A 55,421-nucleotide genomic window follows, 5' to 3' on the forward strand; every position below is an offset into this window, starting at 1 on the left:
CTGGTGGTGTGGTGGAGCACCCGCGCGGTGGACCGCATCACCACGCTGATGCTCGGCGGCATGATCATTACCTTCGGCCTCTCCATCAGCGGCCTGCTCGGGCGCATCCAGCCGGCGATCCTGTTCAACAGCGGCGAGCCGGACGCGGTCTACTGGCCCTACCTGCTGGCGACCCTGCCGTTCTGCCTGACTTCCTTCGGTTACCACGGCAACGTGCCGAGCCTGATGAAGTACTACGGCAAGGACCCGCAGCGGATCAGCCGTTCGCTGTGGATCGGCACCCTGATCGCCCTGGCCATCTACCTGCTGTGGCAGGCCAGCACCCTGGGCACCATCCCGCGCGAGCAGTTCAAGGGCATCATCGCCGGCGGCAGCAACGTCGGCACCCTGGTGGAATACCTGCACCGGATCACCGCGTCGGATTCGCTGAACGCGCTGCTCACCACCTTCTCCAACCTGGCGGTGGCCAGCTCCTTCCTCGGCGTGACCCTCGGCCTGTTCGACTACCTGGCCGACCTGTGCAGGTTCGACGACAGCCACTTCGGGCGCTTCAAGACCGCGTTGCTGACCTTCGTCCCACCGACCATCGGCGGGCTGCTGTTCCCCAACGGCTTCATCTACGCCATCGGTTTCGCCGGGCTGGCCGCGGCGTTCTGGGCGGTGATCGTTCCGGCGCTGATGGCGCGGGCCTCGCGCAAGCGCTTCGGCAGCCCGCTGTTCCGCGCCTGGGGCGGCACGCCGGCGATCGTGCTGGTGCTGCTGTTCGGCGTGGCCAACGCGGTCGCGCACATCCTGGCCAGCCTGCACTGGCTGCCGGAGTACCGTTGAGCGACCGGCAGTCCCTGCCAGGGGCTAGTCGCGCAGCGCCTCCAGCGTCTGCCGCTGGCGGCCTTCGGCGTCGAAGTTGGAAGGATCGAGCCAGCGCTCGAACGCCGCCTGTCGCGCCGGCCATTCGCTGTCGAGCAGGGAGAACCAGGCGGTGTCGCGGTTGCGCTGCTTGACCACCATGTGCTGGCGGAAGGTGCCTTCGTAGGTGAAGCCCAGGCGCTCGGCGGCGCGCATCGAACGGGCGTTGCCGGCATTGCACTTCCACTCCAGGCGGCGGTAGCCGAGGCGGCCGAGGGCGAGTTCGGCGAGCAGGTAGACCGCCTCGGTAGACCCCGGTGTGCGCTGCATCGGCGCGCCGAAGGCGATATGGCCGATTTCGATGACGCCATCCTTCGGCGTGATCCGCAGGTAGCTGAGCAGGCCGACGGCGCGCTGCGTGCGCCGCTCGCGCACGGCGAAGAACAGCGGGTCGCGGCTGGCCGCCTGGCCGGCCAGCCAGGCGTCGAACGCCGGGCGCTCGGCGAACGGGCCGTAGGCCAGGTATTCCCACAGCAACGGGTCGGCGCCAGGCCCTTGCAGGGCGTCCCACAGGTCGTCGCCGTGGCGTTGCGGATCGAGCGGTTCGAGCTTGACGAAGCGGCCGTCGAGCGGGGCGTGGGGTGGAGTGGCGACGGGGCGCCAGTTCAAGGGTTCGCGCATGGTGGGCCTCAGAGAATCCTGCGGTACTGGAGGAAACCGGACTTGTCGGCGATGCGCTCGTACAGCTTCATCGCGTCGCTGTTGCTCTCGTGGGTCAGCCAGTGCACCCGCGAACAGCCAGCGGCGCCGGCCTCGGCGTAGACATGCTCGATCAGCCGGCGCCCTATGCCTTCGCCGCGCAGGCCCTCGGCGACGAACAGGTCCTGCAGGTAGCAGTAGTCGCCGACGGTCCAGCAGGAGCGGTGGTAGATCCAGTGCACCAGGCCCACGGCGCGCTCGTCGAGCCAGGCGAGGGCGGCGTTCATCGGTTCGTCGGCGTCGAGGAAGCGCTGCCAGGTGGCGTCGCTGGTAGCGGCGGCGATCTCGGTCTTGTAGAAGCGCTGGTAGCCCTCCCACAGCGGCAGCCAGGCGGCGTGGTCGGCGGCGCCGACGGGACGAATCTGCAGGGACGTGCTCATGGCTCGGTTCCATGTCCGGATAAAGGTGCCTCCAGACTAGGCCGGGAAATGGTCCGCTAGAAGATCCATTGCTGGTCAATTCCACAGGTCCAATCCACACTGGCGCTTTCTTCCCTCCGAGACCGCCATGGCCACCGTACTGCCCTTCGACGCCGCCGGCATCCACCTCGACCCCGCCCAGGGCCTGGCCCGCCAGCTCTACGCCGCGCTGCGCGAACGGATCCTCGACGGCCGCCTCGGCAGCCGCACGCGGATGCCCGCCAGCCGTGAGCTGGCCCAGGCCCTGAAGGTCTCGCGCAACACCGTGGTGCGGGCCTATGAACAGTTGCACGCCGAGGGCTATATCGACGGGCGCACTGGCGACGGCACCTACGTTGCCGAGTTGCAGGAGATCCCAGGCAGGGCCCCCGCCGTCGCCCCGAGCGCTCCCGCGCCGCGCGGCCCGGCGGCCCTGGCGCCGCCGCCGGAAGGCGCGCCGCGAGCGTTCCGCGTCGGCGTGCCGGCCTTCGACCTGTTCCCCTTCGACACCTGGGCGCGGCTACAGGCGCGCTTCTGGCGCAACCCGCCGGCGGACTGCCTGGGCTACGGCGACCCGGCCGGCGAGGCGCGCCTGCGCGAGCTGATCGCCGCCTATCTGCGCAGCGCTCGCGGCCTGCGCTGCGAGGCGGAACAGGTGATCGTCACCCATGGCGCGCAGCAGGCCATCCGCCTGTGCGCCCAGGTGTTGCTCGAGAACGGCGATCCGGTGGCTGTGGAAAACCCCGGCTACCGCGCGGCGCGCCTGGCCTTCGCCGCGACCGGCGCGGTACCGCACGGGATCGACATCGACGCCGAGGGCCTGCGCAGCGACCGGCTCGCGGGCATTGCCGGCTGCCGCCTGGCCTATGTCACGCCGTCGCACCAGTACCCCACCGGCGTCACCCTGTCGCTGGCGCGGCGCCTGGAGCTGCTGGAGTGGGCCGAACGCGCCGACGGCTGGATCGTCGAGGACGACTACGACGGCGAGTATCGCTACAGCGGTACGCCGCTGGCGCCGCTGGCCGCGCTGGACCGACAGGGCCGGGTGCTCTACGTCGGGACCTTCTGCAAGATCGCCTTCCCGGCGTTGCGCCTGGGCTACCTGGTGGTCCCGCCGGCGCTGGTCGAGCGCTTCCGCCAGCGGCGGGCCATCGAGGTACGCCATTCGGAGGTGGGCACCCAGCGGGTCATGGCCGACTTCATCGCCGAGGGGCATTTCCAGCGCCACGTCCGCCGCATGCGCCGCGCCGCCCGCGCCCGCCGCGACGCCTTGCTGCGGGGCTGGCCAGAGGCGCCGGGTTGCCAGCCGTTGCCGGCGGTGGAGGCGGGGCTGCACCTGTGCGTGCGGGTCGACAGCCTGGCGCGGGAGCGGGCCCTGATCGCCGCAGCGGCAGCCGCCGGGGTGGAAATCAGCGCCTTGAGCGACTACTGGATGGACGACTCCAGCGTTGCGCCAGACGACCGCGCGGGCCTGGTGCTGGGCTTCGCGGCAGTACCCGAGGCGCGTATCGACGAAGCGCTGCGGGCGTTGCGCAAGGCCTGGCAGCGGGAGGCCCTGGTTGGACCCGTCGTCGCGACTGACTAGAATGCCCCCGGATCACCCTCGCGCCCAGGAGTAGCCATGAGTGTCGCCCTTTCCGCCGCGCCCGAGCGCAAGCTCGCCGCCCCCCTGATCGCCTTCGCCCTGCTGGTGCTCGGCGGGCTGTTCCTGTTCAACGCGGTCAGCGCGCGCCAGGCCATCCTCTTCATCGTCGGCGGCGCCCTGGGCCTGACCCTCTACCACGCCGCCTTCGGCTTCACCTCCGCCTGGCGGGTATTCATCCGCGAACGGCGCGGCGCCGGGCTGCGCGCGCAGATGGTGATGCTGGCGCTGGCGGTGCTGCTGTTCTTCCCGGCGCTGGCGGCGGGCAGCCTGTTCGGCCAGCCGGTGAGCGGTTTCGTCTCGCCGGTCGGCACTTCGGTGATCGTCGGCGCCTTCATTTTCGGCATCGGCATGCAACTGGGCGGCGGCTGCGCCTCCGGCACCCTGTTCACCGTCGGCGGCGGCAACGCGCGGATGCTGGTGACCCTGCTGTTCTTCATCCTCGGCTCGCTGATCGCCACCCAGCATGTCGGCTGGTGGTTCGCCCTGCCGTCGCTGCCGCCGATCTCGCTGGTCGCCGAACTGGGCCTGGCACCGGCGCTGGTGTTGAGCCTGGCGGTGTTCATCGGCATCGCCGGGGTCACGGTACGCATGGAGAAGGCCCGCCACGGCACCCTGGAAACCCCGCCGAGCGCCGAATGGCGCGGCTGGCGGCGCTTCCTCCGCGGCCCCTGGCCGCTGGTCTGGGGCGCGCTGGCGCTGGCGCTGCTCAACTTCCTCACCCTGTACCTCGCCGGACGCCCCTGGGGCATCACATCGGCCTTCGCCCTGTGGGGCGCGAAGATCGCCCAGGGCGTGGGCCTGGACGTCGGCGCCTGGGCCTTCTGGCAGACGCCGGCGAACGCCAAGGCGCTGGCCGCGCCGCTGTGGGAAGACATCACCAGCGTGATGGACATCGGCATCGTCCTCGGCGCGCTGCTCGCCGCCGGCCTGGCCGGACGCTTCGCGCCGAACCTGGACATCCCGCGCCGTTCGCTGGCGGCGGCGGTGATCGGCGGGCTGCTGCTCGGCTACGGCGCGCGCCTGGCCTATGGCTGCAACATCGGCGCGTATTTCAGCGGGATCGCGTCCGGCAGCCTGCATGGCTGGTTGTGGTTGGTGGCGGCGTTTGCCGGCAACAGCGTCGGGGTACGGGTATTGAGGCCTTATTTCTTCCCGGAGGAGCGGCGGGAGCAAGGGTTGACGGGGTGTTGAGAGGGGATATGCCTTCGTAGGACGTATGACGCGGACGTTATCCACAGGTGAGCGCAGCCACACAACACCTCGGCAACGGGGAAGATCTGCGGGCCGTTAGTGGATGGTGAAAAAAAGAAGGGACACCGCAGGTCGCCGTGTCCCTCAGAGTGTAGAGAGGGAAAGTTGGTATCCCTCTCGACCGGTGAGCGTGGCGCCGCGGCTGGGCCGGGGCGCCGGGTATAAAAGAAGGGATGAAGGGTATCCATCCCTAAAGGTCGAGGGGGTAGTACTCCCCCTCTACCGGTGAGCCTTCTTCGATCGGCTGTGCTGCGGCCCGGCTGCGTCGACAGCCGGACCTGGGCGCGCTCGATCTCGTATCGGATCAGGCGCGCAGCGGAATCAGGCGCGGCGCGATCATGTTTTCCGGCAGCAGGATGTCGGCCAGGGTGGCTTCGTCCAGCAGCTTTTCCTCGCGTACCAGTTCCAGTACGCCGCGGCCGCTCTCCAGGGCGGTCTTGGCGATCCGCGTGGAGTTCTCGTAGCCGATGTACGGGTTCAGCGCGGTGACCAGGCCGATGCTGTGCTCGACCAGTTCGTGGCAGCGCTCGACGTTGGCGGTGATGCCGGTGATGCAGTGCTCGCGGAGCATGTCCATGGCGCGTTGCAGCAGGCGGATCGAGTCGAAGATCTTGTAGGCGATCAGCGGCTCCATCACGTTCAGTTGCAACTGGCCGCCTTCGGCCGCCAGGGTCAGGGCGAGGTCGTTGCCGATCACTTCGAAGGCGACCTGGTTGACCGCTTCCGGGATCACCGGGTTGACCTTGCCCGGCATGATCGAACTGCCCGGCTGGCGCGGCGGCAGGTTGATCTCGTTGATGCCGGTGCGCGGGCCGCTGGAGAGCAGGCGCAGGTCGTTGCAGATCTTCGACAGCTTGACCGCGGTGCGCTTGAGCATGCCGGAGAACAGCACGAAGGCGCCCATGTCGGAGGTGGCTTCGATCAGGTCGGCGGCCGGTTTCAGCGGCTGCCCGCTGATGGCGGCCAGGCGCTCGACGGCGAGCTTCTGGTAGCCGGGGTCGGCGTTGATGCCGGTGCCGATGGCGGTGCCGCCGAGGTTCACTTCGGTGAGCAGCTCCGGCGCCAGGCGACGCAGGCGGTCGAGGTCTTCGCCGAGGGTGGTGGCGAAAGCGTGGAATTCCTGGCCGAGGGTCATCGGCACGGCGTCCTGCAACTGGGTGCGGCCCATCTTCAGTACGCCGGCGAATTCGACGCCCTTGGCGGCGAAGGCCTGGATCAGGCTGTCGAGGCTGGCCAGCAGGGTGTCGTGGCCGAGCAGCAGGCCCAGGCGGATGGCGGTCGGGTAGGCGTCGTTGGTCGACTGCGCCATGTTCACATCGTTGTTCGGGTGCAGGTACTTGTACTCACCCTTGGTGTGGCCCATGGCTTCCAGCGCGATGTTCGCGATCACTTCGTTCGCGTTCATGTTGGTGGAGGTGCCGGCGCCGCCCTGGATCATGTCCACCACGAACTGCTCGTGGAAATCGCCGCGGATCAGGCGGGCGCAGGCCTCGCTGATGGCGGCGTGCTTGTCTTCCGGGAGATGGCCGAGCTGACGGTTGGCGTCGGCGGCGGCCTGCTTGACCATGGCCAGGGCAACGACCAGCTTCGGGTAGTGCGACAGCGGCACCCCGGAGAGGCGGAAGTTGTTCACGGCGCGCAGGGTCTGGATGCCGTAGTAGGCGTCAGCGGGCACTTCGAGGGTGCCGAGCAGGTCTGTCTCGATACGGGAAGATGCAACGGGGGACATGACGGGATTTGTCTCAGAGGGACACGGCCAGTGCCGCGATGCCCACTAGACTAAGGATGTGACGATTTCGTGGCCAATGCTGTTAAACGCTGCCTCATGCACAAACGGCATAATGTTGGATGTGACGCTGGTATGATGGCGGACGTGTCATCGCATTACCGGAGCCTTTCCCGTCGTGAACCTCGAACTGAAGTGGCTGGAGGATTTCATCGCCCTGGCCGGCACCCGCAGCTTTTCCCAAGCGGCGGAGAAGCGCTTCGTCACCCAGCCGGCCTTCAGCCGGCGCATTCGCAGCCTGGAGGACGCCCTCGGCCTGACCCTGGTGAATCGCCAGCGCACGCCGGTGGAACTGACCGAGGCCGGGCAGCTGTTCCTGGTCACCGCGCGCAGCGTGGTCGAGCAGCTCGGCCAGGTGGTGCGCCACCTGCACCACCTGGAAGGCGGGCAGGGCGAGGTGCTGCAGTTCGCCGCCGCCCACTCGCTGGCGCTGGGCTTCTTCCCGCAGTGGATCGCGCGGCTGCGCAACGAGGGGCTGAACATCGCCAGTCGGCTGATCGCCACCAACGTCGGCGAGGCGGTGCATTCCCTGCGCGAGGGTAGCTGCGACCTGATGCTGGCGTTCTACGACCCTGACGCCGCGTTGCAGATGGATCCGGAGATCTTCCCCTCGCTGCACCTGGGGCGCACCGAGATGCTGCCGGTCTGCGCGGTGAACGCCGAGGGCCAGCCGCTGTTCGACCTGGAGAACGGCCAGAGCGTGCCGCTGCTCGCCTACAGCGCCAGCGCCTTCCTCGGTCGCGGGGTCAACCTGCTGCTGCGCCAGCGCAACCTGCGCTACACCACGGTCTACGAGACGGCGATGGCCGACAGCCTGAAGAGCATGGCGCTGCAAGGCATGGGCGTGGCCTGGGTGCCGCGGCTGAGCGTGGTCAACGAACTGGAACGCGGCGAGCTGGCGATCTGTGGCGGGCCGCAATGGTTCGTGCCGCAGGAAATCCGCCTGTACCGCTGCGCGCTGGTGCGCAAGGCGGCGATCCGCCTGCTCTGGCGCAAGCTGGAAGGTGGGCTGGGCAGCGTCGAGTAGACAGGCAAGGGCGGCGCCGGGGCGCCGCCCCGCAAGTCACATCTCGAGGACGATGCGCCCCTCGATCTGCCCGGCGCGCATCTGGTCGAGGATCTGGTTGATGTCGTCCAGCTTGCCCGGATGGATGGTCGCCTTGACCAGGCCTTCGCCGGCGAAGTCCAGGGCTTCCTGAAGGTCCGCGCGGGTGCCGACGATGGAGCCGGCGATGTGCAGGCCCTTGAGCACCACGTCGAAGATCGGCGTCGGGAAGTCGCCCGGCGGCAGGCCGACCAGGGCGATGGTGCCGCCGCGGCGGGCCATGCCGATGGCCTGGCCGAAGGCGCTGTTGGATACCGCTGTGACCAGCACCCCGTGGGCGCCGCCGATGTCGCGCTGGAGCGCCTCCACCGGGTCTTCCTGCCGGGCGTTGACCGTCAGGCTGGCACCGAGCTTGCGCGCCAGGTCCAGCTTGGCGTCGTCGATGTCGACGGCGGCGACGTGCAGGCCCATGGCCCTGGCGTACTGCACGGCGACGTGGCCGAGGCCGCCGATGCCGGAGATCGCCACCCACTGGCCGGGGCGCGCGTTGGTCTGCTTGAGCCCCTTGTAGACGGTGACGCCGGCGCAGAGGATCGGCGCGATTTCAGCGAATTCGACGTTTTTCGGCAGAATTCCGACGTAGTTCGGGTCGGCCAATACGTATTCGGCATAGCCGCCGTTCACCGAGTAGCCGGTGTTCTGCTGGCTCTCGCAGAGGGTCTCCCAGCCGGTCAGGCAGTGCTCGCAGCAGCCGCAGGCGGTGTACAGCCAGGGGATGCCGACCCGGTCGCCTTCCTTCACCCGGGTCACTCCGCTGCCCACCGCGGCGACGTAGCCGACGCCTTCGTGACCGGGAATGAACGGCAACGGCGGCTTCACCGGCCAGTCGCCCTCGGCGGCGTGCAGGTCGGTGTGGCAGACGCCGGAGGCTTCGATCTTCACCAGTACCTGCCCGGGGCCGGGCAGCGGAACCTTGACTTCCTCGATCCGCAGCGGCGCGCCGTAGGCGTGCACGACCGCGGCTTTCATGGTCTGTGGCAGGGTCATGGTCATCTCCTTGGACGGGGCTGAGCGCCTGTCGCGGTGCCTTTGACGGGCACCGCGACAGGCTGCGGAACCGGCGCGGCCGCCGCTCCCTCGGAGCGCGCCGCGACAACCAGTCTGGCCGCTCGTGGCAGGCGCGCATTGAGTTGCGGCAAGTTTCCCGCCATGGCGCGAAAAAACGGGACGGACGGTAGCCCCCGGCGCGCGCCCGGCCTGCCTTTGCGGTATACTGCGCCGCCTTCGAACCGGCACTGCCCGCCGGCTCGGCCCAGTACAAGCCACGCCCCTCGACGAAGCGTGGCTTGTTGGTTTCTGACGCGCCGGACGGCGCATTTGAGAGAGGCACGACGATGAGCGCACTGGTTGGCGTGATCATGGGTTCCAAATCGGACTGGAGCACCCTCAGTCACACCGCGGACATGCTGGACAAGCTGGGCATCCCCTACGAAGTGAAGGTGGTTTCCGCCCACCGCACCCCGGACCTGCTCTTCCAGTACGCCGAGGAAGCCGAAGGCCGCGGCCTCGAAGTGATCATCGCCGGCGCTGGCGGCGCCGCCCACCTGCCGGGCATGTGCGCGGCCAAGACCCACCTGCCGGTACTCGGCGTGCCGGTACAGTCGTCGATGCTGTCGGGTGTCGACTCGCTGCTCTCCATCGTGCAGATGCCCGCCGGCGTACCGGTCGCCACCCTGGCCATCGGCAAGGCCGGCGCGGTCAACGCGGCGCTGCTCTCGGCGAGCATCCTCGGCGCCAAGCACCCGCAGTACCACGAGGCGCTGAAGCAGTTCCGCGCCAACCAGACCGAAACCGTGCTGGACAATCCCGACCCGCGCGATGCGTGAGACAGGCTCTGAGAAGGTAAGGCTCGAACCATGAAAATCGGTGTCATCGGTGGCGGCCAGCTGGGCCGCATGCTGGCCCTGGCGGGAACCCCGCTGGGCATGAACTTCGCTTTCCTCGACCCGGCGCCGGACGCCTGCGCGGCCTCCCTGGGCGAGCACATCCGCGCCGACTACGGCGACCAGGAGCACCTGCGGCAACTGGCCGACGAGGTCGACCTGGTGACCTTCGAGTTCGAGAGCGTGCCGGCGGAAACCGTGGCCTTCCTCTCCCAGTTCGTGCCGGTCTACCCGAACGCCGAGTCGCTGCGCATCGCCCGCGACCGCTGGTTCGAGAAGTCGATGTTCAAGGACCTCGGCATTCCCACCCCGGACTTCGCCGACGTCCAGTCCCAGGCTGACCTCGATGCCGCCGCGGCCGCCATCGGCCTGCCGGCGGTGCTCAAGACCCGCACCCTGGGCTACGACGGCAAGGGCCAGAAGGTCCTGCGCCAGCCGGCCGACGTGCAGGGCGCGTTCGCCGAACTGGGCAGCGTGCCGTGCATCCTCGAGGGCTTCGTGCCGTTCACCGGGGAAGTCTCGCTGGTGGCGGTGCGCGCCCGTGATGGCGAGACGCGTTTCTACCCGCTGGTGCACAACACCCACGACAGCGGCATCCTCAAGCTCTCCGTGGCCAGCAGCGCGCATCCGTTGCAGGCGCTGGCCGAGGACTACGTCGGCCGCGTGCTGGCCCGGCTCGACTACGTCGGCGTGCTGGCCTTCGAGTTCTTCGAGGTGGACGGCGGCCTGAAGGCCAACGAGATCGCCCCGCGCGTGCACAACTCCGGGCACTGGACCATCGAAGGCGCCGAGTGCAGCCAGTTCGAGAACCACCTGCGCGCCGTCGCCGGCCTGCCGCTGGGCTCGACCGCCAAGGTCGGCGAGAGCGCGATGCTCAATTTCATCGGCGCAGTGCCCCCGGTGGCTCAGGTGGTCGCCGTCGCCGATTGCCACCTGCATCACTACGGCAAGGCCTTCAAGAACGGCCGCAAGGTCGGCCACGCCACCCTGCGCTGTGCCGACCGGGCGACGCTGCAGGCGCGCATCGCCGAGGTCGAGGCGCTGATCGAGGCGTGAGCGATTGCCGTCCGCCCATCCTTGGGTTGGCGGGCGGCACTGAACCCAAGGCTTTTCTACACTGTCCCATGGCAGGCGCAATACATGCGCATACACCCGTAAGGAGGGACTGTCATGGGATTAATCGGAACCATCATCGTCGGACTGATCGTTGGTCTCGTTGCACGCTTTCTGAAGCCAGGTGACGACAGCATGGGCTGGATCATGACCATCCTGCTCGGCATCGGCGGTTCGCTGCTGGCCACCTACGGCGGCCAGGCGATCGGCTTCTACCAGGCCGGCCAGGCGGCCGGTTTCATCGGCGCGGTGGTCGGCGCCGTCGTACTGCTGGTCATTTACGGCCTGATCAAGAAGAATTGATGGCTCTGGCCGGCCCCCGCGGGGGCCGGCGTTTCCTCACTTCGCCGGTATTCCCGCCATCATGCGCCGCTTCCCGTTCGCCCGCCTGTTGCTGCTCGCCCTGTTGTCCTCACCCCTGGCCCACGCCGAACTGCCCGAGACCGACTGGCTGGAACTGATGCCGCCGGCCGACCGCAAGGCGCTGGAAGAAATGCCCGACATCATTCACGACACCCCGGAGGCCGCCGGCACCTTCACCAGCAAGGGTGGCCTGAAGCAGTCGGACCGAAAGATGCCGGCGGTGATGTATTCGGCCAAGACCGTCGCCAGCCTGGATGGCAAGGCGATCCGCCTCGGCGGCTACCCGGTGCCGCTGGAGAACGACGCCAAGGGCCGCGTCACCGAATTCTTCCTGGTGCCCTATCCGGGCGCCTGCATCCACGTGCCGCCGCCGCCGCCGAACCAGATCGTCCTGGTGCGTTATCCACAGGGGCTGAAGCTGACCGATATCTACACCCCGCTGTGGGTCAGCGGCACGCTGAAGATCGAGCAGGTGAGCAATGACCTGGCCGATGCCGCCTACGCCATCGACAAGGCGCGGGTGAAGGTGGTGGAGGAAGCGGACCTGTAGGGCCGGCACCTGCGCAACGGTTCATGGCGGACGACGCGAGCCGCCCCGTCCGCTCGCCGTTCCGCTCAGGGCCGTTTCAGCGGCTCGCTCCAGATCTGCACGCCAAAGCTTTCGCTGCGCCCGGGGGCGACCACCATGAGGTCGTCCCAGACCCGCCCGGTCTCGATGCAGAGCATCTGCTGCCAGGCGTCGTCGGCGAACTGCGAGAGACGCCGGGACTTGTCCACCCAGGGATTCCAGACCACCGCCGAGCGCGAGTCGAGGGCGTGCAGGTGGATGCTGCGTTCCCAGCGCGGGTCCTTGATCAGCAGGTCGCGTTCGAGACCGAGGTAGATGCGGTCCAGTTCGCCTTTGACCCGTACCGCGCCGTGCTGGGTGCGTTCTTCCCAGTTCTCCAGGGTCTCGATGTAGCGCGCGCCTTCCAGGCCCTCGATGGCGATCTCGCGGCTGTCGCTGACCGCGAAGTAGGTGTGGAGTGCCTGGCTGAGCACCAGCGGCTTGCTGCCGAGGTTCTCGCTGGTGAGTCGCAGGGTCAGGCGCTCGCCGAAGCGGAACAGCATGCGCAGCGCCGCCGGGTGCGGCCAGCCGGGGAGGCCATCGGGGGCGTCGAGGCGGAAGCTGACGCAGAGGTCGCCGTCCTCCTCGGCGATGTCGTCGATTTCCCAGTCGACCGCCCGGACCAGCCCGTGGGCAGGCGCCTTCAGGCCATCTTCCACCTGGCCGCGGACTTCCTGCGGGTTGCGCTCCAGCGGACCGAACCACGGCCAGCACACCGGCACCCCGCCGCGTACCGACTGCCCGCGCCGGTAGCCGGCCTCGTCGCTGAGCCAGACCAGCGGCGGCTGTTCGTGGGGCTGGTAGCTGAGCAGTTGCGCGCCCTGCTGGGCGATCAGCGCCTCGCCATGGGCGGTGTGGATGCGCCAGCAGGCCAGGTCGTCGACCTGTACCTGTTCGACGCGGTTGATCGGGCTATCGGTGCTCATGGCGGTCTCCGGGACGCGAATGGATGGCAGCAGTATCACCGATCCATTTTATCGCCGGCAGTTCCCCCGGATAGCGCCAACGAAGACGCGGCCCGTAGGCCGCGTCGGTTGTTGCCGGTGGTTCAGGCCGCGCGGAACAGGTTGTGCGGGTCGATGACGAATTTCTTCGGCACCCCGGCGTCGAACTCGCCGTAGCCTTTCGGCGCATCGTCGAGGGTGATGACTTCCACCCCGACGATGTCGGCGATCTTGATCCGGTCCCACATGATCGCCTGCATCAGCTGGCGGTTGTACTTCATCACCGGGGTCTGGCCGGTATGGAAGCTGTGCGACTTGGCCCAGCCCAGGCCGAAGCGGATGCTCAGGGCGCCGTGCTTGGCGGCCGCGTCCACCGCGCCCGGGTCTTCGGTGACGTACAGGCCGGGGATGCCGATCTTGCCGGCGACCCGGGTGATGCCCATCAGCGAGTTGAGCACGGTGGCCGGGGCTTCCTGCTGCGAGCCTGAATGGCCGTGGCCGCGCGCCTCGAAACCGACCGCGTCGACCGCGCAGTCGACCTCCGGCTCGCCCAGCAGAGCGGCGATCTGTTCGTGCAGCGGGGTGTCCTTGGACAGGTCGGCGATCTCGAAGCCCTGTTTCTTGGCATGGGCCAGGCGGGTCGGGTTGACGTCGCCGACGATCACCACCGCCGCGCCGAGCAGGCGTGCCGAGGCCGCCGCGGCCAGGCCGACCGGACCGGCGCCGGCGATGTAGACCGTGCTGCCCGGGCCGACGCCGGCGGTGACCGCGCCGTGGTAGCCGGTGGGGAGGATGTCCGAAAGGCAGGTCAGGTCGCGGATCTTCTCCATCGCCGCTTCGCGGTTGGGCAGTTTCAGCAGGTTGAAGTCGGCGTAGGGCACCAGCACGTATTCGGCCTGGCCGCCGACCCAGCCGCCCATGTCGACGTAGCCGTAGGCGCCGCCGGCCCGCGCCGGATTGACCGTCAGGCAGACGCCGGTGTGCTGTTCCTTGCAGGTACGGCAGTGGCCGCAGGCGACGTTGAACGGTACCGAGACCAGGTCGCCGATCTTCATGGTTTCCACGCCACGCCCGATCTCCACCACCTCGCCGGTGATCTCGTGGCCCAGCACCAGGCCTTCCGGCGCGGTGGTGCGGCCGCGCACCATGTGCTGGTCGGAGCCGCAGATGTTGGTGGAGACCACCCGCAGGATCACCCCGTGGTCGATCTGCCGGCCCTGCGGGTCCTGCATCTTCGGATAGGGAATGTTCTGCACCTCGACCTTGCCCGGGCCGAGATAAACCACACCACGATTGCCAGACATACGCGTTTCCTCTTTGTCGTTGTGGGTACAAATGCGCGGCGTCCACGGCCGCGCGGCTTTGCACTGGAAAGTCGTCTGTTGCGCGACAGGGCCGGAGAATGCTGGCAGCCGGCGGGCTGTCGGTGTTGCTCGGGACGCGAGGCCGTGGGAAGCGCCCCTCTCCCTGGCGCTCTTCCTTCAGCGAGGGTTGGGGAGAGAGGGCGCGCTTACAGCACCACGGTCCGATTGGCGTTGAGGAATACCCTCCGCTCGATGTGGTAGCCCACCGCCCGCGCCAGGGTCAGGCACTCGATGTCGCGGCCCTTGGCGATCAGGTCCTCGGGGTAGTGGGCGTGGTCGACCGTCTCGACGCCCTGGGCGATGATCGGCCCTTCGTCGAGGTCGTTGTTGATGTAGTGGGCGGTGGCGCCGACCAGCTTCACGCCCTTCTGGTAGGCCTGGTGGTACGGCTTGGCGCCCTTGAAGCCGGGCAGCAGGGAGTGATGGATGTTGATCGCCCAGCCGTCCAGGCGCCGGCACAGTTCCGGCGACAGCACCTGCATGTAGCGAGCGAGGATCACCAACTCGGCGCCACTCTCTTCGAGTACCTGCCAGACCCTGGCTTCCTGGGCCGGCTTGTCGTTCGGGTCGAGCGGGAAGTGGTGGTAGGGAATGCCGTGCCAGCGCGCCAGCGGCTCCAGGTCCGGGTGATTGGAAATCACTGCCACCACGTCCATCGGCAACTGGCCGATGCGCTGGCGGTAGAGCAAGTCGTTCAGGCAGTGGTCGGCCTTGGAAACCATGATCGCCACCTGGCTGCGGTAGCCCGGCGCGGTCAGCTCGGTACGCATGCCGAACGGTGCCACCCGTTCGGCCAGTCCGGCGTGGAAGGAGGCTTCGTCGAAGCCGTCGCCGGCGCGGAACTCCACGCGGATGAAGAAGCGTTGCGCCAGGCGGTCGTCGAACGAGTGGTGCTCGGTGACGTAGCAGCGCTGCTCGAAGAGGTAGCGCGTCACCACGTCGACGGTGCCCAGCAGGCTGGGACTGTCGGCGGTGAGGATCCAGGTGTCGGGGGTACGGCTCATCGCGAGGCTCCGGGTCCGGTATCCCCTCCCGGGGAGCGGGGAAGGCTACTCATGCCGCTACCTGCAGGCCGTATTCGGCGCTGGCGTCCTGCAACCAGAGCCAGAAGTAGTCGGCGAAGCTGCGGCGCACGACCAGCTCCCAGGTGTCCTCGCCGGTATGGCGGATCACGCATTGCGACTTGGCGAAGATGCTGCCGACCGCCTTGCCCACCGGGAAGTTGCTCGGATGCACGTCGTAGCTGGTGGATTTCATCAGCAGTTCGCGGACGTTCGCTCCGCTCAGTTCGAGCAGTGTCTGCCCGCCGCTGACGTTGACCACCGCGTAGTGCAGCTCCTCGCCCAGGGCCTGGCGCAGGCGCTGTTCGACGGCATATTCCTCGCCGCCGGGGACGATCAGCAACCATTCGTCCGGGGCCAGCCATTGCAGCGAGGTCTCGCCGCTGGCGACCAGGGTCAGGGCCACCGGCAGTTCCAGGCCGAGGGCCTGGTGCACGGCGGCGGCGAAGGCCGGGTCGGCGGCATCGCCGCGCAGCACCAGGTGGCCGAGCAGCTTCTTCTCGCGCAGGACGATACCGGCCTTCGCGGCGGTCTTGCCGGCGAGCTTGTGCAGCTCGGCATGGTGCAGCGGCGATTCGGCGTGGACGCCGGGTTCGGGGCGTTGCTGGTAGACGTTTGCCTTGCTCATTCGTTTTCACCTTGGGGCGCCGCGCGCCCTGGTAGCCTGTCTGCCTTCTCCCTTCGGGGAGAGGGCCGGGGAGAGGGGCGAGCCCCTCTCCGGTCAATCCACGTTCTGCCGTTCCCCTTTCGGGTCGTAGAACACCGAGGAACAGATCTCCGCCTCGATGAAGCGGCCGTCCGCCAGCGGCGCGTAGACCTTCTGGCCCATGCGCTTGAGGCCGCCTTTCACCACCGCCAGGGCGAAGCCGTGGCCGAGGCTGGCGCTCATGTAGCTGGAGGTGACGTGGCCGACCATCTTCATCGGGATCGCCTGCTGGGTGTCGAACACCAGTTGCGCGCCTTCGGGCAGTACCTCCTGCGGGTTGCTCGGCCTGAGTCCGACCAGTTGCTTGCGATCCTCGCGCAGGCAGTCGGCGCGGTTCATGCCGCGCCAGCCGATCCAGGAGAACGGCTTGCTGCGGCCCACCGCCCAGCCCATGTTGAGATCGTCCGGGGTGACCGAGGCATCGGTGTCCTGGCCGACGATGATGAAGCCCTTCTCGGCGCGCAGGACGTGCATGGTCTCGGTGCCGTAGGGCGTCAGGCCGTACTTCGCGCCGTGCTCGGCGAGCGCTTCGAGCACGCCCATGGCGTAGTCGGCCTGGACGTTCACCTCGTAGCTCAGCTCGCCGGTGAAGGAGATGCGGAACACCCGCGCCGGCACCCCGGCGACCTTGCCTTCCTTCCAGGTCATGAAGGGGAAGGCATCCTTGTCCAGGTCGATGTCGGTGACTTCGGCGAGCAGCTTGCGGCTGTTCGGGCCGGACAGGGTGAGGGTCGCGTAGTGGTCGGTGACCGAGGTGAAGTACACCTTCAGCTCCGGCCATTCGGTCTGGTGGTACAGCTCCAGCCACTCCAGTACGCGGGCGGCGCCGCCGGTGGTGGTGGTCATGACGAAGTGGTTGTCGGCCAGGCAGGCGGTCACGCCGTCGTCGAAGACCATCCCGTCTTCCTTGCACATCAGGCCGTAGCGCGCCTTGCCGACGTCGAGCTTGGTCCAGGCGTTGGTGTAGACCCGGTTGAGGAACTCCCGCGCGTCCGGGCCCTGGATGTCGATCTTGCCCAGGGTCGAGGCGTCGAGCAGGCCGACCGCCTCGCGCACCGCGCGGCATTCGCGGGCCACGGCGGCGTGCATGTCCTCGCCCCGGCGCGGGAAGTACCACGGCCGCTTCCACTGGCCGACGTCTTCGAACTCGGCGCCGTTCTTCACGTGCCAGGCGTGCAGGGCGGTGAAGCGCACCGGTTCGAACAGGTGCCCGCAGTGGCGGCCGGCGACGGCGCCGAAGGTCACCGGGGTGTAGTTCGGACGGAACATGGTGGTGCCGGTGTCGGCGATGCTCTTGCCCTGGGCCCGCGCGGCGATCGCCAGGCCGTTGATGTTGCCCAGCTTGCCCTGGTCGGTGCCGAAGCCCAGCGCGGTGTAGCGCTTGACGTGCTCGATGGACTCGAAGCCCTCGCGGCAGGCCAGTTCGATGGCGGCGGCGGTGACGTCGTTCTGCGGATCGACGAACTGCTTCGGTGCGCGTGCCGTGGGCTTCTCGTGGGGCACCTGGAACAGCGCGACGGACGCTTCCTCGCGGCGCGGCTGGACCTTCGGCAGGCTGCCGGCGGCGGTCTTGTAGCCGGCGTCGAGGGCGGCGCGACTCCCGGCCTGGTAGCCGTCGGCGAGCACCTCGGCGAGCCCGAACACGCCGTTCACGGCGCCGGCGCAGATGCGCTTCTGCAGGCCTTCGCCGGGGACGAAGGCGAGGATTTCCTCGCGCCACTCCGGCTTGCCGCCCAGGTGCGAGGCCAGGTGCACGACCGGGCTGTAGCCGCCGGAGCTGGCGATCAGGTCGCAGTCCAGCCATTCGCCGCCGCTGGCGCGCATGGCCTGCAGGTCGATCCGGGCGACCTTGGCGCCGCTGACCCGCTTGCCGCCGCGAGCCTCGATCACCGAACTGCCAGTGATCACCCGCATACCGCGTTGGCGTGCTTCCTCGACCCACTCGCCGCGCGGATTGGCCCGAGCGTCGGCGATGGCCACCACTTGCAGGCCGGCTTCCTGCCAGTCGAGGGCGACGCGGTAGGCGTAGTCGTTGTTGGTGGCCAGCACCAGTTTCTTGCCCGGTGCCACGCCGTAGCGCCGTACATAGGTGGAAACCGCGCCGGCGAGCATGTTGCCGGGCAGGTCGTTGTTGCCGTAGACCAGCGGCCGCTCATGGGCGCCGGCGGCCAGTACCACGCGCTTGGCGCGTACGCGGTGCACGCGCTGGCGGACCTGGCCGAGCGGGGCGACCTCGCCGAGGTGGTCGGTGCGCCGCTCGTGGATGGTGAGGAAGTTGTGGTCGTGGTAGCCGTTGACCGTGGAGCGCGGTAGCAGGATGACTTCCGGCAGGCCTTGCAGCTCGGCCACGGCGTCCGCGACCCACTCGGCGGCGGGCTTGCCGTCGAGGGTCTCGCGGGTGTCCAGCAGGCTGCCGCCGAACTCTTCCTGCTCGTCGGCGAGAATCACCCGCGCGCCGCTGCGAGCGGCGGCGAGGGCGGCGGCCAGGCCGGCCGGGCCGCCGCCGACCACCAGCACGTCGCAGTGGTGGTTCATCCAGTCGTAGCTGTCCGGATCGACCTCGGTCGGCGCGCGGCCCAGGCCGGCGGCCTTGCGGATGTACTTCTCGTAGGTCATCCACATCGACTGCGGGTACATGAAGGTCTTGTAGTAGAAACCAGGCGGCATCAGCTTGCCGCCGACCTTGCCGAAGATTCCCATCAGGTCGTTCTGCACGTTCGGCCAGCCGTTGGTACTGGTGGCCACCAGGCCGCCGTAGAGGGCCTGCTGGGTGGCGCGTACGTTGGGGATCTGGGTGGCTTCGCGGGAGCCGATCTGCAGGATCGCGTTGGGCTCCTCGGCGCCGGCGGCGACGATGCCGCGCGCCCGCGAGTACTTGAAGCTGCGGCCGACGATGTCGACGCCGTTGGCCAGCAGCGCGGCGGCCAGGGTGTCGCCGGCATAGCCCTGGTAGTGCTGGCCGTTGAAGCTGAAGGTCAGCGGGCGGTTGCGGTCGATGCGGCCGCCGCTGGACAGGCGATTGATCTGGCTCATGCCGGTTCCCCTTGTACGGCGGGTTTCTTCTCACCGTCGGCGACGACGCTGGGCTGCTCGCCGATCAGGTAGGTCTCGAGGATCTCGTAGGTCACCGTATGGCGGGTGACGTTGAAGTACTTGCGGCAGCCGGCGGCGTGCACCCACAGCTCGTGATGGAGGCCGCGCGGGTTGTCGCGGAAGAACATGTAGTCGCCCCATTCCTCGTCGCTGCAGGCGTTCGGGTCGAGCGGGCGCGGGATGTGGGCCTGACCCTTGGCGTGGAATTCCTCTTCGGAACGCAGTTCGCCGCAGTGGGGGCAGAAGATATTCAGCATTTTGTAGCCTCCGGAAACTGTTCTTGCCGGTTGACCGGCACCCTCTTCCTGACGGGCGAGGGGCAGCGGATTTCGCCCTTCGGGCGGCTTTTGTCAGTGCGCCACTGCCGCCGCGCCGTGCTCGTCGATCAGCGCACCGCTGTGGAAGCGTTCGATGGAGAAGGGCGCGGCCAGCGGATGCGGTTCGCCCTTGGCCAGGGTGGCGGCGAAGACGTTTCCGGAGCCGGGAGTGGCCTTGAAGCCGCCGGTGCCCCAGCCGCAGTTGAAGAACAGGTTCTGCACCGGAGTCTTGCCGATGATCGGGCAGGCGTCCGGGGTGGTGTCGACGATGCCGCCCCACTGGCGGTTCATGCGTACCCGCGAGAGCACCGGGAACATCTCGACGATGGCTTGCAGGGTGTGCTCGATCACCGGGTAAGAGCCGCGCTGGCCGTAGCCGTTGTAGCCGTCGATGCCGGCGCCGATGACCAGGTCGCCTTTGTCCGACTGGCTGATGTAGCCATGCACGGCGTTGGACATGATCACGCTGTCGATGATCGGCTTCAGCGGCTCGGAGACCAGCGCCTGCAACGGGTGCGACTCCAGCGGCAGGCGGAAGCCGGCGAGCCTGGCCATGTGCCCGGAGTTGCCGGCGGTGACCACGCCGACACGGCGCGCGCCGATGAAGCCGCGGTTGGTCTCGACGCCGATCACCGCGCCGTCCTGCTTGCGGAAGCCGGTGACTTCGGTCTGCTGGATCAGGTCCACGCCGAGGGCATCGGCGGCGCGGGCGAAGCCCCAGGCCACCGCATCATGGCGGGCGACGCCGCCGCGACGCTGGATGGTCGCGCCCATGATCGGGTAGCGGGTGTTCTTGCTGCAGTCCAGGTAGGGAATCTCCTCCGCCACCTGCTGCGCGTTCAACAGTTCGCCGTCGACGCCGTTGAGGCGGTTGGCGCTGACCCGGCGCTCGCCGTCGCGCATGTCCTGGAGGGTGTGGCAGAGGTTGTAGACCCCGCGCTGGGAGAACATCACGTTGTAGTTGAGGTCCTGGGACAGGCCCTCCCACAGCTTCATCGCGTGTTCGTAGAGCAGCGCGGACTCGTCCCACAGGTAGTTGGAGCGCACGATGGTGGTGTTGCGCGCGGTGTTGCCGCCGCCCAGCCAACCTTTCTCGACTACCGCCACGTTGCTGATGCCGTGTTCCTTGGCCAGGTAGTAGGCGGTGGCCAGGCCGTGCCCGCCGCCGCCGACGATGACCACGTCGTAGACCGGCTTCGGCGTGGGCGTGCGCCACATGCGTTGCCAGTTCTCGTGATGGCTCAGTGAATGCTTTAACAGGCCGAAGCCGGAGTAGCGTTGCATGTGGATGCTCCTGAACTGTTGCTCCCTCTCCCGCGGAGAGGGTTGGGCCGGGGCGCGTCGGGCTCCCCGACCGTCTTCGGGGGGCTCAACGATAGACCGGGAAGTCCGCGCAGAGACCGGCGACCTGGGTGGCGACCTTGGCCTCCACGTCGGCATCGCCGAGGTGGTCGAGGATGTCGCAGATCCAGCCGGCCAGTTCGCGGCTCTGCGCTTCCTGCAGCCCGCGGGTGGTGATGGCCGGGGTGCCGATGCGGATGCCGGAGGTGACGAACGGGCTCTGCGGATCGTTCGGCACGGCGTTCTTGTTCACCGTGATGCCGACCCGGCCGAGGGCGGCGTCGGCTTCCTTGCCGGTCAGGCCCTGGCGCACCAGGCTGATCAGCATCAGGTGGTTGTCGGTGCCACCGGAAACCACGTCGTAGCCGCGCCCGATGAACACCTCGGCCATCGCCTTGGCGTTGCGGATCACCTGCGCCTGGTAGTCCTTGAAGCCCGGCTCCAGCGCTTCCTTGAAGCACACCGCCTTGGCCGCGATCACGTGCATCAGCGGGCCGCCCTGGGCGCCGGGAAATACCGCGGAGTTGAGCTTCTTCTCGATCTCCTCGTTGGCGCGCGCCAGGATCAGGCCGCCGCGCGGGCCGCGCAGGGTCTTGTGGGTGGTGGTGGTGACCACGTCGGCGAAGGGGATCGGGTTCGGGTAGAGGCCGGCGGCGACCAGGCCGGCGACGTGGGCCATGTCGACGAACAGGTAGGCGCCGACCTTGTCGGCGATGGCGCGGAAGCGCGGGAAGTCGAGGGTCTTGGAGTAGGCGGAGAAGCCGGCGACGATCATCTTCGGCTTATGCTCCACGGCCAGGCGCTCGACTTCGTCGTAGTCGATCAGCCCGGTAGCGGTGTCCAGGCCGTACTGCACGGCGTTGTACAGCTTGCCGGAGGAGGACACCTTGGCGCCGTGGGTGAGATGGCCGCCGTGGGCCAGGCTCATGCCGAGGATGGTGTCGCCGGCGTTGAGCAGCGCCAGGTACACCGCGGCGTTGGCCGAGGAACCGGAATGCGGCTGGACGTTGGCGTAGTCGGCGCCGAACAGCTGCCTGGCGCGGTCGATGGCCAACTGCTCGACCTTGTCGACGTGTTCGCAGCCGCCGTAGTAGCGCTTGCCCGGATAGCCCTCGGCATATTTGTTGGTCAGGCCGCTGCCCTGCGCCTGCATGACCCGCTTGCTGGTGTAGTTCTCCGAGGCAATCAGTTCGAGATGGTCTTCCTGGCGGGCCTCTTCGGCGTCCATCGCGGCGAGCAGTTCGTCGTCGTAGCCGCGGATCTGGTCATGCTTGCTGAACATCGCTGGGTCTCCCTGCGGCGCCGGAACCGCGCCGGAATGGCTGCAACGGGACACGCGGTCCCTTTGCCAGCGATGGTATGACCGGCCCTGCCGGCCCAGATGCCTATGCACGCCACGGGGAGGTGCGTTTGCGACATGGCGGTGGGATTCGGCAACCGATGCGGAACGCCCCGGGCTGGCGCTAAACTGCGTGCTCTTCGTCTTGCGAGAACACCATGAAACGCCCGCTGATCTTCCTTTCCGCCGTGCTGCTCGGCGCATCCCTGCAAGGGTGCGGGGGCGGCGATGAAAAGCAGGCCGCCGCGCCTGCGCTGCCGGCCGATTCCTGCACCGGCCATGAACTCGAAGTGGCCTTGCCGCCGGCCGGCAAGCCACTGTTCGGCTACGACTTCCTCTCCCGCCAGTGCGGCTACAACGATGCCACCGTGGTCTTCGGCGCCGCCGACGGCAGCAAGCGCCTGGAGATCGTCCTCACCGACACCGGCCTGCCGGCGCCGCCGACCGAGGGCGACGCGGTGGCCTATCGGGCGGCGCAGGACAAGCTGCGCGAGATGACCCAGACCAACCTGACCCTGCTCCACAAGACCCGCGAGACCGCCCTGAAGAACGGCACCGCCGAGCGCTTCGGCGGCGAGGACTACCTGCCGCTGATCGATACCACGCGAATGGGCGACCCGTTGGGGGTGATGGTCCCGGCCAAGGGCGAGGAGGGCGTCTCGACCCTCAGCGGAGTGATCAAGAACCGCTACGTACTGACCCTCAGCACCCGCGACATGCCCAATGGCGGCAGCGCCACGGCGATGCGCCAGGTGCTGGTGCCGTTCGTCGAGCAGATGAAGCTGACCAAGCTACCCTGACAGACTGTGCCGGCACCTACCCGTACCGGCGCGACCGCACGGAGCCCCACGAGGGCTCGGCAACCGTTCCATCCGAGGCCCACATGACCGATAACACCCAACAGTTCGCCAGCGACAACTATTCCGGTATCTGCCCCGAAGCCTGGGCGGCGATGGCCGAAGCCAACCGCGGCCACGAGCGCGCCTATGGCGACGACCAGTGGACCGCGCGCGCTTCGGACTACTTCCGCCAGTTGTTCGAGACCGATTGCGAAGTGTTCTTCGCCTTCAACGGCACCGCCGCCAACTCCCTGGCCTTGGCCGCGCTGTGCCAGAGCTACCACAGCGTGATCTGCTCGGAGACCGCCCACGTCGAGACCGACGAGTGCGGCGCGCCGGAGTTCTTCTCCAACGGCTCCAAGCTGCTGCTGGCGCAGACCGAGGTCGGCAAGCTGACCCCGGCGTCGATCCGCGACATCGCTCTCAAGCGCCAGGATATCCACTATCCGAAGCCGCGCGTGGTGACTCTCACCCAGGCCACCGAGGTCGGCACGGTGTACCGCCCGGACGAGTTGAAGGCGATCAGCGCCACCTGCAAGGAACTCGGCCTGCACCTGCACATGGACGGCGCGCGCTTCTCCAACGCCTGCGCCTTCCTCGGCTGCTCGCCGGCGGAGCTGAGCTGGAAGGCCGGGGTCGACGTGCTCTGCTTCGGCGGCACCAAGAACGGCATGGCGGTGGGCGAGGCGATCCTGTTCTTCAACCGCGACCTGGCGGAGGACTTCGACTACCGCTGCAAGCAGGCCGGCCAACTGGCCTCGAAGATGCGCTTCCTCGCCGCGCCCTGGGTCGGCGTACTGCAGGACGATGCCTGGCTGCGCTACGCCGATCACGCCAACCGCTGCGCGCGGCTGTTGGCCGAACTGGTGGCCGACGTTCCCGGCGTCAGCCTGATGTTCCCGGTAGAAGCCAACGGCGTGTTCCTGCAGCTTTCCGAGCCGGCGATCGAAGCCTTGCGCGCGCGCGGCTGGCGCTTCTACACCTTCATCGGTGAAGGTGGCGCGCGTTTCATGTGTTCCTGGGATACCGATATCGAGCGGGTCCGCGAACTGGCGCGGGACATCCGCCTGGTGATGGGCGCCTGAGTCCACTCTCGGCCGCCTCCATGAACCGGGGCGGCCGCTCTTTCCTCATCTCCTGTGGATAACTCTGTGGGCTAACTGTTCGGGAGCTATGCAAAAGTGCCCCCGGCAACACCCTCCCTATCTCCGTCGGGGGTGTTGAAAGCCTTTATCCACGCGGTTCCACTCCCATGGCAGGAGAACCTGGCCAATCCACAAACACTGTGGAGTCGAATGTGAATAACGTGTTCGCAGTCGCTTCCGCGCGGCGCCCTGCCGGGCTCTTCGGAGGTTGGTCGGTTTTTGAGCGAAAACAGCCGTTTGTGAAAGGACGATGAAGGTTCAGGTGAAAAGCGCTGACGAAACGGTGACGGGCATTGTCCCTGCGGGACCCAGACAGGCCTGTGGATAGAAAAGCAAGGAGCGAAGTGGGGGCAAATGCCGCAAACCCCCTGCACGGACGTAACGGCTTGAGGAAAAAGACAAAATTCTCCCGCTCCGATGGCGCTGGAACGGCGGTTGCGGCCGCCGCCGGGAATTTCCCCCAATTCCTGTTGAGGTCAGTGTGCAGAGCCTGTTTATAGAATGCTGGGAGCCAGAGGGCCCGCGCCTTCCAGGCTATTGGTCAAGAATTGAGCGGATTTTCTGTCAACAGGCTGCCGGCTTGCTTTAGGGGGCATGTGCACAAACGCAGGGTTGCTCACAAAAGGCCTGGAAAGCCTTGTGGACAACCTGTATGGATAGTTCTGTAAGCCTTATAGGGTAAGGCTTGCATGGACTTGGTCAATAAATGGTCAGGCCGGGCGGGAAGGGATGAAGAGCCAGAATAGGCCAGGTTTTTTCTTCATCCTGTGAATATTTTTCTGGTTTTCCCCAAGGGGAGTGTAAAGCCCTGTGGAAAAATTGTTCGCTCACGCTTGGGGCGGCCGGACGGCGGGGTCTCTGGCGGATTGATCGTTAAATGAGCAGGAGACTGCGCCTAGCGCGCGCGGAGGAGAAGCGCGATTCACCCGGAGGGGTAGGCGGATGTGCTGGCGGAGCCCATGCGCCAGGGCGAGTGGACATCGTCGGTATAGCGATCGTTGACCCGCGGGGTATCAGGGGGTGTCATGGACCACACGGTCTGTGGATAAGTCTGTGATCAACCTACCCTCGAAAGGCCTCTCCAGAGATCGGCAAGGGCTTTGTTCCTGGAGCCTGAAACCAACTTGAAGTTTTCGTTTTTACCTTTAACTTCAAATGCTTACAATCGATCTTCGAGAACGCCCAGGTGGCGAGAAGACACCTGTATGGAATTCCAGTCCGAATGTGGACAACCTTGGCGCCCTGGTGTTTTCAAGTATGAGAAGGACAGAGCTGCGCGATGGCTCTGGTGGTTGGCCGGAGCCTTGATTACCCTTGGCTTTTGCCAGGAAAGTGGGATGGATCATGGATGATCGGATGTCAGACAAGCCGCTCGGCCGCTTGTTGCTCGAAGGCCTCGGCGAGATCGCCTGGATCGCCGTGCTGGTGGCCCTTGGCGTCCTCCTGCCGTTGCCGCTGGTAGCGCTGGGTTGGGCGCTGCTGCTGGGCGCCGAGTGGGCCATGGATCGTTGGCGCGGCAAGGTGCCGTATCGCCTGCAACAGGCGCTGTTCTTCTGGGTTCTGGGTGGCGGCATCGCCCTGGGCCAGGCACTGCCGGGCTTCTGGCTGGGACTGGGCGGTGGCTTGCTGGCGGTGATCGGCGGCGTGCTGCTGCAGATCCGTTTCGAGCGTGGCCTGCGCCTGGAGCGCCAGGCTCCGCAGGCGCTGGACGTACCGCTGCCGGCGGGAGGTAGCGCCTGGGGCGGCGAAGCGCCCGAGCGAACCCCCGAGGGCGAGCCGATCCGCCTGTTCGACGGCGGCGAGATCGCCATGGGCGGCCCGCTGGTATGCCACTACCTGATGCCCGACGGTTGCTTCATCCCCGACTGCAATCCTTCGGCACGCTTTTCCAGCGATGGCCGCCACTTCGTTTCGCCGATACCGAGCCGAGGCGCGTGGGGCCTGGCGATCTTCGACCGGCAGGAGCGGTTGCTCTACCGCTGTGCCGTGGACAACTTCTGGGAGCTGGACAGCGTCACCGAGCGCGAGGTGATCGGCCGGCACAGCCCGCTGACGTCCAACGCACCGCAGCGCCTCGAGCTGCAGGCGCTCAAGGCCGGCAGCGAGGCCGAGGCCTTCGTTGCCATCGGTGACCTCTGGCTGCCCGAAAGCGAATGGCAGCGCTGGAGCGGGGATCTGCGCGCGCAACCGCTACCGTCCCCGCTTGGCGGGCCCGCGCTGGAAATCCTCCCCTGGCTGCCGGCCAGCCTGCTGGCCCTGGACGATCCTTTCGCGCCGCTGCGCGCCAACCGCGGCGAGCTGTGGATAAACGGCGAGGCCAGCGGCCTCTACCTGTCGCGGGAAGCGCCGCCATTGGCTTGGAACGATGACGGCCGGGCGCTGGCGCTGCAGGCAGCAGGCGAGCCCCTGGGGCAGGATACCTACTGGCTTTGGCGAGAGGACGGCGGTCTGCGTGCGCTGGGCGCGCCGTGGTTGGCGTTGCCCGCCGAGCCCCATGCCGGCGGGCCCGAATTGCTCGGGCTGGAGGATGGCTGGCTGCGTTTCGGCCTGGACCTGGCGCAACCCTGCCTGACCTACGAACGCTACGGCACGCTGGGTTCGTACAGCCATTCCAGCCTCTACCTTCTGCACGCTCGCGATGCGGACGACCGGCCGCGCTGGCGCGAGGCCGACATGCCGCGCCTGGACCTGTTGCTGCCCCTGGATGGCGCGGCCGGCAGGCCGGGATGCCTGTTGCAGAGCGCACCGCTGGCCGATGGCAGCCGGGCCGTCTGGGAGTGGTTGCGCGACGATCAGGAGGCGGAGCGCGGCGCCTATGCCTTGCGCCTGGGCGACTGGCGCCTGGATGGCGAGTGGACGCTCGACCACCGCGTGTCCGATTGCGGTCGCTACCTGGCCCTGGTGGCCTTCGCCGAGGCGCCGACCCTGCCGCAGCGCCTGGCCATACTCGATAGCCGGGAGCGGCGTCTGGAGTGGCTCGCTGAGCCGCTGGCCGATCTACACCTGCAAGGTTTCATCGATGGCCAGGTGCATCTGCTCCACCTGCTCGGCCGCAACGCCTACCAGCCGCCGGGCGGGCCGGGCGAAGGCGACCCCGGCCTGTTGCGCCGCTTCGACGAAGGCTTGCCCGAGCCCGGCGCCTGGCACGCATTCGGCCGCTTCCACGACGACTGGCGGCATTACTACGAGCAGGCGCGGGTGGCGTTCGAGGGCACGGCCTGGCGGCTGTGCCCCGCGTCGCGCTGGCTGGACGCACCGCCGCGGCCCTGGAGCGACGGCGACTTCGTCTTGCCGTCAGTGGGCGCGAAGGACGCCGCCTGGGGCTTCGGTTTCCACTACGAGGGCATGCACCGCGACGAGGACGTGCGCGCCGGGTTCAGCCGCGACGGCTACCTGCTGACCGCGTCGGGCATCGGCTTGGGCAACCTGGCGGCGCCAATGATCTGGTCGGCGGACGGTCGCTACCTGGCGCTGACCCGGCACGTCCAGCGCTACGAGGAAAGCGAGCTGAAGCGGGACCAGTGGCGCCTGCTGCTGCTCGACGTGCAAGAGCGGACGTTGCGTCGCTACCGCGACGACCTCGGCGAGTACCCGTGCTTCGACAGCTTCGACGACGACCTGTGCTTCCGCTGCGCGGGGACGGGGCGCTACGTGCTGGCCCTGGACTCGCTGCTGAAGGCTCCCGCCGAGTCGCTACAGGCCTGCGCCGGACGCTGGCTGCCGGCCGAGGAGCTGCCGCGGCGGCGCTACTGGGAGCGCCTGGCGTTTCCCTCGCGTCCTCAGTAGTCGATGACCACGTCGCCCTTGGGCACGCTGCAGCAGGAGAGGATGTAGCCTTCGGCGACATCCTCGTCGGTGATCCCGCCGTTGTGCTCCATCTCCACCTCGCCGGCGGTCTTCATTACCTTGCAGGTGCCGCAGATGCCCATCCCGCAGGCCTTCGGAATGTGCAGGCCGAGCTTGGCGGCGGCGGCGTGCACGGTTTCCCCGGGGCTGACGCGGATGCTCTTGCCGGTGGCGGTGAATTCCACCTGGTGCTGGTCGGCGACCGGTACCTCCGGCGCCTCGGCGGCTTCCGCGGCCAGTTCCCTGACGTCGGCGCGGACCTCCGGCGGAGTCGGCCCGAAGGCTTCCTCGTGGTAGCGGCTCATGTCGTAGCCGTGGCCCTGCAGCAGGTGCTTCACCGCGCTCATATAGGGCGTCGGGCCGCAGCAGAAGATTTCCCGCTCGAGGAAGTCCGGGGCGATCAGTTCCAGCATGCGCAGGTTCAGGTAGCCACGGTAGCCGGCCCAGGCTTCGCCGAGGCCGTGGCGCTCGCAGATGATGTGCAGGCTGAAGTTGTCGATCCGCGAGGCCATGTGCTCCAGCTCGCGGTGGTAGATGATGTCCTTCGGCGAACGGGCGCTGTGGACGAAGACCATGTCGACGTTGGCGTTGGTGTCGAAGAACCAGCGCGCCATGGACATTACCGGGGTGATGCCGACCCCGCCGGAGAGGAACAGCACCTTGTCGGCCGGGAAGTCGATGGCGTTGAACAGGCCGACCGGACCGTGCACCGGTAGCTCCTGGCCTTCCTTGAGGTTGTCGTGCAGCCAGTTGGAAACCCGCCCGCCCGGCACCCGCTTGATGGTGATGGAGAAGCTGTAGGGCACCGAGGGCGAGCTGGAGATGGTGTAGGAGCGCATCACCGGCTCGCCGTCGATCTCCAGCTCCAGGGTGACGAACTGGCCCGGCTTGAAGAAGAACAGGATCGGCTGGTCGGCCATGAAGCAGAAGGTGCGCACGTCCCAGGTTTCCTGGATGACCTTGACGCAGCGCACGAGGTGCCGGCCGTTGGCCCAGGTCTGGGTGGTGACCGGATTGAGGAAGTTGCTCGACATGATGATCTCTCCGCGCGCACGGGGCCGAACGATGGCCTGATGGGGCGGATTGTGCGCATCGCCGTGGCCGCTCATTTACCTGCCAGCGACATTTACATGCTTATCGCGACCTGCCTGCTGGGGCGCGGCCCGGAGCGTCGGAAACGGATGCGGTCATGTCGCCCATGGATAAGGTCGGCGGCGGGCGCGGGCCCACACTCCAGACCAGCCGAGACGAGGGTTTGCATGAACCCCGGGAGGGTAGAGCCCGGACGTGTAGAGCGACTGACCTTCATTCCCGCCACGGCGGGGCCCGTCCATCGGCAGGGCGGGATTCCGGACGCCGCGCCGGGATGAGGAAGGCTGTGAACGCCACCTTGCGTAGCAACCGTATCAGCCACTTTTTCCGCCGCCACCCGCGCGGGGGCGGCATGAGGAGTTACCGATGGACGTCACTTCCACCCTGAGTCTCGGCGATCCCCTGGAACCGGCCCGCAAGGCCACCGCCGACATGCTGCGCAGCCGCGACCACAGCTTCTCGCTGCCGCAGCCCTTCTACTGCGACCAGCGCCTGTTCGAGATCGACATGCAGGAGATCTTCCACAAGGAATGGCTGATCGCCGGCATGACCTGCGAGATTCCCGCCAAGGGCAATTTCCTCACCCTGCAGATCGGCAAGAACCCGGTCCTGGTGATTCGTGGCGCCGAAGGCCAGGTGCATGCCTTCCACAATGTCTGCCGGCACCGCGGCTCGCGCCTGTGCGTGAGCGAGAAGGGCAAGGTGGCCAAGCTGGTCTGCCCCTACCACCAGTGGACCTACGAGCTGGATGGCCGCCTGCTGTTCGCCGGCACCGAGATGGGCGCCGACTTCGACATGAAGGAGTACGGCCTGAAGCCGATCCAGGTGAAGACCGCCGGCGGCTACATCTTCATCAGCCTGGCGGAGAACCCGCCGGCCATCGACGACTTCCTGGCGACGCTCGAGCACTACATGGAGCCGTACGACATGGAGAACGCCAAGGTGGCGGTGCAGACCACCATCCGCGAAGCCGCCAACTGGAAGCTGGTGATCGAGAACAACCGCGAGTGCTACCACTGCAACGGCTCCCACCCGGAACTGCTGAAGACCCTGCTGGAGTGGGACGACGTCACCGACCCGCGCGCCAGCCAGGCGTTCAAGGACCAGGTGGCGGCCTGCACCAGCGCCTGGGACGCCGAGAAGATCCCGTACGCCCACGCCAGCTTCGGCCTGCGCAATCGCATCGTGCGCATGCCGCTGCTGGACGGCACCGTGTCGATGACCATGGACGGCAAGCAGGGCAGCAAGAAGCTCATGGGCCGGATCAAGAACCCCGACCTCGGCTCGATGCGCATCCTGCACCTGCCGCACTCCTGGAACCACTGCATGGGCGACCACCTGATCGTCTTCACCGTGTGGCCGATCAGCGCCCAGGAAACCCTGGTCACCACCAAATGGCTGGTGCACAAGGACGCGGTGGAAGGCGTCGACTACGACGTGGCGCGCCTGCGCGAGGTATGGGACGCGACCAACGACCAGGATCGCCGGCTGGCCGAGGAGAACCAGCGCGGGATCAACTCCGACGCCTACCAGCCTGGTCCATACTCGAAGACCTACGAGTTCGGCGTGATCAATTTCCTCGACTGGTACAGCGAGCGCATGCTGAACAACCTCGGCGAGGAGTCCGCCCACGTGCGCAAGGTGGCCGGCAGCTAAGCCGGACGAGGCGCCCCCTGGCGGGGCGCCGCTGCGGAGGAAAGGTCATGGACAACCTGCTGTTCTACGTCAGTTCCGCTTTCGTCAGCCTGCTGCTGGCCTGGAACCTGTTCGCCTGCTGGCGCCGCCAGCGGCCGCCGGAGAAGTCCCGGCCCTGAGCCCGCGCGCTCGCCACGCCTCGCCTCGCCTCCCGCTTCCGCCCCCTGACAGCCTCCCGGCAAAAGGACTAAGGTGGGAGGACTCAACCTGAACGGGCCGCTCAAGGGCGGCCTCTGGAGGCAAGCGTGGAAAACAATCCCCTGTGGGCCGAACTGGGCAAGCACTGGAAACTGGTGGCCCTGCGCGGCGTGGCGGCGCTGGTGTTCGGCGTCCTGACCCTGCTCTCGCCGGCCCTGGCGCTGACCGTGCTGGTGCTGTTCTGGGGCGCCTACGCGCTGGTGGACGGGGCGTTCGCCCTGATCGCCGCGTTCAACATGCGCAGCGACGGACAGTTCAACTGGCCGCTGGCGCTGGTCGGGGTGATCGGCGTGGCGGCCGGCCTGGTTGCGTTCTTCTGGCCGCAACTGACCGCCATCGGCCTGCTCCTGATCATCGCCGGCTGGGCGCTGGCGATGGGCATCTTCCAGATCGTCGCGGCGATCCGCCTGCGCAAGTCGATCCAGAACGAGTGGTGGATGATCCTCTCTGGCGCCATCTCGGTGCTGTTCGGCGTGCTGATGATCGCCAACCCCGGCGCCGGGGCGCTGGCGGTGGTCTGGGTGATCGGCGCCTACGCGGTGTTCTTCGGCGTGCTGCTGGTCATGCTCGCGCTGCGCCTGCGCAAGACTTCGACCCTGAAGGCCTGAGGCGGTGGCGGCGAAGCCGGCGGAGGAAACGCGCTGGTGCCTGTGGCGCCAGGACGACAACGGCAATGCCTTCGTCATGCGCCGCGACCTGACGCGCGACGAGGCCTGCGCGCTGGTCAAGGACTACCAGGCGCGCGGGCATCGGCAGCTGTATTGGGCGAGTCCGCAGGCGCGCGACTAGATCGATGCCCCGGCGATCCGCTCGACCAGCGCCTCCAGGCGCTGCTCCACCGCCCGCAGGCGCGGCGACTCGCCGTCGTTCGCGCCGAGCTGGCGGGCGCAGAGGTTGAGCGCGGAGAGCACCACCAGCTCGTTGCTGGTGACGTAGGGAAACTTGCGCTTGTTGGCGTCCACTTCCGCCTGCAGCAACGCGGCGGCGTCCGCGAGGGCCCGTTCCTCGCCGGCCGGCACGCGGATCGAATAGTCCCGGCCGAGGATCGACAGGACCTGGACGCCGTCGCGGCTCATGCGCTAACCGGTTGCTGCGCGCTGAGGCGCTCGACCAGGGCTTCCAGGCGGGCCTGGGTGCCGCTCTGCTTTTCTTCCTGCTCGAGCATGGAGAGTTGCAGGGTTTCGTTTTCCTCGGTGGCCTGGCGCAGCTGCTGCTGAAGCTGGTCGTGGCTGTCGCGCAGGGCCTGGTTCTGTTGCAGTAGCTCGGCTACCAGGGTTTCCAGGCGTTCCAGGGTGTTCTCCAGCATGATCTCGTCCCAGTCGTTCAAAGGGCGCGCAGGATAAAGAAAAGCGCCTGCCGAAGCCAGGTCCGTGGTCGGTTGCCAGGCTTCGGCACCCGGCTTCACCAGTGAAAGCTGCCGCCCAGCGAGTAGTGCCCGGGGTCGGCGACGAAGGGATCGCGATCGGTGGCCGGCGGGCAGTTGCGCCGCTTCAGGCAGTCATCGGCGCGCTCGGCGTAGCTGCGTTCGTCGCCGCTGACGCGGACGTCCGGAAGGATGCCGGAGAAGGAGGGGTAGCCCTGGGCGCAGCCGACCAGGAACAGGAACGGCAGGAAAGGGAAGAGGCGTCGGCTCATGGGGATACTCCGGTGGGCGGGGATCATTGGGGTTGCTCGACGATGCGGCGGATGGTGCCGCCGCAGATGTCGGTGAAGCAGCGGTCGTAGTCGGAACCGCAGTTGAAGTTGCCGGAGCCGCCGAAGCCGTTGTAGCCGAACGAGGAGGAATAGCCTGGTGCCAGGCATTCCTTGCGCGCCTGCTTCTTGCTCTTGCCCTGGCTGCAATAGTGGTAGCTGCGCCGTTCCGCTTCGCGCAGGCGGTTTTCGTTCTGCCATTCCAGGCGCGCGAGGCTTTCGCACTGGCTCTGTTGCGTGCGGCACTGGGCGACGCAGGTGCGTCCCGCCTCGCTTGGCGGCATCACGTACTGGTAGCGGACGGAGGGGCCGCAGCCCGAGATCAGGGCGAGCGCGAGCGCAACGCCCGAGAGGTTCAGGTGTCTGTTCATGGTTTCTGGTTGGGAAAGGGTGGAGCGGGGATCAGTCGTCCGCGACGTATTCCAGGATGTCGCCCGGCTGGCAGTCCAGGAAGGCGCAGATCTTCTCCAGGGTGTCGAGGCGGATGCCCTTGACCTTGCCGTTCTTCAGCAGGGACAGGTTCTGTTCGGTGATACCGATGGCTTCCGCCAGCTCCTTGGAGCGGACCTTGTTCTTCGCCAGGATGACGTCTAGTCGGATGATGATCATGGGGTCGTCATATGAAGGCTCTTACTTCTTCGTCCAGTTTCCTGGCTTCGCTCATCATCAGGCCGAACGAGCAGAGAAAGATCGCCTTGAGGAACTCGTAGGCCGCTTCGGAAGTGAGTCCTATCGAAACGCTCAGGACACGCTCGCCGTCGGGCAGGTCGAGAGATAGTACAAGACCTTGCAGCGTATTGATAAATGGCTGGAGCAAGAGTGCCAGGAAGGACAGCAGGCCGATGTGCACCAGGGTCCTGGCGTTGCGCTGCGACCAGCGTTCGCCCTTGGCCAGGCGGCGGAAGAACAGGCCGGTGAGCGCCAGGCCGAACGCGGAAAGCAGGGTCGGCAGGTAGTCCAGCAGCATCAGCAGCGCCCGGCTGCTCCAGGACAGGACGAAGCCGTCGCTGGCCAGGCGCGGCATTTCATCGCTCCAGGCCTGCAGGTAGCCCTGCTCGCTGAGGCCGGAGAACCAGAGGTGGGTGTTCGCTCCGAGTTCGATGCAGGCCATGCCCCAGGCCAGGATGGCGCAGAGCATGCCGAGCAGATAGAGCTTGTGGTTGCTGAGATGCGTGGACAGCGCCATGCCGGGTTCCCCTGTGTGTTTCGCGTCTGGATGGCGAAACTAGGGAATAAATTATCGTAATACAATAATTTATCGTCACCACGTCATAACTTGTGATCTGGCGCACAGTGCGTTCTGACCCGCTTCAGCGGATCACGCCTTCCTCGCGCAGGAGCTTGAAGATGGCTTCGGCGCCGGCTTCCGCCGAAAGATCCTTGAGTACCTGCCCGGTACCGCCGGAGGCCTTGGCGGTGGCGGCTTTCATTCGCTCGGCGCCGGTCTTCGCCTTGATTACCTTGAGCCGCTTCGGTCGCGGCCGGGCCGGTTGCAGGCTGTCTTCGGCGAGCAGCGGGTCGTCGACCACCTCCACCTCATGGGCCTCGATCTCGCCACGCCTAGCCGGGCCGAAGGCGCTCTGCCGGGCCACCGGCGCGGCGTTGTCGACGCTGGCGACGAACGGCAGGCGTACCCGCAGTCGGCGTCGCTGGCCGCGAGGCAGAGCCTGGAGGACCTGGGCGCTGCCGTCTTCGACCTTCTCGACCTCGGCCAGGCCGACCACCAGTGGCCAGCCCAGGCGCTCGGCGAGGAGGAAGGGCAGCATCCCGGAGCCTTCCCCGGTTTCCGCCTGGCTGCCGGTGAGCACCAGTTGCGCGCGGGAGTCGCGCAGGTGCTCGGCCAGTGCGGGCAGGGCGTCGGCGCCGGCCGGCTGTTCCAGCACGGACAAGCGTTCCAGGCCCATGCCGAGATAGCCGCGCAGCGCCTCGGCGTGCGGGTCGCCGGCGTGCAGCACTTGCAGGCGCGGGCCGCTCAGGCGCAGGCCGAGTTCCACCGCGCGGGCGTCCTGTTCGGCGCGGCGCGGGCGTCCGGAGGCGGGGTGGGCGCCGATGGAGACCAGCGCGACGATGTTCAGCTCAGTCATGGTTCGATACCGATGAAAGGTACGTGGAAGCGGGTTCAGGCCGCATCGCGGGCGGCGCCGTTGCGGTGTGCCTCGGCCAGGCGGATCAGCGCGCGGAGGATTTCCGTCGAGTCGCCGATCACCGAGAGATCGGCGCGCTTGATCATGTCGCAGCCGGCGTCGCGGTTCACCGCCACCACCTTGTCGCAGGCGCCGATGCCCTGCAGGTGCTGGATCGCCCCGGAGATGCCCACCGCCAGGTAGACCCGCGCGGTGACCCAGGTACCGGTGGCGCCGACCTGACGGTTGCGCGGCATGTGCCCGTCGTCCACCGCCACCCGCGAGGCGCCCTCGGTGGCGCCGAGGGCGGCGGCGGCCTGGTGGAACAGCGCCCAGTCCTGCACGCCGTTGCCGCCGGAGAGAATGAACTCGGCCTCGGCCATGGGGATCCGCGCCGGGTCCACGGCCACCGGGCCGAGGTCCTCGATGCGTGGCAGGTTGCGCGCCACCTGCGCGGCCATGTGCAGCTCGCGAGCCTCATGGCGGGTTTCGCTGACCGGCTCGGCGCATTCCGCCGCGGCCAGCAGCAGGCGCGGCAGGGCGCGCTGGATGTCCTCGCGGCCGGCGCCGGCGCGGCCGATGCAGCGGCCGTTCTCGACCTGCCAGACGCGTCCGGCCGGCCGTTCGCCGAGCGCGGCGGCCAGGCGCCGGCCCAGTTCGCCACCGCCGTTGCGACTGTCCGGGAACAGCCAGTGGCGCGGGGCGAGCTGGTTCTCCAGGTTGCGCAGGGCGAGTATTCGCTGCTCGGGCGCGTAGCCGTCGTACTCGCCGCCGGCGAGGTGCAGCAGACGGTCGACGCCGGCGCTGTCGAAGGCGCTTTCCTTGTGTTCGCCGAACACCACGGCGAGCACCGCGCCGTCGTTGCCGGCGAGCTTGCGGGCCAGTCCGAGGAGGTCCTTGTCGTGGCTGGAGAGACGGCCGCCGACCATGTCCGGGACCACCGCGACGAGGAATGCCGGTTGCTCGACCACATGCAGCGGCAACTGCGCTTCCTGCACTGCGCTGGCGCGGCGCGCGCCGCTGCCCTGCTGGCCGCCGGAGCGATCGATGCGGCGGATGCCGTTGGGGCCGACGAAGCCGACGGCGTGCGGGTTCTTGCGGACCACGCCGTGGGGGCCCATCCAGCGCACCTCGCCGCCTTGGGCGGAGTGCATGGCCGCATGCAGCGGATGCAGGCGGTTGCGGGCGATCCATTCGGCGCGTGGATCGCGACGGACGATGTCGTTCATGCGGAATGCTTCCTGTGGCTGCGGCTACCCGATCCCGCGGCCCCCTCCCTGGAGGGAGAGGCCGCTATCCGTGCTGCCCCGGTCAGCAGCGGATTCGATGTGAAGCTCGACACTCTCATCAATGCACCTCCGCCACGGCTTCACGCCGCACCGGCTTTTTTGCCGGCGCTTCCGCCTGCTCTATCAGCGCTTCCGCCACCAGCTCGGCGATGTCCTTGATCTCCGGCCGCGGTGCCACCACGCCTTCGAGCATCGCGGTGCACTGCGGGCAGCCGACGGCCACCAGCTCGGCGCCGGTCTCGCGGATGTCGGCCATGCGCATGTCGGGAATCCGTTGCTTGCCGGGGATGTCGGTGATCGGCGCACCGCCGCCGCCGCCGCAACAGCGCGAGCGGAAGCCGGAGCGTTGCATTTCCTTGACCTCAATGCCGAGTGCGCGCAGCACGTTGCGCGGCGCCTCGTACTCGCCGTTGTAGCGGCCCAGGTAGCAGGGGTCGTGGTAGGTGACGCTGCCGGCCTTGCTGCGGCCCGGTTGCAGCGTGCCGGCGCGCAGCAGTTCGTCGATGAAGGTGCTGTGGTGCAGTACCTGGTAGTCGCCGCCGAGGGCGCCGTATTCGTTCTTCAGCACATGGAAGCTGTGCGGGTCGCAGCTGACGATGCGGGCGAAGCGGTATTTCGCCAGGGTCGCGATATTGCGCCTGGCCAGGTTCTGGAAGGTCGCCTCGTCGCCCAGCCGGCGCGCCACGTCGCCGCTGTCGCGCTCCTCCAGGCCGAGCACGGCGAAGTCCACCGCGGCCGCCTTGAGGATCTTCACGAAGGCGCGCAGGGTGCGCTGGTTGCGCATGTCGAAGGCGCCGTCGCCGACCCAGAACAGCACGTCGGCGCTCTTTTTCTCGCTCATCAGCGGCAGGTTCAGGTCGGCCGCCCAGTTCAACCGGCCGCCGGGGGCGAAACCGCCGGGGTTGTCGGTGGCGATCAGGTTGTCCAGCACCTCGGCGCCCTTGTTCGGCGTGGCGCCTTTCTCCAGGGTCAGGTGGCGGCGCATGTCGACGATGGCGTCGACGTGCTCGATCATCATCGGGCACTCCTCGACGCAGGCCCGGCAGGTGGTGCAGGACCACAGGGTGTCGGCGTCGACCAGGGCTTTGCCATCCAGCGCGACGATCGGCTGGTGCGGGCCGCCGCCGTGCTCACCCAGCGGTTTGCCTGGATAGGGGCTGCCGGCGAACTTCGCGTCGTTGCCGCCGGCCAGGCCGATGACCATGTCCTGGATCAGCTTCTTCGGGTTCAGCGGCTGGCCGGCGGCGAACGCCGGGCACATCGCCTCGCACTTGCCGCACTGCACGCAGGCGTCGAACCCGAGCAACTGGTTCCAGGTGAAGTCGCTGGGCTTTTCCACGCCCAGCGGCGCCTGCGGATCGGCCAGGTCGAGCGCCTTGAGGCCGGTGGAGCGGCCGCCGCCGAAGCGCTCGGCGCGGCGGTGCCAGGCCAGGTGCAGGGCACCGGCGAAGGCATGCTTCATCGGCCCGCCCCAGGTCATGCCGAGGAACAGCTCGGACACGCCCCAGGCCACGCCAATGGCGAGGAGGCCGGCGAGGAACCAGCCGCCGAAGCCTTCCGGCAGGATCCCGGCCACCGGCAGGGTGGCGAGGAAGAAGCTCGCGGCGAACGCCAGCAGGCTCTTCGGCAGGCGCATCCAGGGGCCCTTCGACAGCCGCGACGGTGGGTCGAGGCGGCGGCGGGCGACGAACAGAGCGCCGACGAACATCAGCGCCGTGGCCGCCAGCAGGGCGAAGCCGAGGATCCGGCCGTGCAGCCCGAAACCGTGCACCAGGATCGCCAGCAGCGCCGCCAGGACGAAGCCGCCGGCGGTGGCGACGTGGGTCCTGGACATGTACCTGTCGCGCTCTACCACATGGTGCAGGTCCACCAGGTAGCGACGCGGCATCTGCATGAGGCCGCCGATCCAGTCGACCTTGGCGGGTCGGCCGCGGCGCCACATGAGGAAGCGCTTCGCAGCGCCGAGCACGGCAAGTGCCAGGGCGGCGAAGAGCAGGACGGGGAGGAGGGTGTCGAGCATTTCTGGTCTCCCTGCGGGACGTCAGGCGGCGCTGGATCGGCCTCCTCTCCCGCTTGCGGGAGAGGAGGGCCGGCCGTGCCGGTCGGAAGCCACGAGGCGTATCTTAGAAATCCTTGCACAAGCGCAGCGCGTCATAGATCGCCGCATGGGTGTTGCGCTGGGCCACGCAGTCGCCGATGCGGAACAGCAGGTAGCCTTCTCCGGGCTGGCTGAGGCAGGGCTGCGGCTGGATCGCGAACAGCGCCTCGACGTCGATCTGGCCCTTGTTCCGCGAGCCCTGCTTGAGCGCGTAGTAGAGGCTCTCGTCGGGGCGCACGCCGTTCTCCACCACCACCTGGTCGACCACCCGCTCTTCCCGCGCGCCGGTGTATTCGTTCTCCAGCACCGCCACCAGCTTGTCGCCCTCGCGGTAGACCTTCTCCAGCATGAGGTCGCCGGTCATGATCACTTCCTTGGGATACATGCTGCGGTAGTAGGTGGGGAAGGTGGTGCCGCCGATGGCCACGCCCGGCTTGATGTCGTCGGTGACGATCTCCACCTGGGCGCCCTTGTCGGCGAGGAAGTCCGCCACCGACATGCCGCTGAACTCGCAGATGGTGTCGTAGACCAGCACGTTCTTGCCTGGCTCGACCGTGCCGTCGAGCACGTCCCAGCTGCTCACCACGAGGCCGTCGGCGGCGCCCCAGTGTTCGTTCTGCTCAAGGAACGGATGTCCGCCGTTGGCCAGCACCACCACGTCCGGGCGCAGGTCGAGGATGGTCTCGGGGTCGGCCGCGGTGCCCAGGCGCAGGTCGATGCCCAGGCGCGCCAGCTCCAGTTGGTACCAACGGGTGATGCCGGCGATCTGGTCGCGTTGCGGCGCCTTGGCGGCGGTGGTGATCTGGCCGCCGAGCTGCTCCTTCTTCTCGAACAGGGTCACGTCGTGGCCGCGCTCGGCCGCCACGCGGGCCGCTTCCATCCCGGCCGGCCCGCCGCCGACCACCACCACCTTGCGCTTCGGTCCGGCGGACTTCTCGATGATGTGCGGCACGCCCATGTATTCGCGAGAGGTCGCGGCGTTCTGGATGCACAGCACGTCCAGGCCCTGGTACTGGCGGTCGATGCAGTAGTTGGCGCCGACGCACTGCTTGATCTGGTCGACCTGGCCCATCTTGATCTTGGCGATCAGGTGCGGGTCGGCGATGTGCGCGCGAGTCATGCCGACCATGTCCACGTAGCCGCCTTCGAGGATCCGCGTGGCCTGGTTCGGGTCCTTGATGTTCTGCGCGTGCAGCACCGGCACGTCGACCACTTCCTTGATGCCGGCCGCCAGGTGCAGGAACGGCTCCGGCGGGAAGGTCATGTTGGGGATGACGTTGGCCAGGGTGTTGTGGGTGTCGCAGCCGGAGCCGACCACGCCGATGAAGTCGAGCATGCCGGTATCGCTGTAGTACTTGGCGATCTGCTTCATGTCCTCGTGGGACAGGCCGTCCGGGTGGAACTCGTCGCCGCAGATGCGCATACCGACGCAGAAGTCCTCGCCGACCTCGGCGCGCACCGCCTTGAGCACCTCGAGGCCGAACTTCATGCGCCCCTCGAAGCTACCGCCCCATTCGTCGGTGCGCTTGTTGACCCGTGGGCTCCAGAACTGGTCGATCATGTGCTGGTGCACGGCGGACAGCTCGACACCGTCCAGGCCGCCTTCCTTGGCGCGGCGGGCGGCCTGCGCGTAGTTGCCGATGACCCGCCAGATCTCCTCCACCTCGATGGTCTTGCAGGTGGCGCGGTGCACCGGCTCGCGGATACCCGACGGCGACATCAGGGTCGGCCAGTGGTAGCCGTCCCAGCGCGAACGGCGCCCCATGTGGGTAATCTGGATCATGATCTTGGCGCCGTGCTTGTGCATGGCGTCCGCCAGGTTCTGGAAGTGCGGGATGATCCGGTCGGTGGACAGGTTCACCGAACTCCACCACTGCTGCGGGCTGTCGATGGCGACCACCGAGGAGCCGCCACAGATGGCCAGGCCGATGCCGCCCTTGGCCTTTTCCTCGTAGTACTTCACGTAGCGCTCGGTGGTCATCCCGCCGTCGGTGGCGTAGACCTCGGCGTGGGCGGTGGAGAGCACGCGGTTGCGGATGGTCAGCTTGCCGATCTGGATCGGCTGGAACATTGCTTCGAAGGCCATGACCCTTTCCTCGGCTTACAGGGGTTTGACGACGAACAGGCCGTCTTCGTGACCGTCCTCGGCGCCGCTGTAGACCTGTTCGGCCACGGTGCGCAGGCTGCTGCCGCGGGCGGCGAGGATCTGGTCCATGGCGCCGGCGAACCAGCCGGTGAACATGTAATCGACCTTGCGATTGACCTTGCCGTAGACGTAGACGAAGGCGGAGTGCCGCAGACGCACCTCGGCGGTGCCTTCCTCGAGGTTGATCCGCTCGATCTCGAACAGGCCCCAGCCGCGCTGGGACAGGCGCTTCATGTAGTGCTCGAACACCGCCACGCCCTCCAGGCCGTGACATTCGGCTTCCTTCTCGCACCAGTGCCAGGCGGACTTGTAGCCGGCCTTGTAGAGGATCTCGGCGTAGGCGTCGGCGCCCAGCACTTCCTCGATGCCCATGTGGTTGTTGACGAAGAAATGTCGCGGTACGTAGAGCATCGGCAGGGCGTCGGTGGTCCAGACGCCGGTCTCGCTGTCGACTTCGATGGGCAGTTGGGGGGCGTGTTTGGCCATGGTGTAAGCTCCGATTCTTTTGACTCCCTCTCTCCCTTCAGGGAGAGAGGCGGGGAGAGGGAAGATGGGTGCGATGCAATGCCCCTCCCTTGAGGAAGAGGCGACGAGTCGGGAGTGGGCCGGGAGTTACTCGCCCCAGACGTCGCGCAGGACCCTTACCCAGTTCTCGCCCATCACCTTGCGCACCACGCGCTCGGGCATGCCGCGCTTGAGCAGGGTCTCGGTGAGGTTGGGGAATTCGCCGACGGTGCGGATGCCCAGCGGGTTGACGATCTTGCCGAAGTTGGTCAGGCGCCGGGCGTAGCCCTTGTCGTGGGTCAGCCACTCGAAGAAGTCGTGGCCGTGGCCCTGGGTGAAATCGGTGCCGATGCCGATGGCGTCCTCGCCGACGATGTTCATCACGTACTCGATGGCCTCGGCGTAGTCGTCGATGGTCGAGTCGATGCCTTTCTTGAGGAACGGCGCGAACATGGTCACACCGACGAAGCCGCCATGATCGGCGATGAACTTCAGCTCCTCGTCGGACTTGTTGCGCGGGTGTTCCTTGAGACCGGACGGCAGGCAGTGGGAGTAGCAGACCGGCTTCTTCGATTCGAGGATGACTTCTTCGGAAGTCTTGCTGCCGACGTGGGAGAGGTCGCACATGATGCCGACCCGGTTCATCTCCGCGACGATCTCCCGACCGAAGCCGGAGAGCCCGCCGTCACGCTCGTAGCAGCCGGTGCCGACCAGGTTCTGGGTGTTGTAGCACATCTGCACGATGCCCACGCCGAGCTGCTTGAACACCTCGACGTAGCCGATCTGGTCCTCGAATGCGTGGGCATTCTGGAAGCCGTAGAGGATGCCGGTCTTGCCCTGCTCCTTGGCCTTGCGGATGTCCGCGGTGCTGCGCACCGGGATCACCAGGTCGCTGTTGTCGCGGATCAGCTTGTTGCTGGCGACGATATTGTTCACCGTCGCCTGGAAGCCTTCCCATACCGATACGGTGCAATTGGCGGCGGTCAGGCCGCCCTTGCGCATGTCCTCGAACAGTTCGCGGTTCCACTTGGCGATGATCAGACCGTCGATGACGATGCTGTCGGCGTGCAATTCGGCTGGGCTCATCTGGCATACCCCTTTCAGGCTGGGCGCGCCGGGACTTGTGCCGACGCTTTGGGGGCAGCATATCGTCGGGGCCCGGCGCGACCCGGCCCGAAAACGACCAGGGTCGTGCCGAAAGCGTCAAGCGTGCGACCGCAACGACGGAGGGCAATGTCGCGGATGGAACAGGCGCTGGCCGCCCGGGGCCGCCAACGGGGAGTGCGCGCGCTCCTGCCGGCGCGGGTTCAGAGGCCGAGTTCGCTGAGCGACGGATGGTCGTCCGGCCGGCGCCCCAGCGGCCAGCGGAACAGCCGCTGGTCCTCGCGGATCGGCAGGTCGTTGATGCTGGCGTGACGTTCGTGCATCAAGCCCTGCTCGTCGAACGCCCAGTTCTCGTTGCCGTAGGAGCGGAACCAGTTGCCCGAGTCGTCGTGCCATTCATAGGCGAAGCGCACGGCGATACGGTTGCCGGTAAACGCCCAGAGTTCCTTGATCAGCCGGTACTCCTGCTCGCGCTGCCACTTGCCGCTGAGGAATTCGACGATCCGCTCGCGGCCGCGGACGAAGGTCGAGCGATTGCGCCAGACGCTGTCGGGACTGTAGGCCAGCGAGACGCGCTGCGGGTCGCGGCTGTTCCAGCCGTCCTCGGCGGCGCGGACCTTCTGCGCGGCGGTTTCGGCGGTGAAGGGGGGAAGCGGGGGACGGACGTCGCTCATGGCGGGCTCCTCGGTCTGCGGTGGTTTTCGATGGGAACAGCGTAGGGCAGGGCGAGCGCGGCCGAATGACGTCGATCCCACGGATCCTGCCAATCCCGCCTCGCCCCCTGGCTGTTTGCCAGGCTGGCCAGACCTACCCCGGAGAGGGCTATGATGGCCGCCACCGGAGTGGACAAGGATCGACCTCGCGCAATGACCTCCACCACCTACCTCGGCCTGCTGCTGGTCGGCATCCAGGTACTCGGCTTCGTCGCCGCCATCCATGCCGTGCTCACCGTGCGCACCGCACAGGGCGCGATCGCCTGGGCCACCTCGCTGGTATTCATGCCGTACCTGACCCTGCTGCCGTACCTGGTGTTCGGTCGCAGCCGTTTCGACGCCTACATCGAGGCGCGGCGTCAGGCCAACCGCGAGATGCACCTGGCGGCCGCCGAGCTGGACTGGCGTCCCTGGGTCGAGGAGGCCCTGGCGGCCCGCCAGGTCAGCGGCTACAAGGGGCTCAAGGCGCTGGTGCGGATGACCCGCACGCCGACCCTGGCGAACAACCGGGTGCGCCTGCTGGTCAACGGCGAGGCCAGCTTCGAAGCGATGTTCAAGGCGATCTCCGCCGCCCGCCAGGTGATCCTGGTGCAGTTCTTCATCGTCCGCGACGACGCCCTCGGCCAGCGCCTCCAGCAACTGCTGCTGGAACGCGCGGCCAACGGCGTCGAGGTGTTCTTCCTCTATGACGCCATCGGCAGCCACGCGCTGCCGCACCGCTATGTCGAGCGGCTGCGCCAGGGCGGCGTGCAGGTGCACGGCTTCAGCACCGGCAGCGGCATGCTCAACCGCTTCCAGGTGAATTTCCGCAACCACCGCAAGGTCGTGGTGGTGGATGGCGAGTGCGGTTTCGTCGGCGGGCATAACGTCGGCGTCGAGTACCTCGGCGAGAAGCCGCCGCTGGCGCCCTGGCGCGACACCCACATGGAACTGCGCGGGCCGGCGGTGGCGTGCCTGCAGGAAAGCTTCGCCGAGGACTGGTACTGGGCGACCCACAGCCTGCCGCCGCTGATCCTGCCGCCGCAGTACGACAGCGAGGGCGCGCTCTGCCAGGTGGTCGCCAGCGGCCCGGCGGATGCCCAGGAAACCTGCTCGCTGTTCTTCGTCGAGATGATCAACGCCGCCCACGAGCGGGTCTGGATCACCTCGCCGTATTTCGTTCCCGACGAAGCGGTGATGGCCGCCCTGCGCCTGGCGGTGCTGCGCGGCGTCGACGTGCGCCTGCTGATCCCCTCGCGCCCGGACCACCGCACGGTGTATGCCGCGTCCAGCCTCTACGCGCTGGAAGCGATCCGTGCCGGGGTCAAGGTGTTCCGCTACCAGCCCGGCTTCCTCCACCAGAAGGTGGTGCTGGTGGACCGCGACACCGCCGCCGTCGGCAGCGCCAACCTGGACAACCGTTCGTTCCGGCTGAATTTCGAGGTGATGGTGGTGACCGTCGACGAGGGCTTCGCCGGCGAGGTGGAGGCGATGCTCGAGGCGGACTTCGCCGAGTCGCTCGAATTCACTCCGGAAGACCGCCGCAGCGTGCGCCGCCTGCAGCAACTGGGGATGCGCGTGGCGCGGCTGGTCTCGCCGATCCTCTGAAAACCTTCGCGGACTCTGTACGTCGGCAAAACCGCGTTGGAAACGGCTTCGGAAAACTCGGTTGCCGTTCGGAGACTCCGCTTCCCCGGCTGTTTTCGCCCGGTTTCTCCAGCTCGCCAGATCGTCGGCAGGTCCTGAGCGACGCCTCTGCCGCCCGCCGACCGCGCGGGCGTGCAGCTTTTCCCTAGCCAGCGACTACAAAAATCATAATTTCGCTATTCCCCGGCTCTGAACAGAATGCGGCCATCACGCAACCGCAGAACAAGAACGACCAGAGTCCGAGGAACCGAGCCATGACCGACCTGAATCGCACCGCCTTGCCCTCGCGCACGGACGGGACCGTGGAAAAGACCGACACCCTCGTCGTCGGCGCCGGCCAGGCCGGCGTGGCGATGAGCGAGCACCTGAGCCGGCTCGGCGTGCCGCACCTGGTCCTGGAGCGCAACCGCATCGCCGAGGCCTGGCGCAGCGGACGCTGGGACTCGCTGGTGGCCAACGGCCCGGCCTGGCACGACCGCTTCCCGGGAATGGAATTCGACATCGATCCCGACGGTTTCCCCGGCAAGGACCAGGTGGCGGCCTATTTCGAGGCCTACGCGAAGAAATTCGACGCGCCGATCCGTACCGGCGTCGAGGTGAGGAAGGTGGTGCGCAATGTCGGCCGCCCCGGCTTCACCGTGGAAACCTCCGCCGGGACCATCGAGGCCAACCGCGTGGTCGCCGCCACCGGCCCGTTCCAGCGTCCGGTGATCCCGCCGATCGCGCCGCGCGACGAGCGTATCCGGCAGATCCACTCGGCCCACTACTACAACCCGCAGCAGCTGCCCGAAGGTGCGGTACTGGTGGTCGGCGCCGGTTCGTCGGGGGTACAGATCGCCGACGAGCTGCAACGTGCCGGGCGCCAGGTCTACCTCTCGGTGGGCGCCCATGACCGTCCGCCGCGTTCCTACCGCAACCGCGACTTCTGCTGGTGGCTGGGCGTGCTCGGCGAATGGGATGCGGAAGTCGCCAAGCCCGGACGCGAGCATGTGACCATCGCCGTGAGCGGTGCCCGCGGCGGACATACCGTGGACTTCCGTGCCCTGGCGCATCAGGGCGTGACCCTGGTCGGACTGACCGAATCCTTCGTCGACGGCGTCGCGACCTTCCGGCCGGACCTGGCGGAGAACCTGGCGCGCGGCGACGAGAACTACCTGGCGTTGCTCGACGCCGCCGACGCCTATGTCGCCCGCAACGGCCTCGACCTGCCGGAAGAGCCCGAGGCGCGCCGCCGGCTGCCGGACCCGCAGTGCGTGACCGATCCGATCCTCGAACTGGACCTGGCCGAGGCCGGGGTGGGCAGCATCATCTGGGCCACCGGCTATGCCGTCGACTTCGGCTGGCTGCAGGTCGATGCCTTCGACCGCGACGGCAAGCCGCGCCACCAGCGTGGTGTGTCCAGCGAACCCGGCGTGTATTTCATCGGCCTGCCCTGGCTGTCGCGGCGCGGCTCCTCGTTCATCTGGGGCGTCTGGCACGACGCGCGCCATGTCGCCGACCACATCGCCATCCAGCGCAAGTACCTCGCATACCGCGACGCCGCCCAGCGCCAGGAACAGGACCGCGCCTCGCAAGCTCCGCAAACCAGCCTCCAGGAAGTCAGCTGATGCCTACCCATACCCGCATTCGCATGTTCAACACCAAGGACACCTACCCCAACCAGTCCCTGGACAACGATCTCTGCCAGGCCGTGCGCGCCGGCAACACGGTGTACGTGCGCGGCCAGGTCGGCACCGACTTCGACGGCAACCTGGTCGGCCTCGGCGATCCGCGCGCCCAGGCCGAGCAGGCGATGAAGAACGTCAAGCAACTGCTGGAGGAAGCCGGCAGCGACCTCTCGCACATCGTCAAGACCACCACCTACCTGATCGATCCGCGCTACCGCGAGCCGGTCTATCGCGAAGTCGGCAAGTGGCTCAAAGGGGTGTTCCCGATCTCCACCGGACTGGTGGTCTCGGCCCTCGGCCAGCCGCAGTGGCTGATGGAGATCGACGTGATCGCGGTGATTCCCGACGACTGGCAGCAATGAGGAGGCGCGCGCCATGACCTTTTCCATCGTCGGCCGCTGCGCCGAAACCGGCCAGCTGGGCATCGCCATCAGCTCGTCGAGCATCGCCGTCGGCGCCCGTTGTCCCTGGCTGCGCGCCGGCACCGGCGCGGTGGCTACGCAGAACATCACCCTGCCGGCGCTCGGCCCGCAGATCCTCGACCGCCTCGACCAAGGCCTGGCCCCTGGCGAAGCGCTGGACCAGGCGCTGAGCAGCAACGGCTATGGCCAGTATCGCCAGGTCACGGTGATCGACCAGCACGGCCGCACCGCGTTGTTCACCGGCCGCGAGGCGCTCGGCGTCCACCATGCGCGGGCCGGCGAGCAATGCGTGGCGGCCGGCAACCTGCTGGCCGCGCCGGAAGTGATCGAGGCGATGGTGGATGCCTTCGAGAACGCCGAAGGCCTGCTCGCCGAGCGCCTGCTGGCGGCGATGGGTGCCGCGCTGGCCGCTGGCGGCGAAGCCGGGCCGGTGCATTCGGCGGCGCTGTCGGTGGTCGGCGACCTGCTCTGGCCGGTGGTCGACCTGCGCGTCGACTGGGCCGAGCACGACCCCATCGACCAGCTCGAGCGACTGTGGCTCGCCTACAAACCGCAGATGCAGGACTATGTGACCCGCGCCCTCGACCCGACCCGTGCGCCGAGCTACGGCGTGCCCGGCGACGAGTGAGCGGGTCGTTCCCTTCCTCGACGGCGCAGCGCGAGACCTGCGCCCTGGAGCCCGACATGCCCGGCAGCCGCGACATCCTCGCCGACCTGGTGGCCTTCGACACCGTCAGCCGCGAGTCCAACCTGGCGCTGATCGACTACGTCCGCGACTACCTGGCGGGTTTCGGCGTCGACAGCGAACTGTTCTTCGACGCCGACGGCCGCAAGGCCAATCTCTACGCCACCATCGGCCCCGCCGACCGTGGCGGCGTCTGCCTTTCCGGGCATACCGACGTGGTGCCGGCGGACGGCCAGGCCTGGAGCGTGCCGCCGTTCCGGCTCAGCGAGCGCGATGGCCGCCTCTACGGGCGTGGCACGGCGGACATGAAGGGCTACCTGGCCTGCGTGCTGGCGGCCGTCCCGGCGTTCCTCGCCGCGCCGTTGCGCCTGCCGGTGCACCTGGCGTTCTCCTACGACGAGGAGGTCGGCTGCCTGGGCGTCCGTTCGCTGCTCGCGGCGCTGGAGCGGCGTCCGCACAAGCCGTTGCTGTGCATCATCGGCGAGCCCACCGAGCTGAAGCCGGTGCTCGGCCACAAGGGCAAGCTGGCCATGCGCTGCGAGGTGCACGGCGCGGCCTGCCATTCGGCCTACGCGCCGCAGGGGGTGAATGCCATCGAATACGCCGCGCGGCTGATCGGCCGCCTCGGCGAGATCGGCGCGCGCCTGGCGGCGCCGGAGCGCCACGACCGGCGTTTCGACCCGCCCTATTCGACGGTGCAGACCGGACTGGTCCAGGGCGGCCGGGCGCTGAACATCGTGCCCGCCGAGTGCCGCTTCGACTTCGAGGTCCGCGCGCTGCCGGCGGACGACCCGCGGCAGGTCGCCGAGGAACTCCGTGACTATGCCGAAAGCGAACTGCTGCCGCGGATGCGTGCGGTAGAGCGAAGTACCGATATCCGCTTCACGCCGCTATCGGCCTATCCCGGCCTGCTCACCGCAGACGACAGCCAGGCGGCGGAGCTGATCGGCCTGCTCAGCGGTTCGACGGATTTCTCCACCGTGGCCTTCGGCACCGAGGGCGGGCTGTTCCACCAGGCCGGTATCCCGGCGGTGATCTGCGGTCCCGGCAGCATGGACCAGGGCCACAAGCCGGACGAGTTCGTCAGCCTCGCTCAGCTCGAGGCGTGCGACGCCCTGCTGGCGCGCCTGGCGGCGTGGCTGCGGGAGCCTTGAGCGGCAGCACCGCGCGGTCCTGGCTGGGACTGGCGGCGAAGCGCGTGCGGTAGCTGCGGGAGAAGTACGAAGGCGACTCGAAGCCGCAGGCCAGGCTCACCTGTAGCACGCTGAGGTCGGTCTGGCGCAGCAACTGGCGGGCCTTGTCCAGGCGCAGGCCGAGGTAGAAGTTCGAGGGCGTGTCGTCCAGGTGCACGCGGAACAGCCGTTCCAGCTGGCGGCGGGTGACCTGGATGCGCTCGGCCAGCTCCAGGGTGGTCAGTGGCGGCTCGGTATGCCGCTCCATCTCGCCGATCACCTGCACCAGCTTGCGGTTGCTCACGCCATAGCGGGTCGCCACCTGCAGGCGCTGGTGGTCCTGGCGCGGGCGGATGCGGCCGAGCACGAACTGCTCGGAAACCTGCACCGCCAGTTGCGGACCGTGGGCCTGGGTGATCAGGTCGAGCATCAGGTCGATGGAGGCGGTGCCGCCGGCCGAGGTGATGCGCGGACCGTCGATCTCGAACAGCTCCTGGGTCACGCTCAGTTGCGGGTAGGACTCCTGGAAGGCGTCGATGGCTTCCCAGTGCAGGGTCGCGCGGCGCCCGTCGAGCAGACCGGCCTCGGCCAGCACCACGCTGCCGGTATCGATGCCACCGAGGGTCACGCCGTTGCGGTCGAGCTTGCGCAGCCACTGCACCAGTGCCGGGGTGACCGCCCGCAGCGGCTCGAAACCGGCCACCACGAACAGCAGGTCGCCTTTCTTCAACGGCTCCAGCGCGCCGTCGCTGTTCACCGACATGCCATTGCTGGCCAGCACCGGACCGCCGTCGGCGCTGAGCACGTGCCAGCGGTAGAGGTCGGCGTGGAAGCGGTTGGCTACTCGCAGTGGCTCCACGGCGGAAACGAAGCCCATTACCGAGAAGCCGGGCAGCAGGAGAAACCAGAAGTCCTGGGACATGGGGCGCTCCGGGGTTGAGGTTGCGCAGCCTGTGTGTAGCGCAGGCCCGCCGCGCTTGGCAATGGTCAGGTCGCTGCAGTGCAAGAGCTGGTCGCCGCAGTGCGCTTCGCCGCCGTCCCGGCTGCGTACCTTGGTCGCCAGGGTCGGTCTCGCAAGGGGCCGGCGCCCACCTCGCAGAAAAACAATCAATAGCCGCACGAGGGGAGACCGATGAAGACGACGATTCGCCAGCTGGGCTGCGCCCTGCTGATCCTGGCCAGTGGCGCCGCCCTGGCCGCAGAACCCGAGCAGTGCCGTACGGTGCGCCTGGGCACGGTGAACTGGACCGACGTGGTCGCCAGCAGCGCCGTGGCCGAAGCCTTGCTCGACGGCCTGGGCTACCAGGTGAAGCAGACCAGCGCCTCGCAACAGATCGTTTTGGCCGGCCTGGCCGACAAGCAGCTGGACCTGTTCCTCGGCTACTGGCAACCGACCATGCAGCCGGTCGCCAGGCCTTACCTGGACAAAGGCCGGATCGAAGTGATCGAGCCGCCGACCCTGGCCGACGCGCAGTCCACCTATGCGGTGCCGAGCTACGTCGCCGAGGGCGGGCTGAAGACCCTCGCCGACATCGCCCGCTTCAAGGACAAGCTTGGCGGCCGCATCTACGCCATCGAGCCGGGCAGCGGCTCGAACCGCATCACCCGGAAGATGATCGACGACAACCGTTTCGGCCTGAAGGGCTTCCAGCTGGTGGAGTCCAGCGAGGCCGGGATGCTCACGGCGGTGAAGCGGGCGATCAAGCGTAAGCAGTGGGTGGTGTTCTTCGGCTGGAAGCCGCATCCGATGAACCTGCAGATCGACATGACCTACCTCACCGGCAGCGAGGATGTGTTCGGTCCCGACGAGGGCGCGGCCACCGTCTCCACCATGACCGCCGCCGGCTACCAGGCGCAGTGCGGCAACGTCGCCCGGCTGCTGCACAACCTGCGTTTCAGCAGCGCCCAGGTCAGCCAGGTGATGGAGCCGATCCTCGATCGCACCCAGCCCCTCGACGCCGCGCGCCAGTGGCTGAAGGCCAACCCCGAGCCGCTGAAGGCCTGGCTGGATGGCGTGAGCACCTTCGACGGCAAGGACGGCCTGGCCGCGCTCCAGGCCTCGCTGAAGTAACCCGCACCTATCCGTTCCGCCCGGCGTGGCCGGGCGGGGCTTCGTACACCCCGAATACAGGAAGCTACCACCGTGAACCATGAAGTCATCGTCACCTGCGCGGTGACCGGCGCCGGCGATACCGTCGGCCGGCATCCGGCGATCCCGGTCACCCCGAAACAGATTGCCGAGGCCGCCATCGAGGCGGCCAGGGCCGGCGCCACCGTCGCCCACTGCCACGTCCGCGACCCCGCCACCGGCAAGCCCAGTCGCGACGTGGCGCTGTACCGCGAAGTGGTCGAGCGCATCCGCGAAAGCGACACCGACGTGATCATCAACCTCACCGCCGGCATGGGCGGCGACCTGGAGATCGGCAAGGGCGAGCAGCCCCTGGAGTTCGGTGCCGGCACCGACCTGGTCGGCCCGCTGGAGCGGCTCAGGCATGTCGAGGAGCTGTTGCCGGAAATCTGCACCCTGGACTGCGGCACCCTCAATTTCGGCGACGGCGACTACATCTACGTCTCCACCCCTGCGCAACTGCGCGCCGGCGCCCGGCGCATCACCGAGCTGGGGGTCAAGGCCGAGCTGGAAATCTTCGATACCGGCCACCTCTGGTTCGCCAAGCAGATGCTCAAGGAAGGGCTGCTGGAGGACCCGCTGTTCCAGATCTGCCTGGGCATTCCCTGGGGCGCGCCGGCCGATACCACGACCATGAAGGCGATGGCCGACAACCTGCCGCCGGGGGCGACCTGGGCCGGCTTCGGCATCGGCCGCACGCAGATGCCGATGGTCGCCCAGGCCATGTTGCTGGGCGGCAACGTGCGGGTCGGCCTGGAGGACAACATCTGGCTGGACAAGGGCGTGCCGGCGAGCAACGGCAGCCTGGTGGAGCGCGCCCTCGAGATCATCGAGCGCCTCGGCGGGCGCGCCCTGAGCCCGGCGGAAGGGCGCCGCAGGATGAACCTGAAGCCGCGCTGATTTCTTCCTCCCCGCCCCGTCGGGGGCGGGAACAACCTCTGGAGATGTCCATGTCCTTCGTCACCGAGATCAAGACCTTCGCCGCCCTCGGTAGCGGCGTCATCGGCAGCGGCTGGATCGCCCGCGCCCTGGCCCACGGCCTCGACGTCGTCGCCTGGGATCCGGCGCCGGGCGCCGAAGCGGCGTTGCGCGCGCGCGTCGCCAATGCCTGGCCGGCCTTGCGGAAACAGGGCCTGGCGCCCGGCGCGGCGCAGGAGCGCCTGCGTTTCGTCGCGAGCATCGAGGAATGCGTGGGCGACGCCGATTTCATCCAGGAGAGCGCCCCCGAGCGGCTCGACCTGAAGCTCGACCTGCACGCCAGGATCAGCGCCGCGGCGCGGCCCGACGTGCTGATCGGTTCGTCCACCTCGGGCCTGCTGCCCAGCGAGTTCTACGCCGAGGCGAGCCACCCCGAGCGCTGCCTGGTCGGTCACCCCTTCAACCCGGTCTACCTGCTGCCGCTGGTGGAGGTGGTCGGCGGCGAACGCACCGCTGTCGAGGCCGTGCGGGCGGCGATGCGGGTCTACGAGTCGCTGGGCATGCGTCCGCTGCACGTACGCAAGGAAGTGCCCGGCTTCATCGCCGACCGCTTGCTCGAGGCGCTCTGGCGCGAGGCGCTGCACCTGGTCAACGACGGCGTGGCCACGACCGGCGAGATCGACGATGCGATCCGCTTCGGCGCCGGCCTGCGCTGGTCGTTCATGGGCACCTTCCTGACCTACACCCTGGCCGGTGGCAACGCTGGCATGCGCCACTTCATGGCGCAGTTCGGCCCGGCGCTGCAATTGCCCTGGACCTACCTGCCGGCGCCGGAACTCACCGAGGCCCTGATCGACCGGGTGGTGGAGGGCACCGCCGAGCAGCAGGGCGCGCGCAGCATCGCCGAGCTTGAGCGCTACCGCGACGACTGCCTGCTGGCGGTGCTCGGGGCGATCAGGGAAACCAAGGCCCGGCACGGCTTCGCCTTCGCCGAGTGACATGACGCGCCTTCCGCCCCGCCGGGCGGAGCGCAACCACGGAGCCTGCCATGAGCCAAGCCCTGACGACCTACGAGACGCCGGTCCTGCCCGAGTGGGTGGACTACAACGGCCACTTGCGCGATGCCTTCTACCTGCTGGTGTTCAGCTACGCCACCGATGCGCTGATGGCGCATATCGGCCTGGACAGCCAGAACCGCGACGCCAGCGGACACTCGCTGTTCACCCTGGAATGCCACCTGAACTTCCTCCACGAGGTGAAGGAGGGCGCCAGGGTCGAGGTGCGCACGCAACTGCTCGGTCATGATCGCAAGCGCCTGCATATCCACCATGCCCTGTACCTGCCTGGCAGCGGGCAGGCGCTGGCGCTGAGCGAGCAGATGCTGCTCCACGTCAGCCTCGACGGCCCGCGCTCGGTACCGTTCGCAGGCGAGGTGCTGGCGCGGGTCGAGGCGCTCGCCGAGGCACATCGCGCGCTCCCCGTGCCGGAAGGTGTCGGTCGGGTGATCGGCCTGCCGCCGGTGCGCTGAGCGCGATGGCTGCGAAGTATCCGCTGTCTCCGGCGATGTGGCGCTTCGTCGAGCACAGCCGGGCGTTCGCCAGCGACAGTCCGCGCCTGGATGCGCAACGTGCGGCCTACGCGCGGATGTGCCAGGCGTTCGCGCCGCCGCGCCCGGCCGGTTTGCGGGTGCTCGACTCCTGCTTGCCGGCCGCGCCGCCGGTGCGCGTGCGCCGCTATCGCCCCGACCGCCCGGCACCGCCCGGTGGCTGGCCGGCGCTGCTCTACCTGCACGGTGGCGGCTGGATGCTCGGCGGCCTCGATTCACACGATTTCATCTGCGCCGACCTGGCTGCGCGCCTGGGCCTGCTGGTGCTGGCGGTGGATTACCGACTGGCGCCGGAGCATCCATTCCCGGCGGCATTGCAGGATTGCCTGCGTGCCTGGCAGGCGCTGAGCCTGGGCGAGCTGGACGAAGCGCTGGATGGGCGACGCCTGCTGGTGGCCGGCGACAGCGCCGGCGGCAACCTGGCGGCGGCGCTGTGCCTGGCCCTGCGCGATGGCGGCGCGCCGTCGCCGGCCGCGCAGATATTGCTCTATCCCTTGCTGTCCGCCGCGCCATCGCCCTCGCGGATCGACTGCGCCGACGCGCCGTTGCTCGGCCTCGGCGATGTGCAGGCGTGCCTGGACGCCTACCTGCCGCTGGCGGCGCTGCACCGACAGCCGCTGGCGCTGCCCCTGGAGGCCGCTGATTTCACTGGCCTGCCGCCGGCCTTCGTGGCGGTCGCCGAATTCGATCCGCTGCGCGACGACGGCGAGCGCTATGGCGCAGCGCTACGCGCGGCGGGTGGCGAGGCAGGGTTCTATCCGGGAAGCGGGCTGGTCCATGGCTGCCTGCGCGGCCACGGCATCGACGAGGTGGAAGCCCTGCACGAGGCCTTGCGACGGGCCGTGCAGGGCTTCCTGGCGGAGGACTCAGGCGAGCGCCAGGCGGGTGAGGAATCCACCGCCGAGCACCAGCCAGGCGAATAGCAGGGCGGCCAGCAGCAGCGGCTTGAGGCCGGCGCGGCGGATCGCCGAGAGGTGCGTGCCGAGGCCGAGGCCGGCCATCGCCATGGCCAGGAGGAAGGTGTCGAGGTCGTTGACGTGGCTGACCAGCGCCGGCGGCAGGCTGACCAGCGAGTTGAGCCCGGCGACCAGTACGAAGCCGACGGCGAACCAGGGAATGGTGATCTTGGTCGCGCCGCTGTGCTGCCGGCGGTGCGCCTTGTCGCGTGCCAGCCAGGCCGAGAGCAGGATCAGGAAGGGCGCCAACATCATTACCCGGACCATCTTGGCGATCACTGCGGTATCCGCTGCCTCGATGCCGATCGAGCGACCCGCGGCGACCACCTGGGCCACCTCATGCACCGTGGCACCGATGTACACGCCCCAGGTGCCAGGGTCGCGCGGCAGCAGCCCCCAGTCCTGGTCGAGCTGGAACAGCGCCGGATAGAGGAAGATGCCCAGGGTGCCGAACACCACCACGGTGGAGACCGCCACCGCGACCTGTTCGGCACGGCCGCGCACCACCGGCTCGGTGGCCATCACCGCGGCGGCGCCGCAGATCGAACTGCCGGCGCCGATCAGCAGGGTGGTGGTGCGGTCCAGGCCGAACAGCCGGGTGCCGAGCAGGCACGCCAGGCCGAAGGTGCTGGCGAGCATCAGGGCGTCCAGCAGCACGCCGTGCAATCCGACGCCGGCGATGTCCTGGAAGGTCAGGCGCAGGCCGTAGAGGATGATCCCGGCGCGCAGCAGGATCTGCTTGGAGAAGCCGACGCCGGCGGCGCTGCCGGCGGCGATCCGAGGGTACAGGGTGTTGCCGACGACGATGCCGAGCACGATGGCCAGGGTCAGCGCACTGATGCCGTTGTGCTGCAACCATTGCGAACGACCCAGGAGGATCGCCGCGCCGGCCAGGGCGGCGCTGAGCAGCAGGCCGGGGATGAGTTTCTGGACCTGGGCCAGGGGTCTGGTACCGGTCTTGACGGGGAGGGTGTGCATCCTTCGCTCCTCAGGTGAGGTCACGGGACGCAGGTTAGGTAGCGGGCATGAATTTGTGAAACGAATAGTTTCTGTATTAAATACCTGAAAAACAGGTAGGTGAGTCCATGGCCCTCAGTTTCCGTCAGCTCCAGATCTTCTGTGCGGTGGCTCGCTGCGGCAGTACCACGGCGGCGGCGGAATCCATCTCGCTGTCGCAATCGGCCACCAGCGCCGCGCTCAACGAGCTGGAGTCGCAGCTTTCCACGCGCCTGTTCGACCGGGTCGGCAAGCGCCTGCAACTGAACGAGGTCGGCCGCCGCTTCCTGCCCCAGGCATTGCGCCTGCTCGACGGGGTGGCGCAACTGGAGCAGCAGTTCGCGGTTTCCGCCGCGCCCCAGGCGAGCCTGACGGTGGCGGCCAGCAGCACCATCGGCAATTACGTGCTGCCACGCCTGCTGGCCTCCTTCGAGCGGGAGCAGCCGGGGGTGAGGGTCAACGCCAGCATCGGCAACACCGGTTCGGCGGTGCAGGACGTGGTGACCTTCGCGGCGGACATCGGCCTCATCGAAGGCCCCTGCCACGAGCCGGGCCTGCGGGTGGAGCCCTGGCTCGAGGACAGCCTGATCGTGGTGGCGGCGCCCGGCCACCCGCTGGCCTTGCGCACCCAGGTCTCCCGCGAGGCCCTGCGCCGGGCGCGCTGGCTGCTGCGCGAGCCCGGCTCGGGCACGCGCGAGGAGGTCAGCCACGCCCTGCTGGGCCACCTGCATTACCTGGAAGACAGCCTGGACCTGGGCAGCTCCGAGGCGATCAAGCACAGCGTCGCCGCCGGGCTGGGCATCAGTTGCCTGTCGCGCTGGGTGGTCGAGGAACAGTTGG

53 protein-coding genes (2 of these 53 only partly in view) are annotated in these 55,421 nt (G+C 68.0%); 25 read left to right on the forward strand and 28 right to left on the reverse strand.

All coding sequences use genetic code 11. The features are described 5' to 3' along the window. Positions 1–828: the 3' portion of a tryptophan permease gene (gene mtr, locus AC4OR5_RS02055; RefSeq protein ID WP_003096841.1), read on the forward strand. The gene continues 426 nt to the left of window position 1, outside the view; 828 of the gene's 1,254 nt are visible here — the last part of the coding sequence; its start codon lies beyond the left edge, outside the window; the stop codon is at positions 826–828. A gap of 24 nt (positions 829–852) precedes the next feature. Here the strand turns inward: mtr and AC4OR5_RS02060 are convergent, their stop codons facing one another. Both AC4OR5_RS02060 and AC4OR5_RS02065 read right to left on the reverse strand, forming a co-directional pair. Then, the gene (locus AC4OR5_RS02060; protein WP_003096837.1) at positions 853–1,527 is read right to left on the reverse strand and encodes a GNAT family N-acetyltransferase; all 675 of its coding nucleotides are present in this window, start codon (positions 1,525–1,527) and stop codon (positions 853–855) included. Between the two features lie 8 nt (positions 1,528–1,535). Beyond that, positions 1,536–1,985, reverse strand: a complete 450-nt coding sequence (locus AC4OR5_RS02065) for a GNAT family N-acetyltransferase (protein ID WP_003142089.1) — start codon at positions 1,983–1,985, stop codon at positions 1,536–1,538. Positions 1,986–2,112: 127 nt separating this feature from the next. Between AC4OR5_RS02065 and pdxR the strand changes: the two genes are divergently transcribed. Together pdxR and AC4OR5_RS02075 are read left to right on the forward strand one after the other, a co-directional pair. Beyond that, positions 2,113–3,588, forward strand: a complete 1,476-nt coding sequence (gene pdxR / locus AC4OR5_RS02070) for a MocR-like pyridoxine biosynthesis transcription factor PdxR (RefSeq protein WP_058159805.1) — start codon at positions 2,113–2,115, stop codon at positions 3,586–3,588. 36 nt (positions 3,589–3,624) lie between these two features. After that, positions 3,625–4,839: a YeeE/YedE family protein gene (locus AC4OR5_RS02075; protein WP_003106317.1), complete on the forward strand. Its 1,215-nt coding sequence runs from the start codon at positions 3,625–3,627 to the stop codon at positions 4,837–4,839. 364 nt (positions 4,840–5,203) lie between these two features. On the opposite strand, the gene aspA is transcribed toward AC4OR5_RS02075, so the two are convergent. Then, on the reverse strand, positions 5,204–6,628 hold the full coding sequence (gene aspA, locus AC4OR5_RS02080) for an aspartate ammonia-lyase (RefSeq protein ID WP_058159803.1): 1,425 nt from the start codon (positions 6,626–6,628) through the stop codon (positions 5,204–5,206). 175 nt (positions 6,629–6,803) lie between these two features. Between aspA and AC4OR5_RS02085 the strand changes: the two genes are divergently transcribed. After that, positions 6,804–7,712, forward strand: a complete 909-nt coding sequence (locus tag AC4OR5_RS02085; RefSeq protein WP_003096819.1) for a LysR substrate-binding domain-containing protein — start codon at positions 6,804–6,806, stop codon at positions 7,710–7,712. A gap of 36 nt (positions 7,713–7,748) precedes the next feature. Here the strand turns inward: AC4OR5_RS02085 and adhP are convergent, their stop codons facing one another. Beyond that, on the reverse strand, positions 7,749–8,777 hold the full coding sequence (gene adhP, locus AC4OR5_RS02090; protein ID WP_058159801.1) for an alcohol dehydrogenase AdhP: 1,029 nt from the start codon (positions 8,775–8,777) through the stop codon (positions 7,749–7,751). A 347-nt stretch (positions 8,778–9,124) separates the two neighbouring features. Here adhP and purE point away from each other — a divergent pair, with 347 nt between their 5' ends. The 4 genes from purE (at position 9,125) to AC4OR5_RS02110 (ending at position 11,699) form a co-directional block, all read left to right on the forward strand. After that, positions 9,125–9,616, forward strand: coding sequence for a 5-(carboxyamino)imidazole ribonucleotide mutase (gene purE, locus AC4OR5_RS02095; protein ID WP_003106314.1), 492 nt, complete (start codon positions 9,125–9,127; stop codon positions 9,614–9,616). A gap of 30 nt (positions 9,617–9,646) precedes the next feature. Further along, a complete protein-coding gene (locus AC4OR5_RS02100) occupies positions 9,647–10,729 on the forward strand; it encodes a 5-(carboxyamino)imidazole ribonucleotide synthase (protein WP_003117624.1) in 1,083 nt (360 codons plus the stop codon). Positions 10,730–10,843: 114 nt separating this feature from the next. Further along, a complete protein-coding gene (locus AC4OR5_RS02105) occupies positions 10,844–11,089 on the forward strand; it encodes a GlsB/YeaQ/YmgE family stress response membrane protein (RefSeq protein WP_003096795.1) in 246 nt (81 codons plus the stop codon). A gap of 61 nt (positions 11,090–11,150) precedes the next feature. Continuing rightward, positions 11,151–11,699: a DUF3299 domain-containing protein gene (locus AC4OR5_RS02110; protein ID WP_003117625.1), complete on the forward strand. Its 549-nt coding sequence runs from the start codon at positions 11,151–11,153 to the stop codon at positions 11,697–11,699. 65 nt (positions 11,700–11,764) lie between these two features. Here the strand turns inward: AC4OR5_RS02110 and AC4OR5_RS02115 are convergent, their stop codons facing one another. From AC4OR5_RS02115 to glyA, 8 genes are all read right to left on the reverse strand, one after another. Continuing rightward, the gene (locus AC4OR5_RS02115) at positions 11,765–12,721 is read right to left on the reverse strand and encodes a D-hexose-6-phosphate mutarotase (protein WP_016852274.1); all 957 of its coding nucleotides are present in this window, start codon (positions 12,719–12,721) and stop codon (positions 11,765–11,767) included. An 83-nt stretch (positions 12,722–12,804) separates the two neighbouring features. Continuing rightward, entirely contained in the window at positions 12,805–14,004 is a 1,200-nt protein-coding gene (fdhA, locus tag AC4OR5_RS02120) for a formaldehyde dehydrogenase, glutathione-independent (protein WP_003096788.1), read from the reverse strand. A gap of 206 nt (positions 14,005–14,210) precedes the next feature. Further along, the gene (locus AC4OR5_RS02125; RefSeq protein ID WP_058159799.1) at positions 14,211–15,068 is read right to left on the reverse strand and encodes a formyltetrahydrofolate deformylase; all 858 of its coding nucleotides are present in this window, start codon (positions 15,066–15,068) and stop codon (positions 14,211–14,213) included. 49 nt (positions 15,069–15,117) lie between these two features. Further along, positions 15,118–15,753 carry a sarcosine oxidase subunit gamma gene (soxG, locus tag AC4OR5_RS02130; protein ID WP_003096784.1) on the reverse strand — a complete coding sequence of 212 codons (636 nt, stop codon included), beginning with the start codon at positions 15,751–15,753 and terminating at the stop codon, positions 15,118–15,120. Positions 15,754–15,846: 93 nt separating this feature from the next. Further along, a complete protein-coding gene (locus AC4OR5_RS02135) occupies positions 15,847–18,864 on the reverse strand; it encodes a sarcosine oxidase subunit alpha (protein ID WP_003162069.1) in 3,018 nt (1,005 codons plus the stop codon). After that, positions 18,861–19,181, reverse strand: a complete 321-nt coding sequence (locus AC4OR5_RS02140; RefSeq protein ID WP_003096781.1) for a sarcosine oxidase subunit delta — start codon at positions 19,179–19,181, stop codon at positions 18,861–18,863. The genes AC4OR5_RS02135 and AC4OR5_RS02140 overlap by 4 nt, the downstream gene beginning before the upstream one ends. A gap of 93 nt (positions 19,182–19,274) precedes the next feature. Then, positions 19,275–20,525, reverse strand: coding sequence for a sarcosine oxidase subunit beta (locus AC4OR5_RS02145; protein WP_003096779.1), 1,251 nt, complete (start codon positions 20,523–20,525; stop codon positions 19,275–19,277). Positions 20,526–20,610: 85 nt separating this feature from the next. Then, the gene (gene glyA, locus AC4OR5_RS02150) at positions 20,611–21,864 is read right to left on the reverse strand and encodes a serine hydroxymethyltransferase (protein WP_010792442.1); all 1,254 of its coding nucleotides are present in this window, start codon (positions 21,862–21,864) and stop codon (positions 20,611–20,613) included. Positions 21,865–22,079: 215 nt separating this feature from the next. On the opposite strand from glyA, the gene AC4OR5_RS02155 reads away from it, so the two are divergent. The 3 genes from AC4OR5_RS02155 to AC4OR5_RS02165 all read left to right on the forward strand — a co-directional run bounded on the left by AC4OR5_RS02155 (position 22,080) and on the right by AC4OR5_RS02165 (position 27,691). Further along, entirely contained in the window at positions 22,080–22,721 is a 642-nt protein-coding gene (locus tag AC4OR5_RS02155; protein WP_003096775.1) for a hypothetical protein, read from the forward strand. An 83-nt stretch (positions 22,722–22,804) separates the two neighbouring features. Next, positions 22,805–23,845: a threonine aldolase family protein gene (locus tag AC4OR5_RS02160; protein WP_003096773.1), complete on the forward strand. Its 1,041-nt coding sequence runs from the start codon at positions 22,805–22,807 to the stop codon at positions 23,843–23,845. Between the two features lie 1,416 nt (positions 23,846–25,261). Further along, positions 25,262–27,691, forward strand: a complete 2,430-nt coding sequence (locus tag AC4OR5_RS02165) for a hypothetical protein (protein ID WP_058160598.1) — start codon at positions 25,262–25,264, stop codon at positions 27,689–27,691. Here the strand turns inward: AC4OR5_RS02165 and gbcB are convergent. Further along, positions 27,685–28,785 carry a glycine betaine monooxygenase reductase subunit gene (gbcB, locus tag AC4OR5_RS02170; protein WP_003096769.1) on the reverse strand — a complete coding sequence of 367 codons (1,101 nt, stop codon included), beginning with the start codon at positions 28,783–28,785 and terminating at the stop codon, positions 27,685–27,687. The two genes, AC4OR5_RS02165 and gbcB, sit on opposite strands and share 7 nt — an antisense overlap. A gap of 424 nt (positions 28,786–29,209) precedes the next feature. On the opposite strand from gbcB, the gene gbca reads away from it, so the two are divergent. From gbca to AC4OR5_RS02185, 3 genes are all read left to right on the forward strand, one after another. Next, positions 29,210–30,499, forward strand: coding sequence for a glycine betaine monooxygenase oxygenase subunit (gene gbca, locus AC4OR5_RS02175; protein ID WP_003096766.1), 1,290 nt, complete (start codon positions 29,210–29,212; stop codon positions 30,497–30,499). A 284-nt stretch (positions 30,500–30,783) separates the two neighbouring features. After that, on the forward strand, positions 30,784–31,344 hold the full coding sequence (locus AC4OR5_RS02180; protein WP_003096765.1) for an HdeD family acid-resistance protein: 561 nt from the start codon (positions 30,784–30,786) through the stop codon (positions 31,342–31,344). Positions 31,345–31,348: 4 nt separating this feature from the next. Continuing rightward, a complete protein-coding gene (locus AC4OR5_RS02185; RefSeq protein ID WP_003096763.1) occupies positions 31,349–31,525 on the forward strand; it encodes a hypothetical protein in 177 nt (58 codons plus the stop codon). Here AC4OR5_RS02185 and AC4OR5_RS02190 read toward each other — a convergent pair. The 13 genes from AC4OR5_RS02190 to AC4OR5_RS02250 all read right to left on the reverse strand — a co-directional run bounded on the left by AC4OR5_RS02190 (position 31,522) and on the right by AC4OR5_RS02250 (position 42,366). Further along, positions 31,522–31,812 (reverse strand): cell division protein ZapA, encoded by a 291-nt coding sequence (locus AC4OR5_RS02190; RefSeq protein WP_058160601.1) that lies wholly within the window; start codon positions 31,810–31,812, stop codon positions 31,522–31,524. The two genes, AC4OR5_RS02185 and AC4OR5_RS02190, sit on opposite strands and share 4 nt — an antisense overlap. Next, complete coding sequence (locus AC4OR5_RS02195; protein WP_003105710.1) at positions 31,809–32,042, reverse strand: hypothetical protein; 234 nt, start codon at positions 32,040–32,042, stop codon at positions 31,809–31,811. Before AC4OR5_RS02195 ends, AC4OR5_RS02190 begins: the two co-directional genes overlap by 4 nt. 95 nt (positions 32,043–32,137) lie before the next feature. Next, positions 32,138–32,371 (reverse strand): hypothetical protein, encoded by a 234-nt coding sequence (locus AC4OR5_RS02200; protein WP_003142075.1) that lies wholly within the window; start codon positions 32,369–32,371, stop codon positions 32,138–32,140. Positions 32,372–32,394: 23 nt separating this feature from the next. Next, the gene (locus tag AC4OR5_RS02205; protein WP_003117179.1) at positions 32,395–32,799 is read right to left on the reverse strand and encodes a hypothetical protein; all 405 of its coding nucleotides are present in this window, start codon (positions 32,797–32,799) and stop codon (positions 32,395–32,397) included. Between the two features lie 31 nt (positions 32,800–32,830). After that, entirely contained in the window at positions 32,831–33,037 is a 207-nt protein-coding gene (locus tag AC4OR5_RS02210) for a helix-turn-helix domain-containing protein (protein ID WP_003096753.1), read from the reverse strand. 7 nt (positions 33,038–33,044) lie between these two features. After that, positions 33,045–33,614, reverse strand: a complete 570-nt coding sequence (locus tag AC4OR5_RS02215; protein WP_003096751.1) for a hypothetical protein — start codon at positions 33,612–33,614, stop codon at positions 33,045–33,047. A gap of 124 nt (positions 33,615–33,738) precedes the next feature. Beyond that, a complete protein-coding gene (etfB, locus tag AC4OR5_RS02220) occupies positions 33,739–34,512 on the reverse strand; it encodes an electron transfer flavoprotein subunit beta (protein ID WP_003105716.1) in 774 nt (257 codons plus the stop codon). Positions 34,513–34,547: 35 nt separating this feature from the next. Beyond that, positions 34,548–35,780: an electron transfer flavoprotein subunit alpha gene (gene etfA / locus AC4OR5_RS02225; RefSeq protein WP_034016785.1), complete on the reverse strand. Its 1,233-nt coding sequence runs from the start codon at positions 35,778–35,780 to the stop codon at positions 34,548–34,550. Positions 35,781–35,898: 118 nt separating this feature from the next. Next, positions 35,899–37,860: a dimethylglycine demethylation protein DgcB gene (gene dgcB, locus AC4OR5_RS02230; protein WP_031694154.1), complete on the reverse strand. Its 1,962-nt coding sequence runs from the start codon at positions 37,858–37,860 to the stop codon at positions 35,899–35,901. Between the two features lie 103 nt (positions 37,861–37,963). Then, a complete protein-coding gene (dgcA, locus tag AC4OR5_RS02235) occupies positions 37,964–40,024 on the reverse strand; it encodes a dimethylglycine demethylation protein DgcA (protein ID WP_003096745.1) in 2,061 nt (686 codons plus the stop codon). Positions 40,025–40,039: 15 nt separating this feature from the next. After that, positions 40,040–40,570 carry a DUF5943 domain-containing protein gene (locus tag AC4OR5_RS02240; protein ID WP_003107282.1) on the reverse strand — a complete coding sequence of 177 codons (531 nt, stop codon included), beginning with the start codon at positions 40,568–40,570 and terminating at the stop codon, positions 40,040–40,042. A gap of 126 nt (positions 40,571–40,696) precedes the next feature. Continuing rightward, positions 40,697–41,674, reverse strand: coding sequence for a dipeptidase (locus AC4OR5_RS02245; RefSeq protein WP_023107427.1), 978 nt, complete (start codon positions 41,672–41,674; stop codon positions 40,697–40,699). 221 nt (positions 41,675–41,895) lie between these two features. Then, positions 41,896–42,366 (reverse strand): nuclear transport factor 2 family protein, encoded by a 471-nt coding sequence (locus tag AC4OR5_RS02250; RefSeq protein WP_058160603.1) that lies wholly within the window; start codon positions 42,364–42,366, stop codon positions 41,896–41,898. Between the two features lie 153 nt (positions 42,367–42,519). Here AC4OR5_RS02250 and cls point away from each other — a divergent pair, with 153 nt between their 5' ends. The 5 genes from cls (at position 42,520) to argE (ending at position 47,959) form a co-directional block, all read left to right on the forward strand. Continuing rightward, positions 42,520–43,992: a cardiolipin synthase gene (gene cls / locus AC4OR5_RS02255; protein ID WP_004364699.1), complete on the forward strand. Its 1,473-nt coding sequence runs from the start codon at positions 42,520–42,522 to the stop codon at positions 43,990–43,992. A 293-nt stretch (positions 43,993–44,285) separates the two neighbouring features. Further along, entirely contained in the window at positions 44,286–45,638 is a 1,353-nt protein-coding gene (locus tag AC4OR5_RS02260; RefSeq protein WP_009315998.1) for a flavin-containing monooxygenase, read from the forward strand. Further along, positions 45,638–46,060, forward strand: coding sequence for a RidA family protein (locus AC4OR5_RS02265; protein ID WP_003096732.1), 423 nt, complete (start codon positions 45,638–45,640; stop codon positions 46,058–46,060). Before AC4OR5_RS02260 ends, AC4OR5_RS02265 begins: the two co-directional genes overlap by 1 nt. 13 nt (positions 46,061–46,073) lie before the next feature. Further along, positions 46,074–46,748: a DUF1028 domain-containing protein gene (locus AC4OR5_RS02270; protein ID WP_058160605.1), complete on the forward strand. Its 675-nt coding sequence runs from the start codon at positions 46,074–46,076 to the stop codon at positions 46,746–46,748. 56 nt (positions 46,749–46,804) lie between these two features. Beyond that, positions 46,805–47,959: an acetylornithine deacetylase gene (gene argE / locus AC4OR5_RS02275; protein WP_058160607.1), complete on the forward strand. Its 1,155-nt coding sequence runs from the start codon at positions 46,805–46,807 to the stop codon at positions 47,957–47,959. On the opposite strand, the gene cdhR is transcribed toward argE, so the two are convergent. Then, a complete protein-coding gene (gene cdhR / locus AC4OR5_RS02280) occupies positions 47,889–48,899 on the reverse strand; it encodes an HTH-type transcriptional regulator CdhR (protein ID WP_058160609.1) in 1,011 nt (336 codons plus the stop codon). The two genes, argE and cdhR, sit on opposite strands and share 71 nt — an antisense overlap. A gap of 210 nt (positions 48,900–49,109) precedes the next feature. Here cdhR and AC4OR5_RS02285 point away from each other — a divergent pair, with 210 nt between their 5' ends. The 5 genes from AC4OR5_RS02285 to AC4OR5_RS02305 all read left to right on the forward strand — a co-directional run bounded on the left by AC4OR5_RS02285 (position 49,110) and on the right by AC4OR5_RS02305 (position 53,552). Beyond that, positions 49,110–50,048 carry a choline ABC transporter substrate-binding protein gene (locus tag AC4OR5_RS02285; RefSeq protein WP_058160612.1) on the forward strand — a complete coding sequence of 313 codons (939 nt, stop codon included), beginning with the start codon at positions 49,110–49,112 and terminating at the stop codon, positions 50,046–50,048. Positions 50,049–50,120: 72 nt separating this feature from the next. Further along, the gene (gene cdhC, locus AC4OR5_RS02290) at positions 50,121–51,005 is read left to right on the forward strand and encodes a 3-dehydrocarnitine:acetyl-CoA trimethylamine transferase CdhC (RefSeq protein ID WP_058151968.1); all 885 of its coding nucleotides are present in this window, start codon (positions 50,121–50,123) and stop codon (positions 51,003–51,005) included. A 50-nt stretch (positions 51,006–51,055) separates the two neighbouring features. Next, positions 51,056–52,021 (forward strand): L-carnitine dehydrogenase, encoded by a 966-nt coding sequence (locus AC4OR5_RS02295; RefSeq protein WP_003106031.1) that lies wholly within the window; start codon positions 51,056–51,058, stop codon positions 52,019–52,021. 50 nt (positions 52,022–52,071) lie between these two features. Further along, positions 52,072–52,551 (forward strand): thioesterase family protein, encoded by a 480-nt coding sequence (locus AC4OR5_RS02300; protein ID WP_003458005.1) that lies wholly within the window; start codon positions 52,072–52,074, stop codon positions 52,549–52,551. 5 nt (positions 52,552–52,556) lie between these two features. Continuing rightward, positions 52,557–53,552 carry an acylcarnitine hydrolase gene (locus tag AC4OR5_RS02305; RefSeq protein ID WP_003115631.1) on the forward strand — a complete coding sequence of 332 codons (996 nt, stop codon included), beginning with the start codon at positions 52,557–52,559 and terminating at the stop codon, positions 53,550–53,552. On the opposite strand, the gene AC4OR5_RS02310 is transcribed toward AC4OR5_RS02305, so the two are convergent. After that, entirely contained in the window at positions 53,496–54,563 is a 1,068-nt protein-coding gene (locus AC4OR5_RS02310; RefSeq protein ID WP_015649845.1) for a YeiH family protein, read from the reverse strand. The genes AC4OR5_RS02305 and AC4OR5_RS02310 overlap by 57 nt on opposite strands. Positions 54,564–54,670: 107 nt before the next feature. Between AC4OR5_RS02310 and AC4OR5_RS02315 the strand changes: the two genes are divergently transcribed. Beyond that, positions 54,671–55,421 carry the 5' portion of a LysR family transcriptional regulator gene (locus AC4OR5_RS02315; protein WP_003142060.1) on the forward strand. It continues 143 nt past the right edge of the window, so only the first 751 of its 894 coding nucleotides appear in the window; the start codon lies at positions 54,671–54,673; its stop codon lies off the right edge, out of view.

Source organism: Pseudomonas sp. YA1 (genome assembly GCF_058680555.1).

Bases quoted from the DNA above. Each gene is read 5' to 3' on its own strand.
- AC4OR5_RS02060 (WP_003096837.1), bottom strand. From the start codon at position 1,527: ATGCGCGAACCCTTGAACTGGCGCCCCGTCGCCACTCCACCCCACGCC.
- AC4OR5_RS02065 (WP_003142089.1), bottom strand. From the start codon at position 1,985: ATGAGCACGTCCCTGCAGATTCGTCCCGTCGGCGCCGCCGACCACGCC.
- pdxR (WP_058159805.1), top strand. From the start codon at position 2,113: ATGGCCACCGTACTGCCCTTCGACGCCGCCGGCATCCACCTCGACCCC.
- AC4OR5_RS02075 (WP_003106317.1), top strand. From the start codon at position 3,625: ATGAGTGTCGCCCTTTCCGCCGCGCCCGAGCGCAAGCTCGCCGCCCCC.
- aspA (WP_058159803.1), bottom strand. From the start codon at position 6,628: ATGTCCCCCGTTGCATCTTCCCGTATCGAGACAGACCTGCTCGGCACC.
- adhP (WP_058159801.1), bottom strand. From the start codon at position 8,777: ATGACCCTGCCACAGACCATGAAAGCCGCGGTCGTGCACGCCTACGGC.
- purE (WP_003106314.1), top strand. From the start codon at position 9,125: ATGAGCGCACTGGTTGGCGTGATCATGGGTTCCAAATCGGACTGGAGC.
- AC4OR5_RS02100 (WP_003117624.1), top strand. From the start codon at position 9,647: ATGAAAATCGGTGTCATCGGTGGCGGCCAGCTGGGCCGCATGCTGGCC.
- AC4OR5_RS02105 (WP_003096795.1), top strand. From the start codon at position 10,844: ATGGGATTAATCGGAACCATCATCGTCGGACTGATCGTTGGTCTCGTT.
- AC4OR5_RS02110 (WP_003117625.1), top strand. From the start codon at position 11,151: ATGCGCCGCTTCCCGTTCGCCCGCCTGTTGCTGCTCGCCCTGTTGTCC.
- fdhA (WP_003096788.1), bottom strand. From the start codon at position 14,004: ATGTCTGGCAATCGTGGTGTGGTTTATCTCGGCCCGGGCAAGGTCGAG.
- AC4OR5_RS02125 (WP_058159799.1), bottom strand. From the start codon at position 15,068: ATGAGCCGTACCCCCGACACCTGGATCCTCACCGCCGACAGTCCCAGC.
- soxG (WP_003096784.1), bottom strand. From the start codon at position 15,753: ATGAGCAAGGCAAACGTCTACCAGCAACGCCCCGAACCCGGCGTCCAC.
- AC4OR5_RS02135 (WP_003162069.1), bottom strand. From the start codon at position 18,864: ATGAGCCAGATCAATCGCCTGTCCAGCGGCGGCCGCATCGACCGCAAC.
- AC4OR5_RS02140 (WP_003096781.1), bottom strand. From the start codon at position 19,181: ATGCTGAATATCTTCTGCCCCCACTGCGGCGAACTGCGTTCCGAAGAG.
- AC4OR5_RS02145 (WP_003096779.1), bottom strand. From the start codon at position 20,525: ATGCAACGCTACTCCGGCTTCGGCCTGTTAAAGCATTCACTGAGCCAT.
- glyA (WP_010792442.1), bottom strand. From the start codon at position 21,864: ATGTTCAGCAAGCATGACCAGATCCGCGGCTACGACGACGAACTGCTC.
- AC4OR5_RS02155 (WP_003096775.1), top strand. From the start codon at position 22,080: ATGAAACGCCCGCTGATCTTCCTTTCCGCCGTGCTGCTCGGCGCATCC.
- AC4OR5_RS02160 (WP_003096773.1), top strand. From the start codon at position 22,805: ATGACCGATAACACCCAACAGTTCGCCAGCGACAACTATTCCGGTATC.
- AC4OR5_RS02165 (WP_058160598.1), top strand. From the start codon at position 25,262: ATGTCAGACAAGCCGCTCGGCCGCTTGTTGCTCGAAGGCCTCGGCGAG.
- gbcB (WP_003096769.1), bottom strand. From the start codon at position 28,785: ATGTCGAGCAACTTCCTCAATCCGGTCACCACCCAGACCTGGGCCAAC.
- gbca (WP_003096766.1), top strand. From the start codon at position 29,210: ATGGACGTCACTTCCACCCTGAGTCTCGGCGATCCCCTGGAACCGGCC.
- AC4OR5_RS02190 (WP_058160601.1), bottom strand. From the start codon at position 31,812: ATGAGCCGCGACGGCGTCCAGGTCCTGTCGATCCTCGGCCGGGACTAT.
- AC4OR5_RS02195 (WP_003105710.1), bottom strand. From the start codon at position 32,042: ATGCTGGAGAACACCCTGGAACGCCTGGAAACCCTGGTAGCCGAGCTA.
- AC4OR5_RS02200 (WP_003142075.1), bottom strand. From the start codon at position 32,371: ATGAGCCGACGCCTCTTCCCTTTCCTGCCGTTCCTGTTCCTGGTCGGC.
- AC4OR5_RS02205 (WP_003117179.1), bottom strand. From the start codon at position 32,799: ATGAACAGACACCTGAACCTCTCGGGCGTTGCGCTCGCGCTCGCCCTG.
- AC4OR5_RS02210 (WP_003096753.1), bottom strand. From the start codon at position 33,037: ATGATCATCATCCGACTAGACGTCATCCTGGCGAAGAACAAGGTCCGC.
- AC4OR5_RS02215 (WP_003096751.1), bottom strand. From the start codon at position 33,614: ATGGCGCTGTCCACGCATCTCAGCAACCACAAGCTCTATCTGCTCGGC.
- etfB (WP_003105716.1), bottom strand. From the start codon at position 34,512: ATGACTGAGCTGAACATCGTCGCGCTGGTCTCCATCGGCGCCCACCCC.
- etfA (WP_034016785.1), bottom strand. From the start codon at position 35,780: ATGAACGACATCGTCCGTCGCGATCCACGCGCCGAATGGATCGCCCGC.
- dgcB (WP_031694154.1), bottom strand. From the start codon at position 37,860: ATGCTCGACACCCTCCTCCCCGTCCTGCTCTTCGCCGCCCTGGCACTT.
- dgcA (WP_003096745.1), bottom strand. From the start codon at position 40,024: ATGGCCTTCGAAGCAATGTTCCAGCCGATCCAGATCGGCAAGCTGACC.
- AC4OR5_RS02240 (WP_003107282.1), bottom strand. From the start codon at position 40,570: ATGGCCAAACACGCCCCCCAACTGCCCATCGAAGTCGACAGCGAGACC.
- AC4OR5_RS02245 (WP_023107427.1), bottom strand. From the start codon at position 41,674: ATGAGCCCAGCCGAATTGCACGCCGACAGCATCGTCATCGACGGTCTG.
- AC4OR5_RS02250 (WP_058160603.1), bottom strand. From the start codon at position 42,366: ATGAGCGACGTCCGTCCCCCGCTTCCCCCCTTCACCGCCGAAACCGCC.
- cls (WP_004364699.1), top strand. From the start codon at position 42,520: ATGGCCGCCACCGGAGTGGACAAGGATCGACCTCGCGCAATGACCTCC.
- AC4OR5_RS02260 (WP_009315998.1), top strand. From the start codon at position 44,286: ATGACCGACCTGAATCGCACCGCCTTGCCCTCGCGCACGGACGGGACC.
- AC4OR5_RS02265 (WP_003096732.1), top strand. From the start codon at position 45,638: ATGCCTACCCATACCCGCATTCGCATGTTCAACACCAAGGACACCTAC.
- AC4OR5_RS02270 (WP_058160605.1), top strand. From the start codon at position 46,074: ATGACCTTTTCCATCGTCGGCCGCTGCGCCGAAACCGGCCAGCTGGGC.
- argE (WP_058160607.1), top strand. From the start codon at position 46,805: ATGCCCGGCAGCCGCGACATCCTCGCCGACCTGGTGGCCTTCGACACC.
- cdhR (WP_058160609.1), bottom strand. From the start codon at position 48,899: ATGTCCCAGGACTTCTGGTTTCTCCTGCTGCCCGGCTTCTCGGTAATG.
- AC4OR5_RS02285 (WP_058160612.1), top strand. From the start codon at position 49,110: ATGAAGACGACGATTCGCCAGCTGGGCTGCGCCCTGCTGATCCTGGCC.
- AC4OR5_RS02295 (WP_003106031.1), top strand. From the start codon at position 51,056: ATGTCCTTCGTCACCGAGATCAAGACCTTCGCCGCCCTCGGTAGCGGC.
- AC4OR5_RS02300 (WP_003458005.1), top strand. From the start codon at position 52,072: ATGAGCCAAGCCCTGACGACCTACGAGACGCCGGTCCTGCCCGAGTGG.
- AC4OR5_RS02305 (WP_003115631.1), top strand. From the start codon at position 52,557: ATGGCTGCGAAGTATCCGCTGTCTCCGGCGATGTGGCGCTTCGTCGAG.
- AC4OR5_RS02310 (WP_015649845.1), bottom strand. From the start codon at position 54,563: ATGCACACCCTCCCCGTCAAGACCGGTACCAGACCCCTGGCCCAGGTC.